This is a genomic window from Bradyrhizobium sp. 14AA, assembly GCF_054185205.1.
The window spans coordinates 111,758-157,316 of record NZ_JAVAYM010000026.1; the positions used below are offsets into that span (position 1 = coordinate 111,758).

The window sequence follows — 45,559 nt, forward strand, 5'->3', positions numbered from 1 at the left end:
GGCGCGCGGGCCGCGCTCGAGGTCGTCCATCGCGGAGGTCGAGATCGCGCAGGCGATCTCCGTCGCGCCGTCCTGCATCGAGAACTGGACGATGCCGCGGTCCTGTTCGTGGGCGATGAAGCGGCCGCTGGTGAGGGGCATGGGGTTACTCCTTTGCGGCGTGCAAACTGGCTCCAACGTCGTCCCGGCCTGGTGCGCAACGTCGTCCCGGCCGAGTGCGCAATTGCGCACGGGAGCCGGGACCCATTACCCCGGTCAGCTTTGTTGAAGCGCGCTGTGGCACAAGGCTGTGTAATAACGCACTTCGGTGGTTATGGGTCCCGGCCCCCCCGTGCGCAAGCGCGCACTCGGCCGGGACGACACCTGACGCGCAGAGCGTTGCGCCCGACCGCTTTAGCGCTCGCTATTGCCCAACCGCAAGCGTACGTTGTCGCATCACCGGGCGTTCAATGACATCGACCGGTGACCGAGGGTCAGGTGCGCTCCCGCCGACCAGCGAGTCCGGGTGCGCCCATTTCGGCCGCGGCATCGCGGCGGCCTTCGCACTGCGCGGACGGGTGCTGCAATCGGTCGAACTCAGCGTATTCGAACCCTCACAGGAGACGGACATCATGCCCAAGGGACAGCAACGCAGCAATCGCGAAACCAAGAAGCCGAAGAAGGACAAAGCCAAGGTGATCGCCGCGGCACCGAGCCGCAAGGACGCCAACTGGCAGCCGGATTTCGGGCCGGCGAAGAAGAAGTAGGGGCGGAGGCCGGGCTCGGTGCGCTTACCCTCCCCTGGAGGGGGAGGGTCGGCTCACAGCGCGATAGCGATGTGAGACGGGGTGGGGTGATAGTCTCTCCACGCATGCAGTGCCCGTGTTGAGAGATCACCCCACCCCGCTCGCGCTTCGCGCGATCGACCCTCCCCCTCCAGGGGAGGGTAAGAATCACCTCCGTCTCCTCTCGGTCGCGGTTTTCCGCTATACTCGCCCCGGTAGCATCACCCGGAGGCGCACCTCGTGGAGCACTCGTCCAAACCCGACCCGAAAAACCTCGTCATCCTCTGTGACGGCACCGGCAACGAGATTTCGGAGAACATCTCCAACGTCCTGAAGCTCTATCGCTGCCTGCGCAAGACGGACAAGACGCAGCCGCGCCAGATGGTGTTTTACGATCCCGGCGTCGGCACGGTGACGGAGCCGACGACGTGGCACCGCTGGAAGGCCAATATCAACCTGGTGCTGGGGCTCGCCACCGGCTACGGGCTGGATGACAACGTGCTCTCGGCCTATTGCTTCCTGGTCGAGCATTACGCGCCGGGCGACAAGATCTATCTGTTCGGCTTTTCGCGCGGGGCTTACACGGTTCGCGTGCTGGCGGGGCTGATCCACAAAATCGGGCTGATCTCGCCGGAGCAGGCGAACCTCGCAGGCTCGGGCCTCGTCGCCTACAAGCAATATTCCGGCACCGGGCGCGGCAACGACATCGAGGACCTCAAGGACGTCGCCACCGACGACGACGGGCCACTGCCGAAGGACGCGTTCGACCTCGCCGCCCAGTTCGCGCGCATCACCTCGACGCGCTGGCCGACCATCCACTTCATCGGCGTCTGGGACACGGTGGCGAGCGTGATCGTGCCGCGGCGCGACAATTTCTTCTTCGTGTTCAGCCTGGAGGAGCTCGCCTTCACGCTGCGCAACCCGAGCGTCAACATCTTCCGCCAGGCGATCGCGATCGACGAACGGCGCTGCATGTTCCGCCTGAAGGAGTATGAGGAGCCGCAAGAATATTGGCGCAACCGCTACGTCCCCGACGAGAAGAAGGAGCCGCAGGACATTCTGCAGGTGTGGTTCGCCGGCGTGCATTGCGACGTCGGCGGCGGCTATCCGGAAGCGGAGAGCGGCGAGTCCAAGTATCCGTTGATCTGGATGATCGAGGAGGCGGAGAAGGCGGGGCTGAAGTTCAACCCGCGCACCGTGAACCAGCTCGCGTGGGGCGTCCCGCGCAAGAACTCGCCGTTCAAATACGTCGCGCCCGCCTATACGGGCAAGGTGGGCGAGCTGCACGATTCGATGACGGCCGCCTGGCGCATGCTGGAGTATTTGCCGAAGAGCGCGACGTACAAGGAATGGCCTGACAGGACGGTGGTCTTGGGTTTCTACATCCCCGATTGCGAGCCGCGCGTCATTCCCGAAGGCGCGCATGTGCATGAGAGCGTGCTGAAGCGGATGGCGGTGGAGCCGGATTATCGGCCGGTGAACTTGCCGAAGGAGTATGTGACGGTGCCGATGCCGGTGCCGCCGGGGACGGCTGGCGCCGAGGCGGAGGAGAGCGTGACGGCGTGAGGTGGACGCCCCGAGTTCGTCATTGCGGTGGTGGGGGCAGGGTGGCGCAACACACTCGCCGTCGTCCTGGCGAAAGCCAGGACCCATACCGCGTGATCTATCGGTTGCGGAAGGTCGCAGTACCAAACTGCTGATCTTCGCCAAACGCCTCCCTGGGGTAATGGGTCCTGGCTTTCGCCAGGACGACATTGGAGGTTGGGGCTGCGGCGAGGATCTCACGGCCACGCCACAAGCCACCGTCACCACCACCGCCCCACCCCGCTACCGCCGCATTCTCCATTCGCCGCTACTTTTCGTTAAAATTCTCGCCCCCGCTTTAGTCGGATCGCATCATCTCCTCCGCATCATGGGAACAAACCACCCGCTGCTATGCCTGCGGAATTGGAGGAGAGTGCCAATGTATCCGCGCAAATATGCCCGCGTGAAGCCTGCAGGGCTGGTGTCGCGACAGGCCAAGATCATCACCGACCCGCGCGCGCCTGTGATCCCCTGCACGCTGATCGACTATTCGCCCGGCGGGGCCTGCGTCGATCTCGGCGGGCAGGTGAGCATCCCCGATCGGTTCGAGCTGCTGCACGTCAACACCAAGAAGCGCTGCCGCATCGCGTGGAAGCGCGGCACGCGGGTGGGCGTGGTGTTTTAGGAGGGCGCTCACTGAAGTTCGATGATCTCGCCGAGCACTCGCTCTGCTCCCTCCCCCCTTGTGGGGGAGGGCTGGGGAGGGGGGTGCCCAGCAAATGGTGCGGGTTATAACCACGCGATCAGCAACAGAGTGTCGCTCAACTCGATAGACCGCGCCGTGTGGCTACCCCCCTCCCTGGCCCTCCCCCACAAGGGGGGAGGGAACGCAGTGTGCTTGCGGCGCGAGCGTCTCTAAGTAACAACTCCCTACTTCCGCATCCGCGCCTTCGCGCCCGCGACGATCTGCATCGCAACACCGCCGACCCAGCCCAACAAGGCGAGCCAGGTCCAGGCCATGTGCGGATCGAGCCGGAGCACGATGACGGCGACGGAGGCGAGTGCGGTGAGCGTGGCGCAGAGCGTGCCGGCTGAGCTCAGGACTTCCGCGGCGTCGATTGCGCCGTGCGCCTCGTCGAACGGCATCTGCGGCGTGTCGATGCCGAGATAGAAGCCGACGAAGCCGAGCATCATCATCACCACCAGGAACCCCTGCGTGGTGAGCGCGGGTATGGCGGCGCCAACATAGGCGCCGACGAACAGCCCGCACGCCGCGCCTGCCATCGCAAGCCCCACGCGCTCGAAAACGTGGGCAGCCTTCCGGACACGAAACCGCATGGCGGGCCTCCGTGAGGAGTTGGGTGCGATGAGGTTAGGCCAGTTTTGGGGGAGGTGGAAGGCGAGGAGGTTTACGGATGCGTGAGGGGTGAGTTGCGATAGTGAGGGGCGAGGCGCGCCAGACATTCCGCCGTCGTCCTGGCGAAAGCCAGGACCCATAACCACAGGCAGCAGTTTGGCGAAGACTCAAAGTTTAAGTTGTACGATGACAACTGCCACCGCGCGCCATCGATAGATCACGCGGTATGGGTCCTGGCTTTCGCCAGGACGACGGCGGAGATTGGGGCGCCGCTTTCGCGATCCTTGCGAAAATTGCAGCACCTCACCCTCCCCTCACCTCGCCCCGAACGTCGTCCTGCCGAACAGCGCCTTTTGCGTCGAGGGCTGCGAGCGCCAGTATTGCGGGGGCGCTTCGACTTCGCCGCCGAGGTCCGCGGCGGCGTGCCAGGCCCAGCGCGGGTCGTAGAGCATGGCGCGACCGAGCGCGACCATGTCGGCCTTGCCGGAGGCGACGATCTCCTCGGCGTGCCGGCCTTCCGTGATCAGGCCGACGGCGATCGTCGGCAATCCCGTCGCGCGCTTGATGGCTTCGGCGAACTGCACCTGATAGCCGGGGCCGAGCGGAATCTTTTGCAGCGGCGAAACGCCGCCGGAGGAGGCATCGATCCAGTCGACGCCGCGCGCCTTCAGCGCGTTGGCGAATTCGATGGTCTGCGCCAGATCCCAGCCGCCTTCGATCCAGTCGGTCGAGGACACCCGCATGCCGACCGGCTTGCCGTGCGGAAACGCCGCGCGCACCGCATCGTAGATCTCCAGCGGGAAGCGCATGCGATTTGCGAGCGAGCCGCCATACTCGTCCGTGCGCTTGTTGGAGATCGGCGAGAGGAACTGATGCATGAGATAGCCGTGCGCGCCGTGCAGCTCGATCGCGTCGATGCCGATGCGGTCCGCGCGGCGGGCTGCGTCGACGAAGGCCTCGCGGATGCGCTTCAGGCCGGCGCCATCCAGCGCCAGCGGCGCGGCTTCGCCCTCCTTGTGCGGCAGCGCGCTTGGCGCCACCGGCTGCCAGCCGCCTTCGCTCACCGGGATCAGCTGGCCGCCGTCCCAAGGCCGCGCGCTCGACGCTTTCCGGCCCGCATGCGCGAGCTGCATCGCGACCGCGGTGGAGGAATGCTTGCGCACCGAGGCGAGGATCTGCTTCAGCGCGGCCTCGGCGGCATCGCTGTAGAGCCCGAGGCAGCCCGGCGTGATGCGGCCGATCGCCTCGACATGGGTCGCCTCGATGCAGAACATCGCAGCGCCCGACAGGGACAAATTGTTGATGTGGGTGAAATGCCAGTCAGTGGCGACGCCGTCATCGGCCGAATACTGGCACATCGGCGACACCACGACGCGGTTCTTCAACGTCAGGCCGCGCAGCTTGATCGGGGAAAACAGGGCGCTCATGCGGGGGAGTTCCGGAGGATGGGGGCGATGGTAGGAGTGTAGTGAGCGCGCGGGGGATTGCCAGTTGCGCGGGAGGCATGGCCGCTGGCTGGGGATGCATTGCGGGGCGTCATGTGGTCACACGGCAGGCGCCACACCCTCCGCTGTCGTCCCGGCCTGGTGCGCAATTGCGCACGGGAGCCGGGACCCATAACCACAGGGAGTGGTTTGGCGAAGACTCGTCGTTCGGTACTGCGACCGTCCGCAATCGATAAATCACGCGGTATGGGTCCTGGCTTTCGCCAGGACGACGCGGAGAGGTCGAGGGCTACTCCACCTCCTCGAACCTCCCCGCCTTCGGCTTGCCCATGCGGATGCGGCCGTCGGGCAGCAGCTCGCCGTCGGCCTCGGCCGAGAACTGGATGGTGTTGCCGCCGCCGTCGCGCTTGGTCGTCTTGCCGAGCGGGCCGAGCTTGTCCGCGAGCGCGGTGTCGTTCACCACGAACACACGGTAGTCGGTGAGATGGAAGCGGCGCGGCGACAGCCAGGTCAGCGCCGGCACCGATGTGCGCATGTCGCCGTCGGTCTTGATGTCGATGCTGCGGCCGGTCACCTCGCGGAACAGATCCGGGCCATCGACGAGGCGCGCGCGGCCGCCGTCGATGGCGTAGAGGTTCAGCGTGACGATGTGGCGCTCGCTGCGGAAGCTCACGGCGAGGGTGCGCGAGTCCCCCGACCAGGCGGCGTGAAAGGCATCCGGCGCGGAATCCAGGATGTTGTCGTCGTTGACGCTGTCGAGCGTCATCAGCCGGCGATGGGCCGGCTCCGCCATCAGATGGATGCGAAAGCCCTCGCTGCCGGTTTCGCTTCCGCCGTGGGCCGCGACGGAGAGCTTGCCGTTCGGCGCGCGGCCGCCCTGGATGATGGCGTATTCGTTCTTGCCGTAGCGGTGCGCGGCCGTGGCAAAGGCCGGCGAGCTTGCTGCGAGCGTGAGGACGAGGGCGAGGATGGCGCGGAGCTGGGGCATGAGGGTGTGTCGGGGGATGATGGTTCCGAGTTCATCCTGGCCGTCGTCCTGGCGAAAGTCGTGCCACACATTCCGCTGTCGTCCTGGCGAAAGCCAGGACCCATAGCCACAGGGAGGAGTTGTTGCGCGGATTGATAACTACGAGTCTTCGCAAAACGATTGCTGCGGAGTATGGGTCCTGGCTTTTCGCCAGGACGACAACTCACTCCACCAGCGTGAACTGCAGCAGCAGCGTTCGCTGCAGCAGCGAGAAATTGTCGTCCGACACCAGCGTCAGCACGGTCTCGCCCTCGGCGGTGACGTGGACGTCGATGCCTTCCATGTTGTCGACCTCGTGGCCGAGATCGGCCTTGAACAGCATGGGGCCATCAACCACCGCGCCCGGCGCGATCGATTTCAGGGGGATCGAGCGGATGCGGATGTCGATGCCGGTGAACCAGGAGAACTTGCGTTCGAGGATCAGCAGCTCGCCCGAGGGCAAAAGCACCGCGTCGCTGATGAACTGCTTGTCGGTGCGGCGGATGCTGAACTGGCCGGGCGAGGGTCCGCCGATCAGGAAGCCGACCAGATTGCCGTCGGCATCGAAGCCGCCCTCCGACATTGCGATCAGGGTGCCTGCGAGCGGCATGCCTTTCGGCACGAACACCAGCGCCTCGAGCCCCTTGTTGTAGGGCAGCTTGCGCAGCGCCGGCGGCACGGCGAGGACCTCGCCGCGCGCGCGGGTGCCGTCTTTGGCGAAATCGAACCGCATGATCTGGTTGACGCGCTCCAGCCCGACATAGACGAGGCTGCCGTCGCGCGCGAGCGACTCGGTGTCGTACCAGAGCCGCTTTTCCGTGATCGGCCGTCCCTCGGCATTGAGCACCGGCGCGGCCTCGACGTCGTCGAGGCCGGCGAGCTTGCCGCCGGAATAGCGGATGCGGCCGGTGAACCAGGTGCCCTGGTCGGAGATCGCGAGGAAGCGCTCGCCCTTGGCATCGAGGAAGCGGAAGCCGGACAGGCCGCCGAAGCCGCGATGCGGCGAGGTCAGCACGAGACCGCTGCGATACTCCAGCGACCCAAAGCGCGTGCGCGAACGGTCGCGCGGCTCGAAATTGGGAATCGGGCGCGCATTGACCTCGATGCCGACGGGCGCGGCGACGGCGTGCTCGCCCTGCGCCGCCTGTCGCACGGGCTCGGCCGCAGGCTGCGCCCGCGCGATCTGCGAGAATGCGAGAGTGGAAAATCCCGCCGCCGCGTGGCTGAGAAAGCTGCGGCGGGATGGATGCGTGCTCACGAATGCAATTTGCGTCGCGGGCGATTGGCCGGCTGGGTTGGCGCCGTGTTGGTCTCACTGAACAGCTCGGCGAGCTTTTCGGTGATGGCGCCGCCGAGTTCTTCGGCGTCCACGATCGTCACCGCGCGGCGATAATAGCGCGTCACGTCGTGGCCGATGCCGATCGCGATCAGCTCGACCGGCGAGCGGGTCTCGATCTCCTCGATGATATGGCGCAGGTGCCGCTCGAGATAGTTGCCGGGATTGACCGACAGCGTGGAATCGTCGACCGGCGCACCGTCCGAGATCATCATCAGGATCTTGCGCTGCTCGGGCCGGCCGAGCAGGCGCTTGTGCGCCCAGTCCAGCGCCTCGCCGTCGATGTTCTCCTTCAGGAGACCCTCGCGCATCATCAGGCCAAGGTTTTTTCGCGCACGGCGCCACGGGGCGTCGGCCGATTTGTAGATGATGTGGCGGAGATCGTTGAGGCGGCCGGGATTGGCCGGCTTGCCCGCGGCAAGCCACGCTTCACGCGATTGCCCGCCCTTCCAGGCGCGCGTGGTGAAGCCGAGAATCTCGACCTTGACGCCGCAACGCTCCAGCGTGCGGGCGAGGATGTCGGCGCAGGTCGCGGCGACCGTGATCGGACGGCCGCGCATCGAGCCGGAATTGTCGAGCAGCAGCGTCACCACGGTGTCGCGGAACGTCGCCTCCTTCTCGTGCATGAAGGACAGCGGATGATAGGGATCGGTGACGACGCGCGACAGGCGCGCAGGGTCGAGGATGCCCTCTTCGAGATCGAACTCCCAGGCGCGGTTCTGCTGCGCCATCAGACGGCGCTGCAGCCGGTTGGCGAGGCGGGCAACGATGCCCTGCAGATGCGCGAGCTGCTTGTCGAGATAGGCGCGCAGGCGCTCCAGTTCGTCATGGTCGCAGAGGTCTTCGGCCGCGATGATCTCGTCGAATTTCGGCGCGAAGGCGTGATATTCCGGCCCGCGCGGCTCGTTCTTGCCGTGCGCGTTCGGACGCGTCGCCTCGCCCGGCGTCTCGTCGTCACCGAGCTCACCGTCGTCGAACGTGTCGGAGGTCGAGGCCTGCGCGCTTTCCATCGCGCTCTCGCTCATCTCCTCCGACGAGGCCTGCGCCTGGTCGGCGCTCATCTCCTGCGCGGCATCGGAATCGGGCGAGCCTTCGGCACCGGACTGGTCGTTGTCGCCGTCGCGATTTTCCTCGTCGTCGTCATTGTCCTCGCTGTCGGCGTTGCGCTCGTCGCCGAGCTCGAGCGCCGTCAGGAGATCATGCACGGCGTCGCCGAACCGGGTCTGGTCCTCGACGAGGTTATCGAGCCGGTCGAGCCGCTTGCCGATCTTGTCCTCGAGGATGGGGCGCCAGAGATCGACCATCTTCTTTGCCGCCGTCGGCGGCGCCATGCCGGTCAGGCGCTCGCGCACCAGCATCGCCAGCGCATCCGCAAGCGGCGCATCGGCGCGGTCGGTGATCTCGTCGAACTTGCCGCGATGGAAATGGTCGTCGAGCATCGCGGTGAGATTCTTGGCAACGCCTGCCATGCGGCGCGCGCCGATCGCCTCGACCCGAGCCTGCTCCACCGCCTCGAACACGCCGCGTGCCTGCGGATTGCCCGGCATCAGCTTGCGATGCAGTTTTGCGTCGTGACAGGCGATCTTCAGCGCGATGGAATCGGCATGGCCGCGCACGATCGCGGCATCACGCTTGGTCATCTTTCGCGCGGGCTCGGGCAAGCGGGCTTTGCCTGGCGCAAGACCGGGTCGCTCGGCCGCGAAGCTGACGTCGAGCTCCGGCGTCTTGGCGATCGCCTTCAGGCAGGACGCCACCGAGCGCTTGAACGGCTCGGTCGGCGCTTCCTTGGTGTTACGGAATTTGGAGTTGGAGGTGGTCATATCACCCTATCCGTCGTCCCGGCGCAGGCCGGGACCCATAACCACCGGCCGTCGTTGGGTCAGGAAAACTATCAGCGTCGTTCTACTGAGATATCGCGCGGTATGGGTCCCGGCCTGCGCCGGGACGACATACCGAGAGGGAGATCAGCTCAGCGCCACGTTGACCGCCGATTCCGGCAGCTCGGCGTTGAAGCAGCGCTGGTAGAACTCGGCGACCAGGGGACGCTCGAGCTCGTCGCACTTGTTGAGGAAGGTGACGCGGAAGGCGAAGCCGATATCGCCGAAGATGTCGGCGTTCTCGGCCCAGGTGATCACCGTGCGCGGGCTCATCACCGTCGACAGATCGCCATTGGCGAAGGCGTTGCGGGTGAGATCGGCGAGGCGAACCATCTTGTTGACGATGTCGCGGCCCTCCTGGGTGCGATAGTGCTTGGCCTTGGCCAGCACGATCTCCACTTCCTCGTCATGGCTGAGATAGTTCAGCGTGGTGACGATCGACCAGCGGTCCATCTGGCCCTGGTTGATCTGCTGGGTGCCGTGATAGAGGCCGGAGGTGTCGCCGAGGCCGACCGTGTTGGCAGTCGAGAACATGCGGAACGCCGGATGCGGCTTGATCACCTTGTTCTGGTCCAGCAGCGTCAGGCGGCCGGAAACTTCCAGCACGCGCTGGATCACGAACATCACGTCCGGGCGGCCGGCGTCGTATTCGTCGAACACCAGCGCGACGTTGTTCTGGAGCGCCCAGGGCAAAATGCCGTCGCGGAATTCAGTGACCTGCTTGCCGTCGCGGACCACGATGGAATCCTTGCCGACGAGGTCGATACGGCTGATGTGGCTGTCGAGGTTGACGCGCACGCAGGGCCAGTTCAGACGCGCGGCGACCTGCTCGATATGGGTGGATTTGCCGGTGCCGTGATAGCCGGTCACCATCACGCGGCGGTTGCGGGCGAAGCCGGCGAGAATGGCGAGCGTGGTGGCGCGGTCGAAGCGGTAATCGGAATCGACTTCGGGCACGTGAGGATCGACTTCGGAATAGGCCGGCACCTCGAGATCGCTGTCGATCCCGAACACCTGGCGCACCGACACCTTCATGTCGGGCAGACCGGAAACTTCCTCAACTTTGGACAGGGCGGCGGTCGTCATCAATCCTCCGAGGTCCCGGGCGGTCCCGAAACCGGTTATTCGCACGTTGGCTGCGGCTGGGTGCTGAAACTCAACTTATCAGAGACAAGGGGCCGGCAGAAGCCCGCCCTCCAATCAAAGTTCCATTGTCTTTTCATTTAGATAGGCAAGGAACGCAGTTTTGGGAGGGCTGCCTTGCGAATCATGCTCGAATTTCGCGCGGGGCCACGGCCCTGCCTGCACAAATGGCACTTTCGCCGCATGTGCTTATTTATGTAGGGTCTGAACCCTAAAGCTCCACCCCGCTACAGAGACGACGTGACATCCTTCCTCGATCCCCTCATCGCGTTCGTCTCGGTTCATGCGTGGCTGGCCTATCTGACCCTGTTCCTGGCGGCGCTGCTCGAAGCCGTCCCCGTGGTGGGGTCGGTGATCCCCGGCTCGACCATCATCCTGGCGCTGAGCGCCCTGATTCCGGGCGGCGAGCTGAAACTGCAATGGGTGCTGCTCGCCGCAGCGCTCGGCGCGGTGATCGGCGACGGCTCGGCCTATTGGATCGGGCACCGCCAGCAGCGCGAGATCCTCAACACCTGGCCGCTGACCAATTACCCGCGCGTGGTCGCGGAGAGTGAAAGCTTCTTCCACCGCTTCGGCACCTGGGCCGTGTTCTTCGCCCGCTTCGTGCCGCCGATCCGCGCCTTCGTCCCGGTGACGGCCGGTGCGCTGGGGATGGCGCCGGCGAAGTTCTACGCGGTGAACATCCCGGCGATCCTGGTCTGGGCCCCGGCCCATGTGCTGCCGGGCGTGCTGGCGGTGTCGGCCCTGCATGAATATGCCGGGCTGCCGCACCATGAGCATGTCGGCAAGCATCTCTGGATGTTCACCGTGGTCGGCGTCGCGATCGTGCTGGGCCTCGCGATCTGGACCCTCCGCCGCCGCCACGGCAGCAGCGTCGCGGCGGTGAAGCCGCGAGGTTAGGGGCCCCGCCACACTCCAGGTGTCGTCCTGGCGAAAGCCGGGACCCATTACCCCAGGAAGGGGTTTGGCGAAGAGTGGGCGTTCGGTACTCCGACCACCCATAATCGAGGGATTCCGCGGTATGGGTCCTGGCTTTCGCCAGGACGACGGCGGAGTTTGTCGCGCTCTCAGAGCTACTAACTAGCCGCCCCCCACCCGCCTTCCCGGCGCCGGCCCCACATACCTTGCGCGTGGCCTGATCAGCTTGCCGAACTGCAATTGCTCGCTGGCGTGCGCAATCCAGCCGACGCTGCGGGCCATGGCGAACAAAGCGAGCTCGCTGCCGGCGGGCAGGCGCAGCGCGTGCACCAGCACCGCGAGCGCGTAGTCGATGTTGACGAGCTCGCCGGTGGCTTCGACGATCCGCTCCGGCACCTCGCGCGTGAATTTTCGCGGGGCGCCGGCGCGGGACAGCGCATTCAACAGCGATTGCGCGCGGGGATCGCCGCGCTTGTAGACGCCATGGCCAAAGCCGGCAAAGCGCTCGCCGAGCGCGACGCGCTCGCGCACCATCGGAGCGACATCGCGATCGACCAGCGTCTTGACCAGCTGCGAGGCCAGCACGCCGGCGCCGCCATGCTTCGGCCCCTTCAGCGCGGCGAGGCCGGCGATGACGGCGTCGTAGAGATTGAGCCCGGTCGAGGCCGCGCAGCGCGCAGTGAAGGTCGAGGCGTTCAGCTCGTGATCGGCCAGCAGCACCAGCGCGCGGCGGATCAGATCGGGCGCGTGCTTGTTGTCCGCCGCCCAGGCTTTTGCGATCTGCTGATGCAACGGCTCGGCCGAGGGTTCGGCATTGAGCATGGTCGCGACCAGCAGCCGGACGATGCGCGCGCCGACCATGGCGCGGCCATCGGGCGCGCGGGTGAAGGCGCGGGGATCGACGCTCGCCGCCAGCGCCAGCACGGCGATGGCGCGGTCGATCGGCGCTGCCCGGCGCGCGGCCTCTGCGATCGTGCGCATCTCCTCGGATATCGCAGGCTGGTTGTCCGGAGCGAACGGATCGACGTCGGAGACGTCCCACAGCAGCGTCGCGGTGTGCTCCAGCGTGTCGTTCTCGGCGAGATCGACGCAATTGACGCCGCGATAGATCGCACCCTCTTCGGTGATGGTCGAAATCTCGGTGTCCATGACAGGCAAATCGGCATCGAAGCTGCGCAGGCCGCGCGGCTCCGGCGACGGCACCCGGCGCTCTTTAAGCGCGCGGACGTCCTCGGCGCGGTAGCGGTTTTTGCGCGAGTCCGGCGTCGGCTCGGAGCGGATCAGGCCACGGCTGACATAGGCGTAGAGCGTGGCCGGCGAGATCGCGAGCTCGGCGGCGGCCTCCCTGGCGGAGAGATAGAGCTCCGTAGAATTTTTCATATTGATTTATGTAATCAAGATTGATCAATCTGTCGAGAGGCCCGAATTTTCCCTGGTGCAGTGCAAAGGAGATTTGGGCCATGAACATCCACCTCACCAAAAGCCAGATCGGGCTGGACGGCGTCCCCGCGGCGGAAACCGTGCTGAGCCATGTCGACGGCGAGCGCGGCGAACTCATCATCGCCGGCGAGCATGTCGGCCGGCTGGCGAGCCAGTCGAGTTTCGAGGGCGTCACCGCCCGGCTCTGGAACGGCGCCAGCAAGACCACCCTCACCGAGGCCAATGTGCGGGCGAGCCTCGGTGCCGCGCGCGAGCGCGCCTTCGCGCGATTGCCGGACCTGTTGCCGGGGACGCGCGGCATGGGCGTCGTCGACGGGTTTCGCGCGGCGGTCGCAGGCCTTCGCGCCGAGCATGGCCTCGAACATGAAGCGACCATCGTCGGCGCGTTTCCGGTGATCGCCGGCGCGCTGGTCCGGCGCGCCAAGGGGCTCGATCCGGTCGCGCCCGATCCGAGTGCGAGCCACGCCGCCGACACGCTGCGCATGCTGCATGGGCGCGCGCCTGCTTCGCGCGAGGTCACGGCGCTGGACGCCTATCTCGTCACCGCCAGCGACCACGGCATGAACGCCTCGACCTTTACGGCGCGCGTGGTGGCCTCGACGCAAGCCGATTTGTTTGCCGCCGTGACCGCGGGCTATTGCGCGCTCACGGGCCCGCTGCATGGCGGCGCGCCGGAGCCGGTGCTGGAAATGCTCGACGCGATCGGCTCGCGCGAGCGCATCCAGCCCTGGGTGGACGCGGCACTGGCGCGCGGCGAGCGGATGATGGGCTTTGGCCACCGCGTCTACCGCGTGCGCGATCCGCGCGCGGACGTGCTGAAGACCGCAGTCGAGGCGCTGGCGTCCAACGGCACCGATTTGCCGTTCGCCGGCGAGGTCGAGGCTTACATCCGCGCCGCCTTGCGCAAGAAGAATCCGGAGCGGCCGCTGGAGACCAATGTGGAGTTCTTCACCGCGATTCTGCTGGATGCACTGGCGATTCCACGGCAGGCCTTCACGCCGATCTTCGCGGTGGCGCGCGCAGCCGGCTGGACCGCCCATGCGCGCGAGCAGCAGCGCACGGGACGGTTGATCAGGCCGAGCTCGTCATATGTGGGAGCGATGCCGGAGGCGTGAGGTATCGCGGATGCCTCCGCGAGTCCGGAATCGTAGGGTGGGCAAAGGCGCACTTGCGCCGTGCCCACCATCGATCCGAAATTGCAGCAGAAGTCGTGGGCACGCTTCGCTTTGCCCACCCTACGATACTGTCGTCCCGGCGAAGGCCGGGACCCATACCGCGTGATCTATCGGTGGGGTGAGGTGTTAGTACCGAGGAAGGCTCTTCACTGCCAGTCTTCGCCAAACCACTCCCTGTGGTTATGGGTCCCGGCCTTCGCCGGGACGACACCGGGAGTGTGGTACGCCGCGAGGCCTTACGCCTCCCGCACCACTGTCTTCAGATAATTATACGCCTTGATGATCTCGATCAGGCGGTCTTCGGTGGAGCGGTCGCCGCCATTGGCGTCGGGGTGGTGCTGCTTGACCAGCGCCTTGTACTTGCTCTTGACGTCGGCGAGCGTGGAATCGGGGCCGAGGCCCATGACCTGGAGCGCCTTGCGCTCGGCGTTCATCACCTTGCGCGTCTCGGCCTTGGGCTGGGCCTCCGGACCCTTCCGCCAGCCCGCGCGGCCGTTGATCTCGGAGAACATGCTGAACGGATCGGCCGCCATGTCGATCTCGGCTTCCGCACCCTTCTTGCCGCCATTGGCGCCCATCTTCCAGGTCGGACGGTGGCCGGTCAGCGCGTCCTTCTGGTAGCGCGCGACGGCGTCGGCATTCATGCCGGAGAAGAAATTGTAGTTCTGGTTGTACTCGCGCACGTGGTTCAGGCAGAAATGCCAGTACTCGCGCTGGTTCTCGCGACCCTTCGGCGCGCGGTGCGCGCCCTTGTTCTGGCATCCGGCCCACTCGCAGCCGACCACGGCGTCGCGCGGCTTCACTTCCGGCTGCTTGCCCCGCGGCTTCACGCGGATGGAGTCGAAGAACTTTGATGAATCGATCGGCATGGCTGACTTTGACTACGCAATGCAAAAACCTTCAAGTCTTGACATTGCAATTAGCTGCTAACCCCGGCAATTGACGGGGCTTGATGACGCGCTTTAATGGCACTCATGGTTATGAAAGACACTATCAGCAACAAGTTGCAGGAAGCTTTCACGCCTGAAAGCCTGCAAGTGGTCGACGAGTCACATCTGCATGAGGGCCACGCCGGCCATCGGCCGAGCGGCGAGACGCACTTCCGTGTGTATATCGTGTCTGCCGCCTTCAAAGGGAAGAGCCGGGTCGAGCGCCATCGCATGATAAATTCGGCGCTGGCCGCGGAACTCTCCGGCAGCGTGCATGCGCTCGCGATCCACGCGCAGGCGCCGGGGGAAAATTAGCTCCGTCATTCCGGGGCGGCTCGAAGAGCCGAACTATGGGGCGCAACGGCGCGCCGGAGTTCGATGCTTCGCATCGCCCCGGAATGACGGTGAGGACCTAGAGCCTAAAACGACGTCCCCGCCCGCCGCCGCTTGGCTTCCTCCAGCTCCGCCTCGCGCGGCACCGGTGAAATACGGAGCGCGGTGATGCGGTTGCGCTCGCGGCGGAGGACGCGGAAGCGGAAGCCGTGGAACGTAAAGCTCTGGCCGCGGTCGGGGATCGAACGGGCCTCGTGAATGACGAGGCCGGCGACGGTGGTTGCCTCTTCATCGGGCAGATGCCAGTCCATGGCGCGATTGAGATCGCGGATCGGCACCGAGCCGTCGACCACGACCGAGCCGTCCGGCTGGGCACGCACGCCGGCGACCACGACGTCGTGCTCGTCGGAGATGTCGCCGACGATCTCTTCCAGAATGTCTTCCAGCGTCACGAGACCTTCAACTTCGCCGTACTCGTCGACGACGAGCGCGAAATGGGTTTTTCGCCGGCGGAACGCCTTCAACTGCTCGGACACGGGCCGCATCTCCGGCACGAACCAGGGCGGCAGCGCGATGGTGGAGACGTCGATGCGCGAGGTGTCGCCGTCGGAGGCGCGGATCGCGCGCAAGAGATCCTTGGCGTGGAGCACGCCGATGATGTTCTCGGGCTTCTCGCGCCACAGCGGGATGCGGGTGTATTCGGTCGCCAGCACCTCGCGCACCAGTTCTTCCGGCGGCAGGTCGGCATTGATCATCATCATCTCGGTGCGATGGATCATGACGTCGGAGACCTGGAGCTCGCGCAGGTCGAGGAGACCGCCGAGCATGTCGCGGTCCTGCTTCTCGAACTTGCCCTCGTGATGCAACAGGTCGACCGCGCCGCGCAGGCGCTCGGTCGGCGACAGGATCGCCTGGTGCTCGCCGGCCAAACCAAACAGGCGCATCAACAGGCGCACGATGACTTCGACGATCTTGAGCAGCGGGCCCAGCACGTACATCGTCAGCCGCATCGGGCGCGCGACCGCTAGCGCCATCCGATCGGGCGCGTTGATGGCGATGGTCTTGGGCAGGACTTCCGCGAAGATCACCACCAGCGCGGTCATCACGCCAGTCGCATAGAGCACGCCGACGTCGCCGAACCAGGACGTGAAGATGCCGGTGGCGAGCGCGGAAGCGCCGATATTGGCGATGTTGTTGCCGAGCAGCAGCGCACCGATCAGCCGCTCGCGCATGTCGAGCAGTTGCGAGACCACGTCGGCGTCGCGATTGCCCTGCTTGGAAAGCCTGAGCATGCTGGCGCGCGAGGCGCCGGTCAGCGCGGTCTCGCTCGCGGCGAAGAAGCCGGAGACCAGCAGGCAGAGGACGACGATGATGAATCCGAGCCAGTCCATGCACCACTCAAAAAAAGTTCAGCCGCGCATCATGCCTTCTGCGCGAGCTTCTCCTTGAGGAAATCGCGCACCGGGGCGGGCTCGACGTCCTTCGCGATGACCGCGCGCCCGACAGCTTCCAGCAGGATGAAGGTGAGCTTGCCGCGCTTGACCTTCTTGTCCTGCGCCATCAGCGCCATCAGCGCATCGGCGTCGGCAAGCCCTTCCTGCGAAAAGCCCGCGATGTCCTGCAAGCGTGTCGGCAGGCCGGCTTCAAGCAGATGCCGCTCGACGCGGGCGGCATCTGCCTCGCCGATCATGCCGAGTTTCGCCGAAAACTGCGCCGCCAGCGTTATGCCGATGGCGACGCCCTCGCCATGGAACAGGCGATCCGAAAAGCCGGTCGCGGCTTCCAGCGCGTGACCGAAGGTGTGGCCGAGATTGAGCAGCGCGCGCTCGCCGGTCTCGCGCTCGTCGCGCGAGACGACGCCGGCCTTGGCGCGGCAGGAGGTCGCGATCGCGTGCTCGCGCCCCGAACCGCCCTTGAAGATGTCGGAATGGTTCTTTTCCAGCCAGGTGAAGAAGGCCTCATCGCCGAGCACGCCGTATTTGGCGACCTCGGCATAGCCGGCGCGGAACTGGCGCGGCGACAGCGTGTCGAGCACGGCGGTGTCGGCGATCACCAGAACCGGCTGGTGGAAGGCGCCGAGCAGGTTCTTGCCCTGCGGCGAATTGATGCCGGTCTTGCCGCCGACGGAAGAATCGACCTGCGCCAGCAGCGAGGTCGGCACCTGCACGAAATCGACGCCGCGGCGCAGGATCGCGGCCGCGAAGCCGGCGAGATCGCCGACCACGCCGCCGCCGAGCGCGATGACGAGATCGTTGCGCTCGATCTTTGCGGCGATCAGGGCCTCGCTGACCTTTTCGAGACCGGCATAGGTTTTCGAGATCTCGCCTTCCTCGACCACAATTCGCGACGTTGGAATGCCGGCGGCAGCAAGCGAGGCTTCAGTGGGTTCGAGCCAGTGCTTTGCCACCGTGCGATCCGTCACGATCGCGGTGCGCACGCCGGGACGCAAGGCAGCGACCCGTTCGCCGAGCGAGGACAGCACGCCGCGGCCGATGACGATGTCGTAGGCGCGATCGCCGAGCGCGACGTCGACATTAACAGGGTCGGAATGTTTCAACGGCGCAGTCATCGTACGGCACTCGCAACGTCGGCAGGTGGTGGGACGGCCCGTTCGCCGCAGAGATGGGCGCGCAGCGTCTCGATGGTCTCCTCGACGATCTTGTCGTGCGGCACGTCGCGCGAGGCGATGGTGAGATCCGCCTTGCCATAGACCGGCTCGCGCTCGGTGAGCAGGCGCGTGACCGTCCCTTCCGGGTCGGCGGTCTGGAGCAGCGGACGGTCGGCGCGGCGCCGCACGCGGCGCATGATGACGTCGTGGTCCGCCCTGAGCCAGATCGAGACCGCCTTCGCCGCGATGCGCCCGCGCGTGTCCTCGCGCATGAAGGCGCCGCCGCCGGTGGCCAGCACGACGGGGCCGCTGTCGAGCAGGCGCGCGATCACGCGGGCCTCGCCGTCGCGGAAATGCGGCTCGCCGTGGCGTTCGAAGATCTCCGGTATGGTCATGCCGGCCGCCGCCTCGATCTCGGTGTCGGCGTCGACGAAGGGCAGCTTGAGCCTGATAGCCATGCGGCGGCCGATGGTGGACTTGCCCACCCCCATCATGCCGACGAGCACGATCGAGCGCGCACCCAGGGCCGACAGGATGTCGGCCTCAGGGGAAGCGGGAATCGGCAACGCGGCGTCGGACATCGATCTCGCTCTGGGTCTCGCTCGATTTGCCGCCAAAGGCGGCATGGTTGGCCACCTATACGACCCCGCAGGGGGCCTCGCCAGTGGACTCTTGCCACGAAACGGCGAACATGTTGGATGATTTCATTGGTTAATTTGCCCGTCTGGAACCTCCCCGAGATCTTGCCGATGCCCAGCCTGTTCCGCTTCCTGACGGTCGTCGCCGTGCTCGCCGGCATCGTCTATGGCGTGGTGTTCGCGCTGGCGAACTTCGTCAGCCCGAAGTCGCGGGAAATGACGGTGACGATCCCGCCGGATAAGTTTCTCAAGAAATAGGAGCTAGCCTGCCGGGCATGCGCACCAAGCCCTCCGATGCCAAGCTCACCGGCCTGTTCCTCGACATGCTCGCGGCGGAACAGGGCGCCGGCCCCAATACGCTCGATGCCTATCGCCGCGACCTCACCGATTTCTCGGAATTTCTGGGCCGTGCCGGCCATACATTTGCGGACGCCGAAACGCAGACGCTGCGCGACTATCTCGCCGATCTCGACACCCGCGGCTTCAAATCCACCAGCGTGGCGCGGCGGCTGTCGGCGATGCGGCATCTCTACCGCTTCCTGCTGAACGAGCGCATCCGCACCGAGGATCCCGCCGCGATCCTGTCGGGCCCCAAGCGCGGCCGCGGCCTGCCGAAGGTGCTGTCGATCGCGGACGTCGACCGCATGCTCCGCCGCGCCAAGGAATTGAGCGAGGCGGAGGATGCCTCGCCCTCGAAACGGCTGCGCGCGCTCAGGCTCTATTGCCTGCTCGAGGTGCTCTACGCCACGGGCCTGCGCGTCTCCGAGCTGGTGGCGCTGCCGCGCTCGGCGGCCAAGCGCGACGCGCGCATGATCGTGGTGCGCGGCAAGGGCAACAAGGAACGATTGGTGCCGCTCAACGAAGCCTCGCGCCAGGCGATGGCGGATTATCTCAGCGCCACGGAGGCCGCGAAGACGGAGAAAAAGAAAGACAACCTCGCCGCGGCGAAATGGCTGTTCCCCTCGTTCGGCGAGAGCGGACATCTGACGCGGCAGCATTTCGCCCGTGACCTCAAGGAGCTCGCGGTCGCCTCGGGCCTCCAGGCCCGGCTGGTCTCCCCGCATGTGCTGCGCCACGCCTTCGCCAGCCATCTCCTGCACAATGGCGCCGATTTGCGCATCGTGCAGACCCTGCTCGGCCACACCGACATCTCGACCACGCAGATCTATACCCATGTGGTCGAGGAGCGGCTGAAGAGCCTGGTGCGCGACCTGCACCCGCTGGCGGAGAAGTAAATTGTCGTCCCGGCCTGGTGTCGGGACGACAACTCCGCCTTGACTTCGGCCACATCTCCGCAGAAAGAGCCGGGGCCTCACGCATGATTTGGCCGGCGGCTTCGAGCACACAGGCCAAATCATTGAAGAAGCTACACTTCTTTCCGCCGGTCTAAATCCGCTTCGCCGCCTCGCCCCGTCCTTCCTATATTGAGTTGATGCAAGACCAGATGCGCAGCTATCTCGACTTCGAAAAGCCCGTCGCCGAGCTCGACTCCAAGGTCGACGAGCTCAGGACGCTTGCGGCCAACGGCACCGACATCGCTGATGAGATCGGGCGGATCGAGGACAAGGCGGCGCAGGCGCTCGCCGACCTCTATACGAACCTGACGCCGTGGCAGAAGACACTGGTCGCGCGGCATCCGCAGCGGCCGCATTTCAACGACTTCATCAAGGGGCTGATCACCGAATTCACTCCGCTCGCCGGCGACCGCAAGTTCGGCGAGGACGAGGCGCTGGTCGCCGGTTTCGGCCGCTTCCGCGGCGAGCCGATCTGCGTGATGGGCCAGGAAAAGGGCGATTCCACCGAGAGCCGCATCCGGCACAATTTCGGCATGGCGCGGCCCGAAGGCTATCGCAAATGCGTGCGGCTGATGGAGATGGCCGAGCGGTTCGGGCTGCCCGTGCTGTCGCTCGCCGATTCCGCCGGCGCCTATCCCGGCATCGGCGCCGAAGAGCGCGGCCAGGCGGAAGCCATCGCGCGCTCGACCGACGCCTGCCTGTCGCTGGGCGTGCCGAACGTCGCCATCATCACCGGCGAGGGCATGTCGGGCGGCGCCATTGCCATCACCACCGCCAACAAGGTGCTGATGCTCGAGCACGCCATCTACAGCGTGATCTCGCCGGAGGCCGCGTCCTCGATCCTCTGGCGCGACGGCACCAAGGCGCAGGAAGCCGCCAACAACATGAAGATCACCGCCCAGGACATGCTCCGCTTCGGGGTGATCGACAGCATCCTGAAGGAGCCGGTCGGCGGCGCCCACCGCGACCCCGCCGCCATGATCGCCACCACCGGGGACGCCATCGCCAAGGCCTTCGACGAGCTCCGGGGCCTCGACGGCGACGCCATCCGCAAGCAGCGGCGGCAGAAATTCCTCGATATCGGCCGGAAACTGGGCTGATTCGCCCCGATTTCGGTACCGTAGTGCCGTAGGGTGGGTTAGCCGAAGGCGTAACCCACCACTGTTGGCATCCGCGGAGGCAAAAGAGGTGGGTTACGCTGCGCTAACCCACCCTACACAGACCCCCGGTAACCCCGCGTTAATCCTTTTTTTGCCCAAATCAGCGATCTCTGTCGTGATCGGGCCGAATGGCCCAAGTAAGGCCCAAAGTCGCGTCCATTTAGTCTCTGTTGACCATGCTACTGGGCCAACGGGCTCGTGATCCCCGCTCGGGTTGCGACCACATGACCCAGAGGTTAGAATTTTAATCAATGGCTTCAGGGCATAAGCGCTGGAGCATGGTTGCGAAAAAGCCCGTCATGACGGGTCCGGTTGTCCGGTCGGATCATGCTCTGAAGAATTGGGGTTCGCGCTCTCTGCCCGGCACGGTGTGGGGTCCATCTTGATTTCTCGTTCGCTTGCTCGCGCGTTTTTGGCTTCGGTTGCGCTTGCCGCCAGCATCCTGCTGGCCGGCTGCGACACCGACCAGGTTTCGCTTGCGACCAACGCCAAGGCCAATCAGCCGGTGCCGCCGAAGCTTCTCGCCGCGATGGTCGAGAAGGACATGGATTTGCAATCGCCGATCCTGGTGCGCCTGTTCAAGCAGGAGGCCGAGCTCGAGGTCTGGAAGCAGACCCGCAACGGCCAGTTCGCGCTGCTCAAGACCTATCCGATCTGCCGCTGGTCCGGTGATCTCGGTCCGAAGGTGCGCGAAGGCGACCGCCAGGCGCCGGAGGGATTCTACTCGATCAATCCGAGCCAGATGAATCCGCAGTCGGCCTATTACCTGTCGTTCAACACGGGCTATCCGAACGCGTTCGACAAGGCTTTGGGGCGCAGCGGCTCGCAGCTGATGGTGCACGGCGATTGTTCGTCGCGCGGCTGCTACGCCATGACCGACGAGCAGATCGCGGAGATCTATTCGCTCGGGCGCGAATCCTTCTTCGGCGGCCAGAAGGCGTTCCAACTGCAGGCCTACCCGTTCAAGATGACGCCGGTGAACATGGCCAAGCACCGGAACAATCCGAACTTGGCCTTCTGGAAGATGATCAAGGAAGGCTATGATCATTTCGAGGTGACGCGGCAGGAGCCGAAGGTCGATTTCTGCGAGAAGAAGTACGTCTTCGACGCGACGAAGCCGGCGGACGCCAAGCGCGATCCCGTGTTCGACGCCTCGGCAAAGTGCCCGGCCTATGTGATCCCCGAGGATGTCGCCAACGCCGTGCGCGAGAAGCAGGGCCGCGACGAGGCCGAATACGCCAAGCTGGTCTCCCGCGGTACGCCGGTGGCGCGCATGAACACCGGCATCGACGGCGGCATGAACAAGATCTTCGCTGCGAAGATTCCGGAAGGCTCGACCGGCCTGTCGGAAGGCGCCGAAGGCACCACGCTGCAGATGCTGGCGATGGCGAAGGCGCCGGGCACGATCCCCGGCCACGTCAATCCGCCCAAGCCGAATCTCGATGCGGCCGCGCCCTCGCCGCAGGAAGAGCCGGTCGTCGCCGTCAGCGCGCCCGCCAGCAGCACGCGCGTCGCCGCAGCCGCGCCAGCCGAGAAATCGCAAGAGAAATCTCAAGGCGGCGGCTTCTTCTCCAACCTCGGCCGCAAGATGGGCATCGGCACCGCCGACACCACCGCGGCCACCCCGCCGCCGCAAGCCACCGCGTCCGTCGCCCCCGCCACGACATCCACCACGCCCCCCACCGCTGCATCGAGGCTGAAGGCCGCAGTGACCCGGTTCGTGCCTGGCCACGACAAGTCCAAGGATGCGGCGAAAGATGCACCGAAGCCGGCTGCGACCGTGGCCACCAAGCCGGCAGAGCCGGCGAAGCCCGACACCCGCTTGGCTGCGACGCGCCCGGCGCTGAAGCCGTCGGTTGCGGATGGTGCGGGTGACGGCGGCCAGATGTCCGGCGCCGCACCGGTGGTGTCGTCGAACTCGTTCGACAGCCGCTTTGGGGCGGTGAAGTAAGGCGATCAGTCGCCTATGAAGAAGCGGACTTTGCTGCAGTACCGGCACCGTCATTGCGCCCCTTATCCTCCCTGATACTCTCTAAGTCCGAGAGGCTGAGACTTGGACCGGGAGCGTATTGAAGGAACCGCTGGAACACCTTGGACGGAGACCGAGGTCTCCGCTGTGGTTGACAGCTATTTTCGGATGCTTGCCTCCGAGCGAGCGGGCATTGCCTACAGCAAGGCACAGAACCGGCGTCAGCTTTTGACGACCGTCCATCGATCTGAAGGGTCAATCGAGCGCAAGCTTCAAAACATCTCCGCTGTTCTCGATATGCTCGGGACGCAGTGGATCAACGGCTACAAGCCATTGGCGCACTATCAGGACGCATTAGTGGCTGCCGTCGAGCGTAACGTCGGACAAGCACCGGACTTTCTTTACCCTGCGAGCACCGACACTCAACCGCTGTCGCTCAACGACGACGCCGTCTTCGTTGCTCCGCCATCTCTCGCAGATTTCGAGAAGACACTCACCCCCGCCGTCCGGCGACTGGTCGGAAAATTCGACCCCGCAGAGCGCGACGCCAGGAACCGCCAATTGGGCAAAGCCGGCGAGAAATTCGTCGTGGAGTTCGAGCGCGACCGGTTACGACGCGCTGGGCGCAACGACCTTGCGGATGACGTCCGCTGGGTTTCCGACCTAGACGGCGACGGCTACGGTTACGACGTCCGCTCCTTTGAACCTGATGGCCAAGAGAGGCTCCTGGAGATCAAGACGACGTGCGGGCACGAACGTACGGCGTTTTGGCTAACCAGGCGGGAAGTCGATGTTGCTGCTGAACGAAGTGATCGATATCGAATCCGGCGCGTCTTCCACTTCCGTAACCGCACGCAGATGTTCGAGATAGCTCCCCCGCTCGAGCATGCGCTCTCAATGACGCCAACCACCTACTCGGCCGAACCGAGATAGCGCTGTTTTCGATCCTTGCGGCTAATGCGCAGCCGTCCGGGCGGAACATCCCAGTATTGAGCCCCTTGACCGCAATGATATCCTTATTATGATATACATTCGTCGGTCGGATATCACGGAGGCGAATATGCAGGTTTCCAAATGGGGTAACAGCCTCGCTGTGCGCTTGCCCAAAGCGCTTGTGGACGAGCTGGGCCTCAAAGAAGGCGACGAGCTCGACGTAGTCGCTGCCCGCAAGGGAGCGATCGAGGTGGAGACCAAGGAAGAGCGGCGCCGACGGGCGATCGAGAATATGCGCGCACGCAACTGGCCGCCGTTGCCTGCTGATTACAAATTCGATCGAGACGAGGCGAACGAGCGGTGAGCGCGTTTCTGGATACCAACATTCTCGTTTACGCGCAGCAGACGGGTACCAAAGCTACAATCTCGCGAGACTTGATCGACCAGGGCGGCACCATCAGCGTGCAAGTCCTCAACGAACTCGCCAACGTCCTGTGCAAGAAGCAGGGTCGAAGCTGGCGCGACATTGAGCTTCTGTTCGATGATATCGACAACACGCTCGATCCGGCGCTCCCACTGACGGCGAAGACGAGCCTGGCGGCCCTTGCACTCGCGCGAAACGATGGCTTCGCTTTCTACGATGCGCTGATTGTTGCAGCCGCGATCGAAGCCGGCTGCGACATCCTCTACAGTGAGGATATGCAGCACGGCCGCATTGTTGGTGGGCTTACCATTGTCAATCCGTTTCTTGGGGGCACGCCCTGAGTACGCCAGGTCGAGCGGTCTGACGGCTGAGGCGCTTACGGCGCCAGATACCGCATCAGCTCCGGATTGCCCCTCACCTCGCCCGCCTCGCCCTGTAGCGCGACCCTGCCGCGGTCCAGCACGTAGGCGTAGTCGGCGACGCGCAGCGCCAAATCGAGATGCTGCTCGACGATGATGACCGCAATCGTCCTTGCAAGCTCGATCAGGCGTTCGGTGATCTCCTCGATGACGCCGATCCAAACGCCTTCGGTGGGCTCGTCGAGCAGAAGCAATTTGGGATCGCCCAGCATGGCGCGGCCGATGGCGAGCATCTTGCGCTCGCCGCCGGAGAGCGTACCGGCGGGCTGGTCGAGGCGCTGGCCGAGTTTCGGGAAGATGGTCAGCACGCGGTCGACCGCGGCGGCATCCTTATTCGCGAGCGAGCCGACGGCGAGATTGTCGCGCACCGACAGGCGCGCGAACACCGAGTGCTCCTGCGGCACATAGCCGATGCCGGCGCGGACGCGCTCCTGGGTCGCGCGGCGGCTGATGTCACGGCCGTCGAAGGCGACCTCGCCCTTCCAGGCCGGCAGTTCGCCGACGATGGTCTTCATCAGCGTGGTCTTGCCGGCGCCATTGCGCCCGAGCACGGCGACGCCGCCCCGCCAGGGGATGCCGAGGGTGACGTCGAACAGGACCTGGCTGCGGCCATAGCCGGCGTCGAGATTCTTGATGTCCAAAAATTCAGGCACGGCGCAGATAGATCTCCTGGACGGATGTGTTGGCCTGGATTTCGGACACCGTGCCTGATGCCAGCACCCTGCCCTGGTCGAGCACGGTCAGGCGATCGCAGATGTCGCGGATGAAATCGAGATCGTGCTCGACGATGACGAGCGAGCAATGCTGCTTGATCGGCTGGAGCAGCTCGCCGGTGACGCGGCGCTCCTCCAGGCTCATGCCGCCGGTCGGCTCGTCCAGCAGCAGGAGCTTCGGCTTGCCCGCGAGCGCCATCGCAATCTCCAGCCATTGCTGCTGGCCGTGCGACAGCGCCGCCGCCGCGTCGAAGGCGCGGTCGGCAAGGCGGAACTGGGTCAGCATGGTCATGACCTGGTCGTGCAACGCGACGCGGGTGCGCGAGAATACGAGGTCGAACAGCGAGGACTGCGCCTGCAGCGCGAGCAGGATGTTGTCGTAGAGCGTCAGCGTCGGCAGCACGGATGTGATCTGGAATTTCAGGCTCATGCCGGCGCGGGCGCGCTCGGTCGGCGTGAACGCGGTGATGTCGGTGTTGACGAAGGAGACCTTGCCCTGGGTCGGCACCTCAGCCCCCGCGATGCACTTCATCAGCGTGCTCTTGCCGGAGCCGTTCGGGCCGATCAGTCCGTGGAACTCGTTCTCGCCGACGGTAAGCGCGGCGCCGTCGAGCGCGGTGAGCTTGCCGAAGACCTTTTTGATGCCGGCGGCTTCAAGGAGCATTGCGCTTCTCCTTACGCACGGCACCGAAGCTGCCGACCCGTTCGCGCTCGCCGAGCACAAAGCTGATCAGGCCGAGCGGTCGGAACAGGATCACGAGCAGCAGCAGCAATCCCAAGATGATCGGCCAGATGTCGCGGTAATTGTCCGAGAGCCAGAAGCTGACGCCCTCGACGATGACAGTGCCGATGACGGCGCCGATCAGCGTGCCGGAGCCGCCAAACAGGACGTAGAGCACCACTTGCGTCGAGACCACGACGCCGACCATGTTGGGCCAGACGAAACCTTCGTGGAAAGCATAGAGGCTGCCGGCAAGGCCGGCGATGGCGCCGCCGATCGCGAAGATGATCGCCTTCAGATGCTGCGCCTTGTAGCCGAAGAAGGCGATGCGCTGCTCGTTCTCGCGCAGGCCGGCGAGCGCCAAGCCAAACTGCGAACGCACCAGGAAGCGGCAGAGCAGGTAGACGACGACGAGGATACCCAGCACGAGATAGTAGAACGCCGGCCCTTCCGTGAACTCGTAGCCGCCGAGCGTCATCGGCGCGATCGAGGGGATGCCGTTCTGACCGCCGAGATAATACCAGCCGCGCGCCAGGCGGTCGGCGGCGTAGGAACCGGTGAGCGTGCCCAGCGAGACGAAGATCACGCTGGAAGGATGCCGTCCCAGCAGCAGGAAGCCGCCGAGCAGCAGCGCAAAGGTGAGGCCGATCAGCGTTCCCACCGGCAGCACCACGAAGATGTTGGTGATGTCCAGGTCGCGCGCGAGCAGCGCCACACCATAGCCGGCCGAGCCGAAGAACAGGGCCTGGCCAAAGCTCATGATGCCGGCATAGCCCCAGACCAGATCGAACGACAGTGCGAACAGCGCGAGGATGATCACGCGCGTCGCGAACACCGTGAGGTAGTCCTGGAGCACCAGCGGCGCGAGCAGCGCCGCGGCCAGCACGACGCCCTCCACGATCGGCAGCACCTTTCGCCCCGAAACAGCTTGCTTCGCTGGTCCGTGCTCCGTCATTGCGACGTCCATCTCCCCGCCGATCTCGGCGGGGATCGCCTGCTTCACTGCGCCCATCGACTTCGGCATTCCGCTTCAGCATTCCTTGGGATCGACGAGACCGTTGCTGCGCGCGACGATCTCGTAGTTTCCGCCCTTGGCGACCGCGGTGTACATCTTCATCTTGCAGTGCCGCTTGCCGGGCACCATCTCGGCCGGCCCGCCCGGGCCTTCGGCGATCTTGGCATGGTCGAGCGCGGCAGCGACCGAGTCGCGGTCGATCTTGCCGGCTTCCTTTACCGCCGCCTCCCACAGCTTCAGACCGCGATAGGTGCCGGTCGCGGCACTGCCGGCGGCGAACAGGAAGTTGCCCGGGAAATCCTTTTCGTAGGCCGCCTGGATCTTGGCGTCGAACGGGTTCTCCTTGGTCAGCACCTTGAAATAATCGAGACAGCTTGCCAGCCCTTCGATCTCGGCGGCCTGATTGATGTTGAGCGTGTTCTCGTCGTAGTAGACGCAAGCCAGACGTCCGCCGTTCTTGAGGAAACCGGCCTCATAGAGCTGCTTGAAGAAGGGACCGACGCCCGGCGGAATGACGGTGTTGAAGACGACGTCGACCTTGTTGGAGATGATGCGGTTGACGGTCGCGGAAAAATCGATCTGGTCGAGCGGATAGTATTCCTCGAACACCACCTCGCCGCCATTCGCCTCGATCACCTTGCGGGCATAGACGTTGAGCGTATGCGGCCAGACATAGTTGGCGCTCGGCAGCGCGAACTTCTTGCCGCCGTTCTTGATCAGCCAGGGAATGAACTCGTCGCATTGCTGCGCCGGCGTTGGCCCGGTGCAGAACAGATAGGGCGTGCACTCCTTACCCTCATAGAGCTGCGGGTAGATGTACAGCGTCTTGCCGCGCGCCACGATCGGATCCTTGATCGCGTTGCGCATCGAGGAGGTGATGCCGCCCAGCACCATGTCGACCTTGTCGCGCTGGATCAGTTTGCGCACGTTGCCGACGGCGACGGATTCGTTCGAGGCGGTGTCCTCGATGTAGAGCTCGAGCGGACGGCCGAGCAGGCCGCCGGCGGCATTGATCTCCTTGATCACCATCTTTGCGACATTGGCATCGGCATTGCCGGCATAGGCGATTGGGCCAGTGAGGTCGGTCGCGATGCCAACCTTGATCGGAGCCTCGGCCGCATTGGCCCAGGGGGCCGGAATCACCCAGCTGCCGACGCCGGTTGCGACCGCACCGGTCGCAAAGGCGAAATTGGAAAGGAAGCTGCGGCGTGAGAGCTGAGGACGATCGAACATGTGACTAAACCCCTTTTCCAGCGATGAGGCCCTGTGGCCGGAATTTGATGAAGACAATGGCGAGCACGAAGACGAGGACGTCGGCGACGACGGGCGCCATCACCCATGGCAGCGCGGCACTGAGCGTGCCGATGACGCCGGCGCCCGCGACAGGCCCGATGAAGGAGCCGACGCCGCCGACCATCACCGCGACAAAACCCTGGATCAGGAAACGCAGGCCGAGATCGGCGTAGAGGCTGAACACAGGGACGATCAGCGCACCGGCAAGGCCGGCGAGCGCCGAGCCGAACGCAAACGTGGCGCCGTACATCAGCGGCGTGGAAATGCCCGAGGCGCGCGCCAGCGAGGGATTTTCCAGCGTGGCGCGCATGCGAAGGCCAAAGCTCGTGCGCGACAGCAGCAGATAGCAGCCCGCCATCACCAAGAGCGTGATGACGATGATGGTGAAGCGCCAGGCCGAGATGTGGATCGTGCCGATATCGATCGAGCCGCCGATCGGCTCCGGCACGGTGAGATAGAAGCCGCCGATCAGCCCGCGGACAGTTTCGCGGATGATGAGACCGAGCGCGTAGGTGCCGAGCATCGCCACGATCGGCGCGGCGTAGAAGCGGCGAATGATCAGCGCCTCCAGCACGAAGCCGAGCGCGCCGACCACGAAGGGCGCCGCGACCATGCCGGCCCAGATCGGCAGGCCCTTGGCGTAGGCGAGATAGGTGATGTAGGCCCCGAGCAGGACGAACTCGCCCTGCGCGAAGTTGAAGATGCCCATCATGCTGGCGATGATCCCGAGCCCCAGCACGATCAGGACGATGATCGCGCCAAAGCTCAGGATCTCGAACGCCGCGACGAACGCGTTAGCCATGCGCCAGAGCCTTTCCTGTTCCAATGGAATCGGAACAGGGCTCTGGATTCTTGTTTCGACGCGTTTTCTTGACGCGAACCGGTATCCGCATCGCTCGAAAACGCTTTTGTGTTCCGTCCATCTGCATCAGTATCCCGCTCACATCTTCTTCCAGTCGCCGATCTGCTCGAAGGCGTGCGCGGCGCGGTAAATCGTGGATTCCTCGAACATGCGGCCGACCAGCATCAGGCCGACCGGCAGACCGTCGACCATGCCGCAGGGCAGCGACATCGCGGGGTGATGGGTGATGTCGAACGGCGCGGTATTCGAGATCATCTCCAGCGCGCGGGCGACGTAGTCCTCGCGGCTGGCATTGGGGGCGGGCAACGGCGTCGCCTTCATCGGCGTGGTCGGCATCAGCAGCAGATCGTAATCGCCGAACGCCTTGTCGTAGGCGGCGGTCAGCCGTCGCGAGATGTTGAGCGCCTTGCCGTAGAAGCGTGGGCCGAAATTGTTGTTGATGTAGGTCCCGAGCATCATGAAGAGCTTCGTGGTCTCGGACAACGAATCGGCCTGCCGGCGCCAGCCGCGATGAAAATCCATCAGCGAGGTCGAATAGAGATCGCCGCGGCTGAGGCCGTAGCCGTCGCCAAACATCATGGTCTGGGTCAGGCCTTCGGTGCCGATCGGGGTCCAGATCGCGCCGCCCAGGAGGTGCATCGGGATCGACACGGTCTCTACGGTGGCGCCCAGATCCTTGAAGCGCTTTGCGGCGTCTCGCACGCTTTCATTCACCGCAGCCTCTGCGACCGGTTGCTCAAAACCTTCCTTGAGGATGCCGATCTTCATGCCCTTGACGCCCTGGCCGAGCGCCTTGGTGTACTCCTCGACCTTCGGCGCCTTGATGCGCGGATCATAGCCGTCGTCGCCGGCGAGCACTTCGAGCAACAGCGCGTTGTCGGCGACCGTCGCGGTCATCGGGCCGGTATGGTCGACATAGATCTCGATCGGCATGATCCCGGTGTAGGGTACGAGTCCCCAGGTCGGCTTCATCCCGTAGATGCCGCAGAACGAGGACGGCATGCGGATCGAGCCGCCCTGATCGCCGCCGATTGCCATGTCGACCTCGCCGAGCGCGACCACGACGCCCGAGCCGGACGACGAGCCGCCGGCCGAGTACCCCATCTTGTGTGGATTGTGCACCGGCCCGTAGGAGCCGGTGTGGCTACCGCCGGACAGGCAGAAGTGCTCGCAATGCACCTTGCCCTTGATCTCCGCGCCGGCATCCAGCATGCGCGTGACGATGGTGGCGTCGAAATCAGGCACATAGCCTTCCAACGTCGACGAGCCGTTGGTCATGGGAACGCCGGCGAGCATGATGTTGTCTTTCAGCGCGACGGTTTTGCCCTTGAGCTTGCCGCCGGCGGCGCCCTTCACGATCGACTTGCGATACCAGGCGTTACGCGGGTTCTCCTCCGCCGAGGGACGATAGCCCGGGGTGCGCGGGTATTTGACCCCCGGCACTTCATCCGGCATCGCGCCGACGAGATTGTAGGCCTCGATCGAGCCCTGCATCAGGCCGCGGAACGAGGCGACGTCGTCGTCGGTCAGCGAAAGGCCGCACTGCTCGGCGACACTGCGAAGTTGGGCGGGCGTTGGAAGGACAACTGTCACGGCGCTCTCCTGAAGTTTCTTGGACGGTCTCTTGGACGATCTCTTGAACGGTCTGTTGAATGTCTCTCGGGCGCGGCCGCCCATGCACGATACGCGCACCGTTGGCCTCGCTGAAACATTCAAAACGGAAATATTTTCCTTTTCAAGTATTATTTTGCAGCAAGGCGTGCGGCGTTGCCGCGCCGGCCTCAGACCGGCTTGATCAGCTTGAAGTCGAGACCGTCGGCCTCGGCGAGATACATCGGCATCCGGGCATGACCATTGCGAACCGTGACCGGGCCGCGCGCGCCGCCGTAAACGATGTTGCGGCCGGCCGCGAGCAGGGGTGCCATCGACAGCGAACCGGCCTTGTTCGCCACGGCTTCGAGGAAACGCAGGCCTTCGTAACTGGACTGGCCGAGCGAGCCGATCGGCGGGGCGTTCGGTCCGAACATCGCGCGATAGCCGCTCTGGAAGTCGTCATTGGCCCGCGAGCCGATGCCGGAGAAATAGCCGGACGCGCAGAACAGGTTCTCGCTGTTGTCGGCACCGATGCCGAGCAGCACGGTCTCGTCCATCGCTCCCGCCAGCCGCAGCGTCGTGGCACCCAGGCCGCATTCGCCGAAGGCGCGATTGAAGGCGCTGCTGTCGGTTCCGATCAGCGAGATCAACACGACGTCGGGCCTCGCGGCGCGGATGCGCGCCAGATGCGGCTCGTGATTATCCTCGCCGAGCGGAACGAACTCCTCGCCGACGACATGGCCGCCGGTTTCCTTGATGTAGTTCTTCACGGCGCGGTGCGACTGCCAGGGCCAGACATAGTCGCTGCCGATCAGGTACCAGCGCGTGGCCTTCTTGTTGTCGGCAAGCCAGTGGATCGATGGCCGGCTCTGCCAGCGCGGCGTCTCTCCGATCGCCATCACGCCGGGCGTGCGCTCGCCGCCCTCATAGACAGGGGTGTAGATGTAGGGGATGCGATGGCGCGTGGTGACGTCGCGGAGGCCGACGCGGACCGCACTGGTGTGCAGGCCCACGATCAGATCGACCTCGTCGAACGCGATGGCCTGCTCGGCGCGGCTCAGGACCTCATCGAGCGGCCCGCCGGCGTCGTAGATCGACAGCTCGATCTCGCGACCGAGGATGCCGCCGCGCTTGTTGATCTCGGCGACGGCGAGTTGGGCGCTGTTGGTCGCGCAGGGACCCCAGACTCCCGGCGATCCCGTGCAGCAGATGAAGCCGCCGATGCGGAGCTTGTTCGCGCCGCGGCGCCTGAAGAGGGCGTGATCGCTCGGCAACAGGGCTCCGTCGGCCGCCGATGACGACAGATTCCTGAACAGCAAAGACGGTGGCAACGCCGGACCACCGTGAGCCGGGAAGTTTACCGTCGCGCGCACGCCAACTCCTGTCTGGGCCCAGACTTGAAAGCACATTCTTCGGGCGGCCGCGGCATCCGCCCTTTAGTTGGGCAATCATCCTATTTTGAAAATATTGAATATTCAACAATTGAAGTGCATATAGATGCAGCATTGATTGCAAGACATTCACTCATTTGGGTCAAGACGAAGTCTTAGCCGTGGCAAAATCGAACGCTCCAATCACCGAACATCTGGCTTATCTGCTCGCGCAAGCCAACCGGGAGATCAACCGTCAGCTGGAACTGCGCCTGAGCAAGGAAGGTGTTCCCGTCGAGCAGTGGCGCATCCTGAAAGTTCTGTCGGACGGCAACGGCCATTCGATGGGCGAGCTTGCGGACGCGGTGCTGCTCAACCATCCGACGCTGACCAAGATGATCGACCGCATGGTCTCAGACACGCTGGTCTATCGCGTGCAGGATCCGAACGACCGCCGCAAGGTGCTGATGTTCATCTCCGATCGCGGCAAGGTGCTGTGCAAGAAGCTCAACTCGCTCGCGGTCGACCAGGAGGAGCACATCCTGGAGAGCTACGGCGACAAGTCGACGAGCGAATTGAAGCGGCTGCTGGAGAGCTTGATCGACAGCTCGAATTGAGGGGTGGTTTAGCCGAACTCTCTCAACGTCGCCCCGGCGAAGGCCGGGACCCATAGCCACAGGATTGAGTTTGGCGAAAGCTGCTAGTTGCGCTTTCTTGCGAGGTACAGCGACCGTCGCGCTTTCGATAGATCACGCGGTATGGGTCCTGGCCTTCGCCGGGACGACGATGAGGCGAGGTGCACGCCACACACTCAACTGTCATCGCCCGATTTAATCGGGCGATCCAGTATTCCAGAGGCTTATATGATTGAACCGAGAGGCTGCGGCGTACTGGATGCCCCGCCTTCGCGGGGCATGACAGAATCACCTAATCGCTACGCATACCGTCCGTGGCAGTGCTTGTACTTCTTGCCCGAGCCGCACGGGCAATCCTCGTTGCGGCCGATCTTGCCCCAGCTTGCCGGGTTCTTCGGATCGCGCAGGGCGGCGTCGGTGGCCTGGGCGCCGAGGGTGACGCTGGCTAGCGCCATCTCGTCCTCGCCGGTGTTCGGGTCGAACTTGTGCGCTTCCATGGCCGGCAGCACCGGGGCTTCCTGCTCCGGCGGGACGATCTCGACGCGCATCAGCTGCGCCGTGACGGCCTCGCGCAGATGCGCGCTCATCTCCTGGAAGAGGTTGAAAGCTTCGGTCTTGTACTCCTGCAACGGATCGCGCTGGCCGTAACCGCGCAGCCCGATGACCTGGCGCAGATGGTCGAGCATGATCAGATGCTCGCGCCAGAGATGGTCGAGCGTCTGGAGCAGAATGGTCTTCTCGACGTAACGCATCACGTCGGGACCCCATTGCGCGACCTTGGCGGCCATGTGCTCGTCGGCGCGGTTCTCGATGCGCGTGAGCAGCTCCTCGTCGGCGATGCCCTCTTCCTTGGCCCAGTCGTCGACCGGCAAATCGAGATCGAGCACGCGCTTCAGCTCTTCCTTCAGGCCGGCGACGTCCCACTGCTCGGCATAGGCATGCTCGGGCACGTGCTTGGCGACGAGATCGTCGATGAAGGCGTGGCGCATGTCGGTGACGGTCTCGGCGACGCTCTCATCCTTCATCAGGTCAACGCGCTGGTCGAAGATCACCTTGCGCTGGTCGTTCTGGACGTTGTCGAACTTGAGCAGGTTCTTGCGGATGTCGAAGTTGCGCGCCTCGACCTTCTGCTGAGCCTTCTCCAGTGCCTTGTTGATCCAGGGATGGATGATGGCCTCGCCCTCTTGCAGGCCGAGACGCTGGAGCATGCTGTCGAGGCGATCCGAGCCGAAGATGCGCATCAGATCGTCTTCCAGCGACAGGAAGAACTTCGAGCGGCCGGGGTCGCCCTGACGGCCGGATCGGCCGCGCAGCTGGTTGTCGATGCGGCGGGATTCGTGGCGCTCGGAGCCCATGATGTAGAGGCCGCCCGGCTTCTTCACGGTCTTGGCGGGCTTGCCTCCCTTCGCCGGCTCGATCTCGACGGTCTCCTCGGCCTTCAGCACGATGTCGCGGAAGTGCTCGATGTCGGCCTTGATCTGCTCGATCTTCCTGGCCTTCTCGGCCTCGTCCTCGATCCCAGCGGTCTCCTGCTGGATGCGCATCTCGAGCGAGCCGCCGAGCTTGATGTCGGTGCCGCGGCCGGCCATGTTGGTCGCGATCGTGATCGCGCCGGGCACACCGGCTTCCGCCACGATATAGGCCTCCTGCTCGTGGAAGCGCGCGTTCAGCACCGCGAACAGCTTTGCCGGCTTGCCCGCGCGTGCGGCCGCATAGAGCTTGTCGAGCGCGTGCTCCTTGCCGAAATCGATCTGTTTGTAGCCGTTCTGCTTCAGGAACTCGGCGAGCACTTCCGACTTCTCGATCGACGCCGTGCCGACCAGCACCGGCTGGAGCCGCGCGTTCGCCCGCTCGATCTCGGCGAGGATGGCTGAGTATTTTTCCTTGTGGGTGCGATAAACCTCGTCGTCCTCGTCGAGGCGGCCTACCGGCACGTTGGTCGGGATCTCCACGACTTCGAGCTTGTAGATGTCAAAGAGTTCGTCGGCTTCGGTCAACGCGGTGCCGGTCATGCCCGCAAGCTTCTCGTACATGCGGAAATAGTTCTGGAAGGTGATCGAGGCCAGTGTCTGGTTCTCGGGCTGAACCTGCACATGCTCCTTGGCTTCCAGCGCCTGGTGCAGGCCTTCCGAATAGCGGCGGCCCTGCATCATGCGTCCGGTGAACTCGTCGATGATGACGACCTCGTCGTCGCGGACGATGTAGTCCTTGTCGCGGGTGAACAGCGTGTGGGCGCGCAGCGCCTGGTTGATGTGGTGCACGACGGAGACGTTCTCGACGTCGTAGAGCGACTCGCCCTTGAGCTGGCCGGCATCGCGCAGCAGCGTCTCGATCTTCTCCATGCCGCCTTCGGTCAGCGTCACCGTGCGCTGCTTCTCGTCGACGTCGTAGTCGGATTTGTCGAGCTTGGGCAGGAAGCCATCGATGGTGTTGTAGAAATCGGAGCGGTCGTCGAGCGGACCGGAGATGATCAGCGGCGTACGCGCTTCGTCGATCAGGATGGAGTCGACTTCGTCGACGATGGCGTAGAAGTGCGGCCGCTGGACCATGTCCTCGAGCCGGTACTTCATGTTGTCGCGCAGATAGTCGAAGCCGTATTCGTTGTTGGTGCCGTAGGTGATGTCGCAGGCATAGGCCGCCTTGCGCTCGGCATCGTCGAGACCGTGCACGATCACGCCGGTGGTCATGCCGAGGAAGCCGTAGATCTGGCCCATCCAGCCGGAGTCGCGGCGGGCGAGGTAGTCGTTGACGGTGACGACGTGAACGCCCTTGCCGGCGAGCGCGTTGAGATAGACCGCAAGGGTCGCGACCAGCGTCTTGCCTTCGCCGGTCTTCATCTCGGCGATGTCGCCCTCGTGCAGCACCATGCCGCCGATCAGCTGGACGTCGAAATGACGCTGGCCGAGCGTGCGCTTGGCGGCCTCGCGCACGGTGGCGAAGGCGGGGACCAGAAGGTCGTCGAGCGTCTTGCCCTCGGCGAGCTGCTTCTTGAACTCGGCGGTGCGGGCCTTGAGCGCCTCGTCGGAGAGTTTCGAGACCTCCGCCTCCAGCGCGTTGATCGCGTTGACGCGGGACTGATATCCCTTCACCCGCCGGTCGTTGGCGGAGCCGAAAAACTTGCGGGCGAGCGCGCCGATCATGCCTAGTTCCTGTGTTCGCGATTCAACCGCGTTGCAGCCAAGAAGTTGTCACCCGCCTGCCTATCAACTCACCGTGACGCCTGATGGCGTCAGAGCCCGGACTGCGGGGGGTCATCCGCCATATGGGTGGGAATTGGGCAAGTCTGGGTTCAACGGCCAAAAACGCAGCAAAATAAACGCCATCGCCATGGTCGCGACCGGGCAGAGATATGGCCCGGTCAGGGCCTTGTCAACGGCGGGTGCATTGCGGCTAATTCATCATTTTGACAGACTTTTCGCGTTGCCAAGCCCCCCTGAATTGGGCGAGTGTCCGCCCCGCTCGAGCAGCCCCCTGCTTCAACAAAAGGATTTTCCATGACCACCTCGTTCCCGGTATCCACCGGCCAGCGTTTCCGCCATGCGACCGCCCTGGCTGGCTGCCTCGCTCTGGCGCTGTCCCTGGCGTTCGCGGGCCCGCTCCGGGCCGCCGACGATCCGGTGCTGGCGAAGGTCAATGGCGCGGAAATCAAGAAGAGCGACGTCGCCATGGCCGAGGAGGAGCTCGGACCGAGCCTCGCCCAGATGGACCCGGCGACCAAGGACGAGAACGTCCTGTCCTTCCTGATCGACATGAAGATCGTCAGCAAGGCTGCCGAGGACAAGAAGGTTGCCGATAGCGAGGAGTTCAAGAAGCGCCTGGCCTTCGCCCGCAACCGGCTCCTGATGGACAGCCTGCTCGCCAACGAGGGCAAGGCCGCCACCACCCCGGACGCCATGAAGAAGGTCTATGAGGAGGCCTCCAAGCAGATCACCGGCGAGCAGGAAGTGCGCGCCCGCCACATCCTGGTCGAGACCGAGGACGAGGCCAAGGCGGTGAAGGCCGAGCTCGACAAGGGCGCCGATTTCGCCGAGCTCGCCAAGAAGAAGTCCAAGGATCCGGGCTCCGCCGACGGCGGCGATCTCGGCTTCTTCACCAAGGAGCAGATGGTGCCGGAATTCTCGGTGGTCGCCTTCGCGCTCGAGCCGGGCAAGATCTCCGACCCCGTGAAGTCGCAGTTCGGCTGGCACATCATCAAGGTCGAGGAAAAGCGCAGCCGCAAGGCGCCGGACTTCGAGCAGGTCAAGGCCCAGATCGAGCAGTACGTCACCCGCAAGGCCCAGGCCGATTTCGTCGCCAAGCTGCGTACGGAAGCCAAGGTCGAGCGGCTGGACCAGCCGGCGGCGGACGCCAAGCCGGATGCAAAGCCGGCGGATGCGGCGAAGCCCTCCGACAGCAAGATGGCGCCGCCCGCGAAGAAGTAAGAATTCGCTGTCACTTCGGTGACGTGAAGAGTATCTAAGCCCTTGTGATGCCCGGCCCCCGCGCCGGGCATCTGCATATTCAGATCCCACCAAGGCGCCCCGCGATGTCCTCCTCCGTCTCCCCGCTCGCCCCGAAAATTGTTCCCGACATGCCCACCATCGCGGGCATCCGTCTCGCGACGGCCGAAGCCGGCATCCGCTACAAGAACCGCACCGACGTGCTGCTGGCGGTGATGGACAAGGGCACGGCAGTCGCCGGCGTCTTCACCAAGTCGAAATGCCCCTCCGCGCCGGTGGAATGGTGCCGCGCCAAGCTGAAGGGCGGCAAAGCACGCGCGCTGGTCGTCAATTCCGGCAATGCCAATGCCTTCACCGGCAAGACCGGCCGCGCCTCCACCGCGCTGACCGCGAAGATCGCGGCCAAGGCCGTCGGCTGCAGCGAGGGCGAAATCTTCCTGGCCTCGACCGGCGTGATCGGCGAGCCGCTGGACGCAACCAAGTTCGACGGCGTGCTGGGCCGCCTCGCCGAGACCGCCGAAGCCGGCGATTATCTCGCCGCGGCCAAGGCGATCATGACCACCGACACCTTCCCGAAGGTCGCGACCGCGACCGTGAAGCTCGGCAAAGCCAAGGTCACCATCAACGGCATGGCCAAGGGCGCCGGCATGATCGCGCCCGATATGGCCACGATGCTGTCCTTCATCTTCACCGACGCGCCGATCGCGCCGGCCGCGCTCCAGGCCCTGCTCAAGGCCGGTGTCGAGGACACCTTCAACGCGGTGACGATCGACGGCGACACGTCCACATCGGACACGCTGCTGGCCTTTGCCACCGGCGCTGCCGCCGAGCACGGCGCACCAAAAATCAGCCGCGCCAGCGATCCGCGCCTGAAGGCCTTCGTCAAGGCCTTCAACCAGGTGCTCGCCAACCTTTCTGAACAAGTGGCCCGCGACGGCGAAGGCGCCCGCAAGCTGGTCGAGATCACCGTCGAGGGCGCCAAGACCAAGGCCTCCGCGCGCAAGATCGCGATGTCGATCGCCAACTCGCCGTTGGTCAAAACCGCAATCGCCGGCGAGGACGCCAATTGGGGTCGCGTGGTGATGGCAGTCGGCAAGGCCGGCGAGCCGGCCGATCGCGACAAGCTCTCGATCTCCTTCAACGGCATCCGCGTCGCCAAGAGCGGCGCGCGCGATCCGTCCTATGACGAAGCGCAGGTCTCGGAAGCGATGAAGGCGCCGGAGATCGCGATCAAGGTCTCGCTCGGCCTCGGCAAGGGCCGCGACCGCGTGCTGACCTGCGACCTCACGAAGGAATATGTCGCGATCAACGGGGATTACAGGTCGTAGTCTTTGCAGCCGTCATTCCGGGGCTCGCGAAGCGAGAACCCGGAATCCAGAAGTTTATGCGGCTCGAGATTCCGGGTTCGATGCTGACGCATCGCCCCGGAATGACGCCTCTGGCATCATCCCGAAATCCTGGCGTCCGCGACCGCCTTCTTGAACAGCGCGTTCATGGCGTCCGAGATGCCTTGCGTCGGGCTCACCTCGAAATACAGCCCCGGCGACGCACAGCTCTGCATCTTCTGGGCGATCTCGCTGTTCGGCGACGGCCCGAACGGCGGCTGGTTGAACGGGTCGATCCAGCTCATGTACCAGGAGTTGGTCGGCAATTGCAGGTACGTGGTGTAGAGCACCGCGACCTTGATCTTTCGGTTCTTCAGCGTGTCGCAGAGCGAGGTGTCGATCGGCGACTGGCAGCGCGACATGCTGCCCACGCTCTTGATCGGCTTGAGGCATCCCGAATTGTTCTCGTCCGCCACCCCGTCGGAGACGAAGAACACGTATTTCAGCGGCGCGGACGACGTCCCCGCCCCCGGCGCGCTGATCAGATTGTTGAGCGCCGGAAAAACCGAGCTGAACGGCGAATCCATGTCCTTGGTGTAGGCGTCGTTGTTGCCGTAGACGCCCATCAGATCGATGTTTGCCGCGGCCGTCTTGGCGCTCGACAGGCTGGACGACAGCGCAAACAGGGCGCGCAGGCCGATGCTCGAGGACGCCGCGCCGAAATCGTAGATCGCCATGCGAAACTGGTTCGAATAGGTCTGGGTGGCGCCGGCCGTGTCCATCAGCGACTGCGTGGCGCTGCGCAGCACGTCGATCCGCGTGGTCACGCCGACGGACTTGGCGAGATTGTAGTAGTTGTTGGCGTCGTTGTAGTCGTGGCAAGCGAAGGCGCACTGGTCGTTCGGCTTGAAGCTGTTGCCGGTGGTCGCGTTCACGAGCTTGGTCACGTCCGCCGGCGTCGCCGCCACGCCCATCGACGGCGAATTGTCCAGCAGCAGATAGAAGTCGACATAGAGCGGCATGTTGGCCGTCGCGGTCGACGTTCCGCTCATGCTCAGCGAGGACTTGCCGATCACGCCGAGGAACATGGTGTTGATGCTGCCGCTGAACGCAACGGTCGAGGTCACCGTCGATCCGCTCTTGACCACGGTCGGCGTCACGCTGCTGAGCGTGTAGCCGTTCAGATTGGCGACGTTGGCATTGAAGATGTTCGTCGCGTCGGTGACGCCGGCGGGGATCGCGCCATCAGCGGTCATCGAGCCCGCCGCGATGAAGGCCGGCGAGGCCTTGGCGACCGAGCCGACGCTGGCCGCATCGGCCGCGGCCTGAAGCTTGGACCGGAGCTGCGTCGCGCGGGAGTAATCGACTGCGCAGCCGACCACCGTGATCAGGGGGACGCAGGAGAATGCGAAGATCACCGCAATATTGCCGCGCCGGTCGCGAACGAACCGGCGGATGAGGGTGCGAAGCACTGCGCGCATGGCTCGGGCCCGGAATGGTTTAAATGTTTCCACTCTAGGAACCGTCGATTAAATATGACTTATTCGGGCCGTAGAAACCCGAGCCGTCACGCGGTTAACGAACCGTTAGCGATGATCTTCAGCGAGCGACACATTCACGCATGGCCGATCTCAAACTGACACTCGTCGTGGCCTGCGCGCTGGTCGACGCCGACAAGCGCGTCCTGATCGCGCAACGTCCCGAGGGCAAGACGCTGGCCGGCCTCTGGGAATTTCCCGGCGGCAAGCTCGAGCCCGGCGAGCGGCCGGAGCAGAGCCTGATCCGCGAGCTCCATGAGGAGCTCGGCATCACCGTGGCCGAGCCGTGCCTGGCCCCGCTGACCTTCGCCAGCTACGCCTACGAGACCTTTCACCTCTTGATGCCGCTCTACATCTGCAGGCGCTGGGAAGGCCAGGTCGCGGGCCGCGAAGGCCAGACCATCGCCTGGGTCCGCGCCAACAAGCTGCGCGACTACCCGATGCCGCCTGCGGACATTCCGCTGATCCCGCATTTGATTGATTTGCTGATGTGAGGAAGCGCTGGGTCCCGGCTCTGCGCAGCAGCGTGAGAACGCTGCAGCGCGTCCGGGACACCTATCACTCCTTCCCCGCCTTCTTCACCGCCTCCGCCAGGCTCGCCTTCGCCGACCCCGGTTTCAGCGGCTGCTGCTGGCTGGCATGCGGGGCCCAGCCGGACAGCCAGATGATGTCGAAGGTCGCACGGATGCGGCCGTCGGCATCGGCAAAGCGTTCGGCGTAGATTTCGGCCATGCGCAGTAACGTTGCGCGCCGAGTCAAAGTGCGCCGCCGCTCGATCAGCACATTGGCCGCGCCCATGCGGCGGAGATCCTGCATCAGCGCGAACGCATTGGCGTAGCGCACCACGACGCGGTCGACGTCGGTGACCGGCAGCGCGAAGCCCGCCCGCTGCAACAGCGCGCCGACATCACGCAGGTCGGCGAACGGTGCGACACGCGGCGACACGCCGCCCTCGCATTCGGCCTCCGCTGCGGCAAACGCCTGGCGCAGCTCGGTCAGGCTGTCGCCGCCGATCATCGCGGCGAGCAGCAATCCGTCCGGCTTCAGCGCACGACGGATTTGCGCGAGCACGCCCGGCAAATCGTTGACGAATTGCAGCGCCAGCGCGGAGACGACGAGATCAAGACTTTCCGGCGCGAGGGGCAGCTTCTCCGCGCCCGCGGCGTCGAGTGCGATCCGCTCGATCGACGGAAGCCGCGTGCGCAATCCCGCGAGACCTTCGCCGGGCGTCCAGAGATCGGCCGGCGCGTGAAACTCGCGCATCACCGCGGCCAGCCGGTCAGACATGTCCTCGGCGACCCGGTCGAGCAGGAAGCTCACGGCACCTTGCGCCTGCGCACGCTGCTGCCGCGCATGCAGCAACGCGCGATCGAACAGGGCGGGCGGGGTTTGCGGAGTCTGAGCCATGCGGTTTGGTTACGCTGATCATGCCGGCCATGGCAATCACCCTCGTGTCCCGGACGCGCTGCAGCGCTGTTGTGCTGCTGCGCTGAGCCGGGACCCAGAAGGCCACGCGGGAGGATGCGGTGAGATGGGCCCCGGCTCAGCAGCGCACCGCTTCGCGCTGCGCCGCGTCCGGGGCACGAGACCAATTCCTCCGCTTGAGCCCACGCAAACGGAACGCTAGCCTCCCCTCATGGAAGCCGACACCGTCCCTGCCCGCTCGATCTCTGCACCGCTGCGTGCCGCGTGGACGGCCGGCCGCCACGTGCTGGCGCGTGCGGCGCGGCTGGCGCTCGACATCGCGCTGCCGACGCTGTGCGTGTCCTGCCGCGAGCCGGTCGATGGCGAGGGCGTTTGCGCGACGTGCTGGGCGCGGCTGTCGTTCATCGAGCGGCCCTATTGCCCGCGGCTCGGCATTCCCTTTGTCTACGATCCCGGCCCCGACATGCTGTCGATGGAGGCAATCGCGAGCCCGCCGGCCTACCAGCGCGCACGCGCGGCGGTGCGGTACGACGACGTCGCGCGCACGCTGGTGCATGCGCTGAAATACCAGGATCGGACCGATCTGGCGCCGGCCATGGGCCGCTGGATGACGCGCGCGGGCGGCGAGCTGCTCACCGGGGCCGACATGCTGGTGCCCGTGCCCCTGCATTGGCGGCGGGCCTGGCGCCGCCGCTACAACCAGTCCGGCGCGCTGGCGCGCGTCATCGAGCGGCAGAGCGGGGTCAAGGTGAAGGCCGAGGTGCTGCGCCGGGTGCGCGCCACCGAGCAGCAGATCGGCCTGTCGCGGGCCCAGCGGGCCACCAATGTGCAGGGCGCATTCCAGGTATCCCCCGACCGTCAGGCCGAGGTCCAGGGCCGCCGCATCGTCCTGGTCGACGATGTCCTGACGTCGGGGGCGACGCTGGATACCTGTGCACGGGCCCTGCTCCGCGCCAAGGCGGCCCAGGTCGACGTGCTGGTGTTCGCCCGGGTTGTCGAGAGCGGGCCCCGTCCCATATAATTCAATGACTTCATGACATGAGAGCGTTGGACGCCATGACTGCTGCTGTCGAGATCTTCACCAGGCCGGGCTGCGGCTATTGTTCCGCTGCCCGGTCGCTGCTGACCCGCAAGAAGGCGACCTTCACCGAATTCGATATCGCTAAGAACCCGTCCTGGCGCGACGAAATGTACGACCGTGCGGGCGAAGGCTCGACCTTCCCGCAGATCTGGATCGGCGGAACCCATGTCGGCGGCTGCGACGACCTCTACGCGCTCGACCGCGAAGGCAAGCTCGACGGCATGCTCGACAGCGTGAAGGCGGTAACATGAGCGAGAACCGCACCTTCACGGCCGCCATGGTGCAGATGCGCACCAGTCTGCTGCCCGAGCCGAGCCTCGCGCAGGCGACGAAGCTGATCCGGCAGGCTGCTGCCAACGGCGCCGACTACGTGCAGACGCCCGAGGTCAGCAACATGATGCAGCTGAACCGCAAGGCGCTGTTTGAGCATCTGCAGAGCGAAGAGGACGACACCTCGCTAAAGGCCTACCGCGCGCTCGCGGCAGAGCTGAAGATCCACATCCATGTCGGCTCGCTGGCGCTGCGCTTCTCGGACGAAAAGGCGGTCAACCGCTCGTTCCTGATCGGGCCCGAGGGCAACGTGCTCGCGAGCTACGACAAGATCCACATGTTCGACATCGAGCTGCCGGACGGCGAGAGCTATCGCGAATCCGCCAACTACCAGCCGGGCGAGACCGCTGTGATCTCCGACCTGCCCTGGGGCCGGGTCGGGCTGACGATCTGCTACGACGTGCGCTTCCCCGCGCTGTATCGCGCGCTGGCCGAGAGCGGCGCGTACTTCATCACTGTGCCGTCGGCCTTCACCCGCAAGACCGGCGAAGCGCACTGGCACATTCTGCTGCGCTCGCGCGCGATCGAGACCGGCTGCTTCATTTTCGCCGCGGCGCAGGCAGGCACCCACGAGAACAAGCGCGAGACCTACGGCCATTCGCTGATCATCGATCCCTGGGGCGAGATTCTCGCCGAGGGCGATGTCGAGCCCGGCATCATCATGGCCAGGATCGACCCGGCGAAGGTCGAGACCGCACGCCGCGCAATCCCCTCACTCCAGCACGGCCGCCGCTTCGGCGTCGCCGATCCCAAGGCCGGGCCGGACCATCTGCACCTCGTACGGGGCTCGGCATGATCCGCTACGCGCTCCATTGCGACCGAAACCACGCGTTCGAGAGCTGGTTCCAGAGCTCGTCGGCGTACGATTCGCAGGTGAAGCGCAAGCTCGTGACCTGTCCGATCTGCGGCTCGGCCAAGGTCGACAAGGCAATCATGGCCCCGCGCATCGTCGGCAAGAAGGGCCGCGGGCGCGCGTCCCCGCCGCCGGAGCCCGCGGCTGCGACCACGCCCGAGGCCGCACCGTCCGGACCGACCTCGCTGTTGATGGCGCAGGAGAAAGAGCTGCGCACGAAACTGAAAGAGCTGCGCGATCACATCGTCAAGAACGCCGACAATGTCGGCGAGCGTTTTGCGAACGAAGCCCGCGCCATGCATTACGGCGACAAGGAGCATCGTCCGATCTATGGCGAGGCCTCGCCCGAAGAGGCGAAGTCGCTGATCGACGAAGGCATCGAGGTGTCGCCGCTGCCGACGTTGCCGGAAGATCGGAACTAGACTCGTCGTTCCGGGGCGTGCGTTAGCGCGAACCCGGAACCTCGAGATTCTCAGGTGCGCAACTGCGCACCATAGTTCGATGCTGCGCATCGCCCCGGAATGACGGCCAGCTAGACCCCCACCAGCACCGCCACGCCGATCACGATCAGCGCGATACCAAGGACCTCGCGTGGCGCGATCGGCTGCTTGAACGAGTAGTAGGCCACGGCCTGCGCGAACAGCACCTCGATCAGCGCGAGCGTGCGGACATTGGCGGCGGCGGTCAGCGCGAAGGCCAGGAACCAGAACTGCGAGGCGAAGGCGCCCGTGAAGCCTGCCAGCATCGACGGCCGCCATAGTCCGAGAATTCCCCGCAACACGTCCGGCGCGCGCCAGAGCAGGTAGATCGTCAGCACCAGCGTCTGCACGAAGAGGCCGAGCACCAGCGTGAATGACGAGGCCGTCACGAACGACACGTTCGGCACGGTAATGATTGCACCGCGAAAACCGACCGCGGACAGCGCGAAGGCCGCAGCCGCAACGAGGCCGGTGATGGTCGGCTTCAACTCGGCAAAGCTCTTCTCACCGCCGGGGCGCAGTGCCGTGATGACGACGCCGACGGTCGCGATCACGATCGCCAGCACCTTTAGCCAGGTCAGGTGATCGCCGAGGAAGACGAAGCCGAAAATCGCGGTCTGGATCGCCTCGGTCTTGAGGTACGCCGTCGTCACCACGAAGGAGCGATCGTTCATGGCGAGCAGCATCAGGCCCGTCGCGACGATCTGGCTGAGCGCGCCCAGCAGCAGCCATGGCCAGAACGCGGACGGCGGCATATCGAGGTGATCGCCGGTGGCGACCAGCACCACGCCGAGGAATAGCAGCGAGAACGGGAAGCCGAACAGGAAGCGGATATTGGTCGCCCCCCACGTCCCCAGCGGCTTGGTCAGCGACCGCTGCATCGCATTGCGCGCGACCTGCCCGAGCGCGGCAATGACGGTGAAGGGGATCCAGAGACTGGCGATGGTGAGCATGGGGTGGGGCGGGGGCTACGGGAGTGCTGGCGCAAACTGCCGACGACGCGGCGGCAGGTCAATCACGCTCACGTCATAGGAGAGATGCTCTCGCTACATTTTCGATGTCGTCCCGGCCTAGGGCCGATCGACATTCAGGATTCCCAAGTGGTTTGATCGCTGATTCATAGAGTTCCGTGATTCGACACGGAGCAGATGATGGCGGCGAAGCGATATGAGCTGACCGAGGCGCAATGGGCGA

Annotated in this window: 44 protein-coding genes (1 of these 44 only partly in view); 21 read left to right on the forward strand and 23 right to left on the reverse strand. The window is 65.0% G+C overall.

Annotation, left to right across the window (positions count from 1 at the left end; all coding sequences use genetic code 11):
• A protein-coding gene (locus RAD15_RS35260; protein WP_458183318.1) for a DUF1488 family protein crosses the window boundary here: on the reverse strand, nucleotides 1-141 show its 5' portion. 138 nt of this gene lie to the left of the window's left edge; 141 of the gene's 279 nt are visible here — the first part of the coding sequence; it begins with the start codon at nucleotides 139-141; its stop codon lies beyond the left edge, outside the window.
• Nucleotides 142-449: 308 nt separating this feature from the next.
• Here RAD15_RS35260 and RAD15_RS35265 point away from each other — a divergent pair, with 308 nt between their 5' ends.
• The 3 genes from RAD15_RS35265 (at nucleotide 450) to RAD15_RS35275 (ending at nucleotide 2,973) form a co-directional block, all read left to right on the forward strand.
• Complete coding sequence (locus tag RAD15_RS35265; protein ID WP_458183319.1) at nucleotides 450-746, forward strand: hypothetical protein; 297 nt, start codon at nucleotides 450-452, stop codon at nucleotides 744-746.
• A 258-nt stretch (nucleotides 747-1,004) separates the two neighbouring features.
• Complete coding sequence (locus RAD15_RS35270; RefSeq protein WP_458183320.1) at nucleotides 1,005-2,330, forward strand: DUF2235 domain-containing protein; 1,326 nt, start codon at nucleotides 1,005-1,007, stop codon at nucleotides 2,328-2,330.
• Between the two features lie 397 nt (nucleotides 2,331-2,727).
• The gene (locus RAD15_RS35275) at nucleotides 2,728-2,973 is read left to right on the forward strand and encodes a PilZ domain-containing protein (RefSeq protein WP_458183321.1); all 246 of its coding nucleotides are present in this window, start codon (nucleotides 2,728-2,730) and stop codon (nucleotides 2,971-2,973) included.
• Nucleotides 2,974-3,218: 245 nt separating this feature from the next.
• Here RAD15_RS35275 and RAD15_RS35280 read toward each other — a convergent pair whose 3' ends face one another.
• From RAD15_RS35280 to cobS, 6 genes are all read right to left on the reverse strand, one after another.
• Entirely contained in the window at nucleotides 3,219-3,626 is a 408-nt protein-coding gene (locus RAD15_RS35280) for a hypothetical protein (protein WP_458183322.1), read from the reverse strand.
• A 333-nt stretch (nucleotides 3,627-3,959) separates the two neighbouring features.
• Nucleotides 3,960-5,072, reverse strand: coding sequence for an NADH:flavin oxidoreductase/NADH oxidase (locus tag RAD15_RS35285; protein WP_458183323.1), 1,113 nt, complete (start codon nucleotides 5,070-5,072; stop codon nucleotides 3,960-3,962).
• Nucleotides 5,073-5,379: 307 nt separating this feature from the next.
• Nucleotides 5,380-6,078: a hypothetical protein gene (locus RAD15_RS35290; RefSeq protein ID WP_458183324.1), complete on the reverse strand. Its 699-nt coding sequence runs from the start codon at nucleotides 6,076-6,078 to the stop codon at nucleotides 5,380-5,382.
• A gap of 202 nt (nucleotides 6,079-6,280) precedes the next feature.
• Nucleotides 6,281-7,354: an esterase-like activity of phytase family protein gene (locus RAD15_RS35295; protein WP_458183325.1), complete on the reverse strand. Its 1,074-nt coding sequence runs from the start codon at nucleotides 7,352-7,354 to the stop codon at nucleotides 6,281-6,283.
• Nucleotides 7,351-9,252: a cobaltochelatase subunit CobT gene (gene cobT, locus RAD15_RS35300; RefSeq protein ID WP_458183326.1), complete on the reverse strand. Its 1,902-nt coding sequence runs from the start codon at nucleotides 9,250-9,252 to the stop codon at nucleotides 7,351-7,353. The genes RAD15_RS35295 and cobT overlap by 4 nt, the downstream gene beginning before the upstream one ends.
• A 144-nt stretch (nucleotides 9,253-9,396) precedes the next feature.
• The gene (gene cobS / locus RAD15_RS35305) at nucleotides 9,397-10,395 is read right to left on the reverse strand and encodes a cobaltochelatase subunit CobS (RefSeq protein ID WP_091966104.1); all 999 of its coding nucleotides are present in this window, start codon (nucleotides 10,393-10,395) and stop codon (nucleotides 9,397-9,399) included.
• 297 nt (nucleotides 10,396-10,692) lie between these two features.
• Here cobS and RAD15_RS35310 point away from each other — a divergent pair, with 297 nt between their 5' ends.
• Nucleotides 10,693-11,352: a DedA family protein gene (locus tag RAD15_RS35310; RefSeq protein ID WP_458183327.1), complete on the forward strand. Its 660-nt coding sequence runs from the start codon at nucleotides 10,693-10,695 to the stop codon at nucleotides 11,350-11,352.
• 180 nt (nucleotides 11,353-11,532) lie between these two features.
• Here RAD15_RS35310 and RAD15_RS35315 read toward each other — a convergent pair whose 3' ends face one another.
• Nucleotides 11,533-12,750, reverse strand: a complete 1,218-nt coding sequence (locus RAD15_RS35315; RefSeq protein WP_458183328.1) for a citrate/2-methylcitrate synthase — start codon at nucleotides 12,748-12,750, stop codon at nucleotides 11,533-11,535.
• An 80-nt stretch (nucleotides 12,751-12,830) separates the two neighbouring features.
• On the opposite strand from RAD15_RS35315, the gene RAD15_RS35320 reads away from it, so the two are divergent.
• Complete coding sequence (locus RAD15_RS35320) at nucleotides 12,831-13,925, forward strand: citrate synthase/methylcitrate synthase (RefSeq protein ID WP_458183329.1); 1,095 nt, start codon at nucleotides 12,831-12,833, stop codon at nucleotides 13,923-13,925.
• A 296-nt stretch (nucleotides 13,926-14,221) separates the two neighbouring features.
• Here RAD15_RS35320 and RAD15_RS35325 read toward each other — a convergent pair whose 3' ends face one another.
• Entirely contained in the window at nucleotides 14,222-14,854 is a 633-nt protein-coding gene (locus tag RAD15_RS35325) for a J domain-containing protein (RefSeq protein ID WP_458183330.1), read from the reverse strand.
• 105 nt (nucleotides 14,855-14,959) lie between these two features.
• Between RAD15_RS35325 and RAD15_RS35330 the strand changes: the two genes are divergently transcribed.
• On the forward strand, nucleotides 14,960-15,229 hold the full coding sequence (locus RAD15_RS35330; protein ID WP_458183363.1) for a BolA family protein: 270 nt from the start codon (nucleotides 14,960-14,962) through the stop codon (nucleotides 15,227-15,229).
• Between the two features lie 104 nt (nucleotides 15,230-15,333).
• On the opposite strand, the gene RAD15_RS35335 is transcribed toward RAD15_RS35330, so the two are convergent.
• The 3 genes from RAD15_RS35335 to RAD15_RS35345 are packed head-to-tail and all read right to left on the reverse strand — an operon-like array spanning nucleotide 15,334 to nucleotide 18,436.
• Entirely contained in the window at nucleotides 15,334-16,638 is a 1,305-nt protein-coding gene (locus RAD15_RS35335) for an HlyC/CorC family transporter (protein ID WP_458183331.1), read from the reverse strand.
• Between the two features lie 29 nt (nucleotides 16,639-16,667).
• Entirely contained in the window at nucleotides 16,668-17,816 is a 1,149-nt protein-coding gene (gene aroB / locus RAD15_RS35340) for a 3-dehydroquinate synthase (protein ID WP_458183332.1), read from the reverse strand.
• Nucleotides 17,813-18,436, reverse strand: coding sequence for a shikimate kinase (locus RAD15_RS35345; protein ID WP_458183333.1), 624 nt, complete (start codon nucleotides 18,434-18,436; stop codon nucleotides 17,813-17,815). Before RAD15_RS35345 ends, aroB begins: the two co-directional genes overlap by 4 nt.
• A 168-nt stretch (nucleotides 18,437-18,604) precedes the next feature.
• Between RAD15_RS35345 and RAD15_RS35350 the strand changes: the two genes are divergently transcribed.
• From RAD15_RS35350 to RAD15_RS35380, 7 genes are all read left to right on the forward strand, one after another.
• Nucleotides 18,605-18,751, forward strand: coding sequence for a hypothetical protein (locus RAD15_RS35350; RefSeq protein WP_035730492.1), 147 nt, complete (start codon nucleotides 18,605-18,607; stop codon nucleotides 18,749-18,751).
• A 17-nt stretch (nucleotides 18,752-18,768) separates the two neighbouring features.
• On the forward strand, nucleotides 18,769-19,728 hold the full coding sequence (gene xerD, locus RAD15_RS35355; RefSeq protein WP_458183334.1) for a site-specific tyrosine recombinase XerD: 960 nt from the start codon (nucleotides 18,769-18,771) through the stop codon (nucleotides 19,726-19,728).
• A gap of 197 nt (nucleotides 19,729-19,925) precedes the next feature.
• Entirely contained in the window at nucleotides 19,926-20,888 is a 963-nt protein-coding gene (locus tag RAD15_RS35360) for an acetyl-CoA carboxylase carboxyltransferase subunit alpha (protein ID WP_458183335.1), read from the forward strand.
• Between the two features lie 442 nt (nucleotides 20,889-21,330).
• On the forward strand, nucleotides 21,331-22,899 hold the full coding sequence (locus RAD15_RS35365) for a L,D-transpeptidase family protein (RefSeq protein WP_458183336.1): 1,569 nt from the start codon (nucleotides 21,331-21,333) through the stop codon (nucleotides 22,897-22,899).
• A 102-nt stretch (nucleotides 22,900-23,001) separates the two neighbouring features.
• Nucleotides 23,002-23,850: a DUF3883 domain-containing protein gene (locus RAD15_RS35370; protein ID WP_458183337.1), complete on the forward strand. Its 849-nt coding sequence runs from the start codon at nucleotides 23,002-23,004 to the stop codon at nucleotides 23,848-23,850.
• 127 nt (nucleotides 23,851-23,977) lie between these two features.
• Nucleotides 23,978-24,214, forward strand: coding sequence for an AbrB/MazE/SpoVT family DNA-binding domain-containing protein (locus tag RAD15_RS35375; RefSeq protein ID WP_458183338.1), 237 nt, complete (start codon nucleotides 23,978-23,980; stop codon nucleotides 24,212-24,214).
• Complete coding sequence (locus RAD15_RS35380) at nucleotides 24,211-24,615, forward strand: PIN domain-containing protein (RefSeq protein ID WP_458183340.1); 405 nt, start codon at nucleotides 24,211-24,213, stop codon at nucleotides 24,613-24,615. The genes RAD15_RS35375 and RAD15_RS35380 overlap by 4 nt, the downstream gene beginning before the upstream one ends.
• A gap of 35 nt (nucleotides 24,616-24,650) precedes the next feature.
• On the opposite strand, the gene RAD15_RS35385 is transcribed toward RAD15_RS35380, so the two are convergent.
• The 7 genes from RAD15_RS35385 to RAD15_RS35415 form a co-directional block, all read right to left on the reverse strand.
• Nucleotides 24,651-25,346: an ABC transporter ATP-binding protein gene (locus RAD15_RS35385; protein ID WP_458183341.1), complete on the reverse strand. Its 696-nt coding sequence runs from the start codon at nucleotides 25,344-25,346 to the stop codon at nucleotides 24,651-24,653.
• Nucleotides 25,339-26,070 carry an ABC transporter ATP-binding protein gene (locus RAD15_RS35390; RefSeq protein ID WP_458183342.1) on the reverse strand — a complete coding sequence of 244 codons (732 nt, stop codon included), beginning with the start codon at nucleotides 26,068-26,070 and terminating at the stop codon, nucleotides 25,339-25,341. The genes RAD15_RS35385 and RAD15_RS35390 overlap by 8 nt, the downstream gene beginning before the upstream one ends.
• Complete coding sequence (locus RAD15_RS35395; protein WP_458183343.1) at nucleotides 26,060-27,151, reverse strand: branched-chain amino acid ABC transporter permease; 1,092 nt, start codon at nucleotides 27,149-27,151, stop codon at nucleotides 26,060-26,062. The genes RAD15_RS35390 and RAD15_RS35395 overlap by 11 nt, the downstream gene beginning before the upstream one ends.
• Nucleotides 27,152-27,157: 6 nt before the next feature.
• On the reverse strand, nucleotides 27,158-28,375 hold the full coding sequence (locus RAD15_RS35400; RefSeq protein WP_458183344.1) for a substrate-binding protein: 1,218 nt from the start codon (nucleotides 28,373-28,375) through the stop codon (nucleotides 27,158-27,160).
• Between the two features lie 4 nt (nucleotides 28,376-28,379).
• Nucleotides 28,380-29,237: a branched-chain amino acid ABC transporter permease gene (locus RAD15_RS35405; protein WP_458183345.1), complete on the reverse strand. Its 858-nt coding sequence runs from the start codon at nucleotides 29,235-29,237 to the stop codon at nucleotides 28,380-28,382.
• A 138-nt stretch (nucleotides 29,238-29,375) separates the two neighbouring features.
• Nucleotides 29,376-30,890, reverse strand: a complete 1,515-nt coding sequence (locus RAD15_RS35410) for an amidase (protein WP_458183346.1) — start codon at nucleotides 30,888-30,890, stop codon at nucleotides 29,376-29,378.
• A gap of 188 nt (nucleotides 30,891-31,078) precedes the next feature.
• Nucleotides 31,079-32,263 (reverse strand): substrate-binding domain-containing protein, encoded by a 1,185-nt coding sequence (locus RAD15_RS35415; protein WP_458183347.1) that lies wholly within the window; start codon nucleotides 32,261-32,263, stop codon nucleotides 31,079-31,081.
• A 179-nt stretch (nucleotides 32,264-32,442) separates the two neighbouring features.
• Here RAD15_RS35415 and RAD15_RS35420 point away from each other — a divergent pair, with 179 nt between their 5' ends.
• A complete protein-coding gene (locus RAD15_RS35420) occupies nucleotides 32,443-32,877 on the forward strand; it encodes a MarR family winged helix-turn-helix transcriptional regulator (protein ID WP_220011620.1) in 435 nt (144 codons plus the stop codon).
• A 317-nt stretch (nucleotides 32,878-33,194) separates the two neighbouring features.
• On the opposite strand, the gene secA is transcribed toward RAD15_RS35420, so the two are convergent.
• On the reverse strand, nucleotides 33,195-36,035 hold the full coding sequence (gene secA / locus RAD15_RS35425; protein ID WP_458183348.1) for a preprotein translocase subunit SecA: 2,841 nt from the start codon (nucleotides 36,033-36,035) through the stop codon (nucleotides 33,195-33,197).
• A 354-nt stretch (nucleotides 36,036-36,389) separates the two neighbouring features.
• Between secA and RAD15_RS35430 the strand changes: the two genes are divergently transcribed.
• Nucleotides 36,390-37,316 carry a peptidylprolyl isomerase gene (locus RAD15_RS35430; protein WP_458183349.1) on the forward strand — a complete coding sequence of 309 codons (927 nt, stop codon included), beginning with the start codon at nucleotides 36,390-36,392 and terminating at the stop codon, nucleotides 37,314-37,316.
• Nucleotides 37,317-37,420: 104 nt separating this feature from the next.
• The gene (gene argJ / locus RAD15_RS35435; RefSeq protein ID WP_458183350.1) at nucleotides 37,421-38,662 is read left to right on the forward strand and encodes a bifunctional glutamate N-acetyltransferase/amino-acid acetyltransferase ArgJ; all 1,242 of its coding nucleotides are present in this window, start codon (nucleotides 37,421-37,423) and stop codon (nucleotides 38,660-38,662) included.
• A 116-nt stretch (nucleotides 38,663-38,778) separates the two neighbouring features.
• Here argJ and RAD15_RS35440 read toward each other — a convergent pair whose 3' ends face one another.
• A complete protein-coding gene (locus RAD15_RS35440; RefSeq protein WP_458183351.1) occupies nucleotides 38,779-40,140 on the reverse strand; it encodes a TadE/TadG family type IV pilus assembly protein in 1,362 nt (453 codons plus the stop codon).
• A gap of 140 nt (nucleotides 40,141-40,280) precedes the next feature.
• Between RAD15_RS35440 and mutT the strand changes: the two genes are divergently transcribed.
• Nucleotides 40,281-40,691 (forward strand): 8-oxo-dGTP diphosphatase MutT, encoded by a 411-nt coding sequence (gene mutT / locus RAD15_RS35445; protein ID WP_458183352.1) that lies wholly within the window; start codon nucleotides 40,281-40,283, stop codon nucleotides 40,689-40,691.
• A 64-nt stretch (nucleotides 40,692-40,755) separates the two neighbouring features.
• Here the strand turns inward: mutT and RAD15_RS35450 are convergent, their stop codons facing one another.
• Nucleotides 40,756-41,604: a methyltransferase domain-containing protein gene (locus tag RAD15_RS35450; RefSeq protein ID WP_458183353.1), complete on the reverse strand. Its 849-nt coding sequence runs from the start codon at nucleotides 41,602-41,604 to the stop codon at nucleotides 40,756-40,758.
• A gap of 229 nt (nucleotides 41,605-41,833) precedes the next feature.
• On the opposite strand from RAD15_RS35450, the gene RAD15_RS35455 reads away from it, so the two are divergent.
• From RAD15_RS35455 to RAD15_RS35470, 4 genes are read left to right on the forward strand one after another with little or no spacing between them, the layout of a single operon-like run.
• The gene (locus RAD15_RS35455) at nucleotides 41,834-42,643 is read left to right on the forward strand and encodes a ComF family protein (RefSeq protein WP_458183354.1); all 810 of its coding nucleotides are present in this window, start codon (nucleotides 41,834-41,836) and stop codon (nucleotides 42,641-42,643) included.
• Nucleotides 42,644-42,678: 35 nt separating this feature from the next.
• The gene (grxC, locus tag RAD15_RS35460) at nucleotides 42,679-42,954 is read left to right on the forward strand and encodes a glutaredoxin 3 (protein ID WP_458183355.1); all 276 of its coding nucleotides are present in this window, start codon (nucleotides 42,679-42,681) and stop codon (nucleotides 42,952-42,954) included.
• Nucleotides 42,951-43,829: a carbon-nitrogen hydrolase family protein gene (locus tag RAD15_RS35465; protein ID WP_458183356.1), complete on the forward strand. Its 879-nt coding sequence runs from the start codon at nucleotides 42,951-42,953 to the stop codon at nucleotides 43,827-43,829. The genes grxC and RAD15_RS35465 overlap by 4 nt, the downstream gene beginning before the upstream one ends.
• On the forward strand, nucleotides 43,826-44,308 hold the full coding sequence (locus RAD15_RS35470; protein WP_458183357.1) for a DUF1178 family protein: 483 nt from the start codon (nucleotides 43,826-43,828) through the stop codon (nucleotides 44,306-44,308). Before RAD15_RS35465 ends, RAD15_RS35470 begins: the two co-directional genes overlap by 4 nt.
• A gap of 110 nt (nucleotides 44,309-44,418) precedes the next feature.
• Here RAD15_RS35470 and RAD15_RS35475 read toward each other — a convergent pair whose 3' ends face one another.
• Nucleotides 44,419-45,318 (reverse strand): EamA family transporter, encoded by a 900-nt coding sequence (locus RAD15_RS35475; RefSeq protein WP_458183358.1) that lies wholly within the window; start codon nucleotides 45,316-45,318, stop codon nucleotides 44,419-44,421.
• Nucleotides 45,319-45,559: the final 241 nt, after the last annotated feature.

Excerpts from the sequence above, each read along its gene's own strand:
- RAD15_RS35265 (WP_458183319.1), top strand. The coding sequence starts at position 450 with ATGACATCGACCGGTGACCGAGGGTCAGGTGCGCTCCCGCCGACCAGC.
- RAD15_RS35275 (WP_458183321.1), top strand. The coding sequence starts at position 2,728 with ATGTATCCGCGCAAATATGCCCGCGTGAAGCCTGCAGGGCTGGTGTCG.
- RAD15_RS35280 (WP_458183322.1), bottom strand. The coding sequence starts at position 3,626 with ATGCGGTTTCGTGTCCGGAAGGCTGCCCACGTTTTCGAGCGCGTGGGG.
- RAD15_RS35285 (WP_458183323.1), bottom strand. The coding sequence starts at position 5,072 with ATGAGCGCCCTGTTTTCCCCGATCAAGCTGCGCGGCCTGACGTTGAAG.
- RAD15_RS35290 (WP_458183324.1), bottom strand. The coding sequence starts at position 6,078 with ATGCCCCAGCTCCGCGCCATCCTCGCCCTCGTCCTCACGCTCGCAGCA.
- cobT (WP_458183326.1), bottom strand. The coding sequence starts at position 9,252 with ATGACCACCTCCAACTCCAAATTCCGTAACACCAAGGAAGCGCCGACC.
- cobS (WP_091966104.1), bottom strand. The coding sequence starts at position 10,395 with ATGACGACCGCCGCCCTGTCCAAAGTTGAGGAAGTTTCCGGTCTGCCC.
- RAD15_RS35315 (WP_458183328.1), bottom strand. The coding sequence starts at position 12,750 with ATGAAAAATTCTACGGAGCTCTATCTCTCCGCCAGGGAGGCCGCCGCC.
- RAD15_RS35320 (WP_458183329.1), top strand. The coding sequence starts at position 12,831 with ATGAACATCCACCTCACCAAAAGCCAGATCGGGCTGGACGGCGTCCCC.
- RAD15_RS35325 (WP_458183330.1), bottom strand. The coding sequence starts at position 14,854 with ATGCCGATCGATTCATCAAAGTTCTTCGACTCCATCCGCGTGAAGCCG.
- RAD15_RS35330 (WP_458183363.1), top strand. The coding sequence starts at position 14,960 with ATGGTTATGAAAGACACTATCAGCAACAAGTTGCAGGAAGCTTTCACG.
- RAD15_RS35335 (WP_458183331.1), bottom strand. The coding sequence starts at position 16,638 with ATGGACTGGCTCGGATTCATCATCGTCGTCCTCTGCCTGCTGGTCTCC.
- aroB (WP_458183332.1), bottom strand. The coding sequence starts at position 17,816 with ATGACTGCGCCGTTGAAACATTCCGACCCTGTTAATGTCGACGTCGCG.
- RAD15_RS35345 (WP_458183333.1), bottom strand. The coding sequence starts at position 18,436 with ATGTCCGACGCCGCGTTGCCGATTCCCGCTTCCCCTGAGGCCGACATC.
- RAD15_RS35350 (WP_035730492.1), top strand. The coding sequence starts at position 18,605 with ATGCCCAGCCTGTTCCGCTTCCTGACGGTCGTCGCCGTGCTCGCCGGC.
- xerD (WP_458183334.1), top strand. The coding sequence starts at position 18,769 with ATGCGCACCAAGCCCTCCGATGCCAAGCTCACCGGCCTGTTCCTCGAC.
- RAD15_RS35360 (WP_458183335.1), top strand. The coding sequence starts at position 19,926 with ATGCAAGACCAGATGCGCAGCTATCTCGACTTCGAAAAGCCCGTCGCC.
- RAD15_RS35375 (WP_458183338.1), top strand. The coding sequence starts at position 23,978 with ATGCAGGTTTCCAAATGGGGTAACAGCCTCGCTGTGCGCTTGCCCAAA.
- RAD15_RS35390 (WP_458183342.1), bottom strand. The coding sequence starts at position 26,070 with ATGCTCCTTGAAGCCGCCGGCATCAAAAAGGTCTTCGGCAAGCTCACC.
- RAD15_RS35395 (WP_458183343.1), bottom strand. The coding sequence starts at position 27,151 with ATGCCGAAGTCGATGGGCGCAGTGAAGCAGGCGATCCCCGCCGAGATC.
- RAD15_RS35400 (WP_458183344.1), bottom strand. The coding sequence starts at position 28,375 with ATGTTCGATCGTCCTCAGCTCTCACGCCGCAGCTTCCTTTCCAATTTC.
- RAD15_RS35405 (WP_458183345.1), bottom strand. The coding sequence starts at position 29,237 with ATGGCTAACGCGTTCGTCGCGGCGTTCGAGATCCTGAGCTTTGGCGCG.
- secA (WP_458183348.1), bottom strand. The coding sequence starts at position 36,035 with ATGATCGGCGCGCTCGCCCGCAAGTTTTTCGGCTCCGCCAACGACCGG.
- RAD15_RS35430 (WP_458183349.1), top strand. The coding sequence starts at position 36,390 with ATGACCACCTCGTTCCCGGTATCCACCGGCCAGCGTTTCCGCCATGCG.
- argJ (WP_458183350.1), top strand. The coding sequence starts at position 37,421 with ATGTCCTCCTCCGTCTCCCCGCTCGCCCCGAAAATTGTTCCCGACATG.
- RAD15_RS35440 (WP_458183351.1), bottom strand. The coding sequence starts at position 40,140 with ATGCGCGCAGTGCTTCGCACCCTCATCCGCCGGTTCGTTCGCGACCGG.
- mutT (WP_458183352.1), top strand. The coding sequence starts at position 40,281 with ATGGCCGATCTCAAACTGACACTCGTCGTGGCCTGCGCGCTGGTCGAC.
- RAD15_RS35450 (WP_458183353.1), bottom strand. The coding sequence starts at position 41,604 with ATGGCTCAGACTCCGCAAACCCCGCCCGCCCTGTTCGATCGCGCGTTG.
- RAD15_RS35455 (WP_458183354.1), top strand. The coding sequence starts at position 41,834 with ATGGAAGCCGACACCGTCCCTGCCCGCTCGATCTCTGCACCGCTGCGT.
- grxC (WP_458183355.1), top strand. The coding sequence starts at position 42,679 with ATGACTGCTGCTGTCGAGATCTTCACCAGGCCGGGCTGCGGCTATTGT.
- RAD15_RS35465 (WP_458183356.1), top strand. The coding sequence starts at position 42,951 with ATGAGCGAGAACCGCACCTTCACGGCCGCCATGGTGCAGATGCGCACC.
- RAD15_RS35470 (WP_458183357.1), top strand. The coding sequence starts at position 43,826 with ATGATCCGCTACGCGCTCCATTGCGACCGAAACCACGCGTTCGAGAGC.
- RAD15_RS35475 (WP_458183358.1), bottom strand. The coding sequence starts at position 45,318 with ATGCTCACCATCGCCAGTCTCTGGATCCCCTTCACCGTCATTGCCGCG.